At 61.3% G+C, this 57,671-nt stretch carries 47 protein-coding genes and 3 pseudogenes (1 of these 50 running past the window's edge); 24 read left to right on the top strand and 26 right to left on the bottom strand.

The features are described from left to right. The 3 genes in view from K0M74_RS19860 to K0M74_RS11380 are tightly spaced (at most 26 nt apart) and all read right to left on the bottom strand, a layout consistent with a single transcriptional unit that may run on beyond the window. On the bottom strand, positions 1 to 365 hold the beginning of the coding sequence (locus K0M74_RS19860) for an NtaA/DmoA family FMN-dependent monooxygenase (RefSeq protein WP_366932658.1). Its footprint begins 394 nt before the window's first position; the window shows 365 of its 759 coding nt (coding positions 1–365); it begins with the start codon at positions 363 to 365; the stop codon falls past the left edge of the window. Positions 366 to 391: 26 nt separating this feature from the next. Beyond that, positions 392 to 1,654 carry an MFS transporter gene (locus tag K0M74_RS11385; RefSeq protein ID WP_293972077.1) on the bottom strand — a complete coding sequence of 421 codons (1,263 nt, stop codon included), beginning with the start codon at positions 1,652 to 1,654 and terminating at the stop codon, positions 392 to 394. Beyond that, on the bottom strand, positions 1,651 to 3,975 hold the full coding sequence (locus K0M74_RS11380; protein ID WP_293972074.1) for a molybdopterin-dependent oxidoreductase: 2,325 nt from the start codon (positions 3,973 to 3,975) through the stop codon (positions 1,651 to 1,653). Before K0M74_RS11380 ends, K0M74_RS11385 begins: the two co-directional genes overlap by 4 nt. Positions 3,976 to 4,273: 298 nt before the next feature. Between K0M74_RS11380 and K0M74_RS11375 the strand changes: the two genes are divergently transcribed. After that, on the top strand, positions 4,274 to 5,212 hold the full coding sequence (locus K0M74_RS11375) for a LysR family transcriptional regulator (RefSeq protein ID WP_293972071.1): 939 nt from the start codon (positions 4,274 to 4,276) through the stop codon (positions 5,210 to 5,212). 289 nt (positions 5,213 to 5,501) lie between these two features. Here K0M74_RS11375 and K0M74_RS11370 read toward each other — a convergent pair whose 3' ends face one another. Beyond that, the gene (locus K0M74_RS11370; RefSeq protein ID WP_293972068.1) at positions 5,502 to 6,068 is read right to left on the bottom strand and encodes a hypothetical protein; all 567 of its coding nucleotides are present in this window, start codon (positions 6,066 to 6,068) and stop codon (positions 5,502 to 5,504) included. 11 nt (positions 6,069 to 6,079) lie between these two features. Next, positions 6,080 to 7,327 carry an alpha/beta fold hydrolase gene (locus tag K0M74_RS11365; protein WP_293972065.1) on the bottom strand — a complete coding sequence of 416 codons (1,248 nt, stop codon included), beginning with the start codon at positions 7,325 to 7,327 and terminating at the stop codon, positions 6,080 to 6,082. A gap of 287 nt (positions 7,328 to 7,614) precedes the next feature. On the opposite strand from K0M74_RS11365, the gene K0M74_RS11360 reads away from it, so the two are divergent. Continuing rightward, on the top strand, positions 7,615 to 9,228 hold the full coding sequence (locus K0M74_RS11360; protein WP_293972062.1) for a long-chain fatty acid--CoA ligase: 1,614 nt from the start codon (positions 7,615 to 7,617) through the stop codon (positions 9,226 to 9,228). Further along, the gene (locus tag K0M74_RS11355; protein ID WP_293972059.1) at positions 9,225 to 10,007 is read left to right on the top strand and encodes an SDR family oxidoreductase; all 783 of its coding nucleotides are present in this window, start codon (positions 9,225 to 9,227) and stop codon (positions 10,005 to 10,007) included. Before K0M74_RS11360 ends, K0M74_RS11355 begins: the two co-directional genes overlap by 4 nt. Before the next feature lie 97 nt (positions 10,008 to 10,104). On the opposite strand, the gene K0M74_RS11350 is transcribed toward K0M74_RS11355, so the two are convergent. The 8 genes from K0M74_RS11350 to K0M74_RS11315 form a co-directional block, all read right to left on the bottom strand. Beyond that, on the bottom strand, positions 10,105 to 10,554 hold the full coding sequence (locus tag K0M74_RS11350; protein ID WP_293972056.1) for a GFA family protein: 450 nt from the start codon (positions 10,552 to 10,554) through the stop codon (positions 10,105 to 10,107). Then, positions 10,547 to 12,337, bottom strand: coding sequence for a hydantoinase B/oxoprolinase family protein (locus tag K0M74_RS11345; RefSeq protein ID WP_293972053.1), 1,791 nt, complete (start codon positions 12,335 to 12,337; stop codon positions 10,547 to 10,549). Before K0M74_RS11345 ends, K0M74_RS11350 begins: the two co-directional genes overlap by 8 nt. After that, positions 12,334 to 14,403: a hydantoinase/oxoprolinase family protein gene (locus tag K0M74_RS11340; protein WP_293972050.1), complete on the bottom strand. Its 2,070-nt coding sequence runs from the start codon at positions 14,401 to 14,403 to the stop codon at positions 12,334 to 12,336. Before K0M74_RS11340 ends, K0M74_RS11345 begins: the two co-directional genes overlap by 4 nt. A 14-nt stretch (positions 14,404 to 14,417) precedes the next feature. Then, entirely contained in the window at positions 14,418 to 15,344 is a 927-nt protein-coding gene (locus K0M74_RS11335) for a 3-keto-5-aminohexanoate cleavage protein (RefSeq protein WP_293972047.1), read from the bottom strand. Positions 15,345 to 15,353: 9 nt separating this feature from the next. After that, positions 15,354 to 16,139: an SDR family oxidoreductase gene (locus K0M74_RS11330; protein WP_293972044.1), complete on the bottom strand. Its 786-nt coding sequence runs from the start codon at positions 16,137 to 16,139 to the stop codon at positions 15,354 to 15,356. 46 nt (positions 16,140 to 16,185) lie between these two features. Further along, positions 16,186 to 16,950 (bottom strand): SDR family oxidoreductase, encoded by a 765-nt coding sequence (locus K0M74_RS11325; RefSeq protein WP_293972041.1) that lies wholly within the window; start codon positions 16,948 to 16,950, stop codon positions 16,186 to 16,188. Positions 16,951 to 17,037: 87 nt separating this feature from the next. After that, positions 17,038 to 17,886, bottom strand: a complete 849-nt coding sequence (locus tag K0M74_RS11320) for an ergot alkaloid biosynthesis protein (protein ID WP_293972038.1) — start codon at positions 17,884 to 17,886, stop codon at positions 17,038 to 17,040. Then, positions 17,876 to 18,319, bottom strand: a complete 444-nt coding sequence (locus K0M74_RS11315; protein ID WP_293972035.1) for a nuclear transport factor 2 family protein — start codon at positions 18,317 to 18,319, stop codon at positions 17,876 to 17,878. The genes K0M74_RS11320 and K0M74_RS11315 overlap by 11 nt, the downstream gene beginning before the upstream one ends. A 179-nt stretch (positions 18,320 to 18,498) precedes the next feature. Between K0M74_RS11315 and K0M74_RS11310 the strand changes: the two genes are divergently transcribed. Beyond that, complete coding sequence (locus K0M74_RS11310) at positions 18,499 to 19,239, top strand: GntR family transcriptional regulator (RefSeq protein WP_293972032.1); 741 nt, start codon at positions 18,499 to 18,501, stop codon at positions 19,237 to 19,239. Here the strand turns inward: K0M74_RS11310 and K0M74_RS11305 are convergent. From K0M74_RS11305 to K0M74_RS11295, 3 genes are all read right to left on the bottom strand, one after another. Next, a complete protein-coding gene (locus K0M74_RS11305) occupies positions 19,236 to 20,957 on the bottom strand; it encodes an acyl-CoA dehydrogenase (RefSeq protein WP_293972029.1) in 1,722 nt (573 codons plus the stop codon). The genes K0M74_RS11310 and K0M74_RS11305 overlap by 4 nt on opposite strands. 136 nt (positions 20,958 to 21,093) lie before the next feature. After that, positions 21,094 to 22,188 (bottom strand): alpha/beta hydrolase, encoded by a 1,095-nt coding sequence (locus tag K0M74_RS11300; protein ID WP_293972026.1) that lies wholly within the window; start codon positions 22,186 to 22,188, stop codon positions 21,094 to 21,096. Positions 22,189 to 22,305: 117 nt separating this feature from the next. Then, entirely contained in the window at positions 22,306 to 24,492 is a 2,187-nt protein-coding gene (locus K0M74_RS11295) for a TonB-dependent receptor (RefSeq protein ID WP_293972023.1), read from the bottom strand. Between the two features lie 183 nt (positions 24,493 to 24,675). Here K0M74_RS11295 and K0M74_RS11290 point away from each other — a divergent pair, with 183 nt between their 5' ends. Both K0M74_RS11290 and K0M74_RS11285 read left to right on the top strand, forming a co-directional pair. Further along, positions 24,676 to 25,992 carry an MFS transporter gene (locus K0M74_RS11290; RefSeq protein ID WP_293972020.1) on the top strand — a complete coding sequence of 439 codons (1,317 nt, stop codon included), beginning with the start codon at positions 24,676 to 24,678 and terminating at the stop codon, positions 25,990 to 25,992. Positions 25,993 to 26,645: 653 nt separating this feature from the next. Beyond that, positions 26,646 to 27,284, top strand: a complete 639-nt coding sequence (locus tag K0M74_RS11285; protein ID WP_293972017.1) for a PilZ domain-containing protein — start codon at positions 26,646 to 26,648, stop codon at positions 27,282 to 27,284. A 504-nt stretch (positions 27,285 to 27,788) separates the two neighbouring features. Here the strand turns inward: K0M74_RS11285 and K0M74_RS11280 are convergent. Further along, positions 27,789 to 28,199, bottom strand: coding sequence for a hypothetical protein (locus K0M74_RS11280; protein WP_293972014.1), 411 nt, complete (start codon positions 28,197 to 28,199; stop codon positions 27,789 to 27,791). Here K0M74_RS11280 and K0M74_RS11275 point away from each other — a divergent pair. From K0M74_RS11275 to K0M74_RS11255, 5 genes and pseudogenes are all read left to right on the top strand, one after another. Beyond that, positions 28,194 to 28,334 (top strand): annotated as a pseudogene (locus K0M74_RS11275) (glutathione-disulfide reductase); the annotation flags it as partial. The gene K0M74_RS11280 and the pseudogene K0M74_RS11275 sit on opposite strands and share 6 nt — an antisense overlap. A 187-nt stretch (positions 28,335 to 28,521) precedes the next feature. Further along, positions 28,522 to 29,199, top strand: coding sequence for a glutathione S-transferase family protein (locus tag K0M74_RS11270; RefSeq protein ID WP_293972011.1), 678 nt, complete (start codon positions 28,522 to 28,524; stop codon positions 29,197 to 29,199). A 3-nt stretch (positions 29,200 to 29,202) separates the two neighbouring features. Continuing rightward, entirely contained in the window at positions 29,203 to 29,397 is a 195-nt protein-coding gene (locus K0M74_RS11265; RefSeq protein ID WP_293972008.1) for a hypothetical protein, read from the top strand. A gap of 190 nt (positions 29,398 to 29,587) precedes the next feature. Further along, a complete protein-coding gene (locus tag K0M74_RS11260) occupies positions 29,588 to 30,061 on the top strand; it encodes an Rrf2 family transcriptional regulator (protein WP_293972005.1) in 474 nt (157 codons plus the stop codon). Between the two features lie 262 nt (positions 30,062 to 30,323). Further along, the gene (locus tag K0M74_RS11255; RefSeq protein ID WP_293972002.1) at positions 30,324 to 31,220 is read left to right on the top strand and encodes an NAD(P)/FAD-dependent oxidoreductase; all 897 of its coding nucleotides are present in this window, start codon (positions 30,324 to 30,326) and stop codon (positions 31,218 to 31,220) included. A 109-nt stretch (positions 31,221 to 31,329) separates the two neighbouring features. Here the strand turns inward: K0M74_RS11255 and K0M74_RS11250 are convergent, their stop codons facing one another. Continuing rightward, complete coding sequence (locus K0M74_RS11250) at positions 31,330 to 31,809, bottom strand: carboxymuconolactone decarboxylase family protein (RefSeq protein WP_293971999.1); 480 nt, start codon at positions 31,807 to 31,809, stop codon at positions 31,330 to 31,332. A gap of 11 nt (positions 31,810 to 31,820) precedes the next feature. Continuing rightward, the gene (locus K0M74_RS11245) at positions 31,821 to 32,540 is read right to left on the bottom strand and encodes an SDR family oxidoreductase (RefSeq protein WP_293971996.1); all 720 of its coding nucleotides are present in this window, start codon (positions 32,538 to 32,540) and stop codon (positions 31,821 to 31,823) included. A 116-nt stretch (positions 32,541 to 32,656) separates the two neighbouring features. Here K0M74_RS11245 and K0M74_RS11240 point away from each other — a divergent pair, with 116 nt between their 5' ends. The 3 genes from K0M74_RS11240 (at position 32,657) to K0M74_RS11230 (ending at position 36,727) form a co-directional block, all read left to right on the top strand. Beyond that, positions 32,657 to 33,544 carry a LysR family transcriptional regulator gene (locus K0M74_RS11240; protein WP_293971993.1) on the top strand — a complete coding sequence of 296 codons (888 nt, stop codon included), beginning with the start codon at positions 32,657 to 32,659 and terminating at the stop codon, positions 33,542 to 33,544. A gap of 319 nt (positions 33,545 to 33,863) precedes the next feature. Next, positions 33,864 to 36,245, top strand: a complete 2,382-nt coding sequence (locus tag K0M74_RS11235; protein ID WP_293971990.1) for a PQQ-dependent dehydrogenase, methanol/ethanol family — start codon at positions 33,864 to 33,866, stop codon at positions 36,243 to 36,245. Positions 36,246 to 36,253: 8 nt separating this feature from the next. Next, a complete protein-coding gene (locus tag K0M74_RS11230) occupies positions 36,254 to 36,727 on the top strand; it encodes a heme-binding protein (protein ID WP_293971987.1) in 474 nt (157 codons plus the stop codon). 471 nt (positions 36,728 to 37,198) lie between these two features. Here the strand turns inward: K0M74_RS11230 and K0M74_RS11225 are convergent, their stop codons facing one another. Continuing rightward, complete coding sequence (locus tag K0M74_RS11225; RefSeq protein ID WP_293971984.1) at positions 37,199 to 37,726, bottom strand: DUF4269 domain-containing protein; 528 nt, start codon at positions 37,724 to 37,726, stop codon at positions 37,199 to 37,201. A 231-nt stretch (positions 37,727 to 37,957) separates the two neighbouring features. Here K0M74_RS11225 and alr point away from each other — a divergent pair, with 231 nt between their 5' ends. Continuing rightward, positions 37,958 to 39,109, top strand: coding sequence for an alanine racemase (gene alr / locus K0M74_RS11220; RefSeq protein WP_293971981.1), 1,152 nt, complete (start codon positions 37,958 to 37,960; stop codon positions 39,107 to 39,109). Positions 39,110 to 39,842: 733 nt separating this feature from the next. On the opposite strand, the gene K0M74_RS11215 is transcribed toward alr, so the two are convergent. Next, entirely contained in the window at positions 39,843 to 40,757 is a 915-nt protein-coding gene (locus K0M74_RS11215; RefSeq protein ID WP_293971978.1) for a dihydrodipicolinate synthase family protein, read from the bottom strand. Between the two features lie 358 nt (positions 40,758 to 41,115). On the opposite strand from K0M74_RS11215, the gene K0M74_RS11210 reads away from it, so the two are divergent. Further along, complete coding sequence (locus K0M74_RS11210) at positions 41,116 to 41,361, top strand: hypothetical protein (protein WP_293971975.1); 246 nt, start codon at positions 41,116 to 41,118, stop codon at positions 41,359 to 41,361. On the opposite strand, the gene K0M74_RS11205 is transcribed toward K0M74_RS11210, so the two are convergent. Continuing rightward, positions 41,343 to 42,635, bottom strand: a complete 1,293-nt coding sequence (locus K0M74_RS11205) for an FAD-binding oxidoreductase (RefSeq protein WP_293971972.1) — start codon at positions 42,633 to 42,635, stop codon at positions 41,343 to 41,345. The genes K0M74_RS11210 and K0M74_RS11205 overlap by 19 nt on opposite strands. Before the next feature lie 191 nt (positions 42,636 to 42,826). Here K0M74_RS11205 and K0M74_RS11200 point away from each other — a divergent pair, with 191 nt between their 5' ends. From K0M74_RS11200 to K0M74_RS11180, 5 genes and pseudogenes are all read left to right on the top strand, one after another. Beyond that, positions 42,827 to 43,825 carry a 4-hydroxyproline epimerase gene (locus tag K0M74_RS11200; protein ID WP_293972092.1) on the top strand — a complete coding sequence of 333 codons (999 nt, stop codon included), beginning with the start codon at positions 42,827 to 42,829 and terminating at the stop codon, positions 43,823 to 43,825. 7 nt (positions 43,826 to 43,832) lie between these two features. Further along, a complete protein-coding gene (locus tag K0M74_RS11195) occupies positions 43,833 to 45,272 on the top strand; it encodes an aldehyde dehydrogenase family protein (RefSeq protein ID WP_293971969.1) in 1,440 nt (479 codons plus the stop codon). A 7-nt stretch (positions 45,273 to 45,279) separates the two neighbouring features. Continuing rightward, positions 45,280 to 45,936 (top strand): GntR family transcriptional regulator, encoded by a 657-nt coding sequence (locus K0M74_RS11190; RefSeq protein ID WP_293971966.1) that lies wholly within the window; start codon positions 45,280 to 45,282, stop codon positions 45,934 to 45,936. Between the two features lie 63 nt (positions 45,937 to 45,999). After that, complete coding sequence (locus tag K0M74_RS11185; RefSeq protein WP_293972089.1) at positions 46,000 to 47,439, top strand: amino acid permease; 1,440 nt, start codon at positions 46,000 to 46,002, stop codon at positions 47,437 to 47,439. A gap of 637 nt (positions 47,440 to 48,076) precedes the next feature. Then, a pseudogene (locus K0M74_RS11180) lies at positions 48,077 to 48,270 on the top strand (ATP-binding protein); the annotation flags it as partial. Positions 48,271 to 48,443: 173 nt separating this feature from the next. Here K0M74_RS11180 and K0M74_RS11175 read toward each other — a convergent pair. Beyond that, positions 48,444 to 48,602 (bottom strand): annotated as a pseudogene (locus K0M74_RS11175) (hypothetical protein); the annotation flags it as partial. 160 nt (positions 48,603 to 48,762) lie between these two features. Here K0M74_RS11175 and K0M74_RS11170 point away from each other — a divergent pair. Together K0M74_RS11170 and K0M74_RS11165 are read left to right on the top strand one after the other, a co-directional pair. Further along, on the top strand, positions 48,763 to 49,491 hold the full coding sequence (locus tag K0M74_RS11170; RefSeq protein WP_293971963.1) for a response regulator transcription factor: 729 nt from the start codon (positions 48,763 to 48,765) through the stop codon (positions 49,489 to 49,491). Further along, the gene (locus K0M74_RS11165; RefSeq protein ID WP_293971960.1) at positions 49,488 to 50,843 is read left to right on the top strand and encodes a HAMP domain-containing sensor histidine kinase; all 1,356 of its coding nucleotides are present in this window, start codon (positions 49,488 to 49,490) and stop codon (positions 50,841 to 50,843) included. Before K0M74_RS11170 ends, K0M74_RS11165 begins: the two co-directional genes overlap by 4 nt. Before the next feature lie 497 nt (positions 50,844 to 51,340). Here the strand turns inward: K0M74_RS11165 and K0M74_RS11160 are convergent, their stop codons facing one another. The 3 genes from K0M74_RS11160 to K0M74_RS11150 form a co-directional block, all read right to left on the bottom strand. Then, on the bottom strand, positions 51,341 to 51,544 hold the full coding sequence (locus K0M74_RS11160; RefSeq protein ID WP_293971957.1) for a hypothetical protein: 204 nt from the start codon (positions 51,542 to 51,544) through the stop codon (positions 51,341 to 51,343). A 628-nt stretch (positions 51,545 to 52,172) separates the two neighbouring features. Next, positions 52,173 to 55,784, bottom strand: coding sequence for a M1 family aminopeptidase (locus K0M74_RS11155; protein ID WP_293971954.1), 3,612 nt, complete (start codon positions 55,782 to 55,784; stop codon positions 52,173 to 52,175). 12 nt (positions 55,785 to 55,796) lie between these two features. Then, complete coding sequence (locus K0M74_RS11150) at positions 55,797 to 56,693, bottom strand: ABC transporter ATP-binding protein (protein WP_293971951.1); 897 nt, start codon at positions 56,691 to 56,693, stop codon at positions 55,797 to 55,799. A 187-nt stretch (positions 56,694 to 56,880) separates the two neighbouring features. Here K0M74_RS11150 and K0M74_RS11145 point away from each other — a divergent pair, with 187 nt between their 5' ends. Next, positions 56,881 to 57,462 (top strand): TetR/AcrR family transcriptional regulator, encoded by a 582-nt coding sequence (locus tag K0M74_RS11145; RefSeq protein WP_293971947.1) that lies wholly within the window; start codon positions 56,881 to 56,883, stop codon positions 57,460 to 57,462. The last annotated feature ends 209 nt before the right edge of the window (positions 57,463 to 57,671 follow it).

The raw sequence follows: 57,671 nt of genomic DNA, 5'->3' as shown, positions 1-57,671 counted from the left end.
CCAGCGCGTCCGCGGCTCATGACGTCAAGCGATGCCAGTTGCCGCGCGACCGTGAAAGGCTGTTCGAACGATGTCGAGATCGTCGCGGCAAGACCGATGTTCGACGTGGCGCGCGAAACGGCCGACAGAAGCGTTAACGGCTCGAGCCGGTTGAGAAAATGCGGCGAGGACGTCGGTCCGATCGAGAGGCTGTCGGCGATGAACAGGAAATCGAGTTTCGCCGCTTCGGCGCGGCGGGCCGTATCCTCATATCGCGCGATACTGACGCTTGCGTCCGGATCGACCCCGGGCTGCCGCCAGCCCCAGGTAGAGCCGCCGACACCATCGTCCATATATCCCAGGCGGATCATGCGCTCGCGAACCATATTGTCTCTCCTTCCAATATTCTTGATCAAGTGGGCGCGGCGACGCTCCGGGCATCGGCCGCGGGCGCGCTTCGCAAATGGAAACGGGCGCGCCAGTAGAGTGCCGCTGCGACAAGCTGAACCAGCGCGACAAGCGCGAGTGCCTGAGGCAAGGCACCGGCAGCCATGCCCCCGCCGAACAGATCACTGAGTGCCCCCACCGCGAGCGGGCCGGTGATCGCGCCGACCAAACCGCCGCTGAGCCCGATCAGCGCCGACGCGGTAGCGCGCATTTCGGGCGGCGCGACCGCCTGCGTAATCGCGATGGTCGGTACACTCACGAAGATGTAGAGCAGGAGCGCAGTGGTCACGAGGACGACGCTCGGGACAAGCGTCGGCATCATCCATCCCAGCGGCGCAAGAAGTCCCGAGGCGATCAGCGCCAGGATCGTCGGCGTGAGCGCATGGCCGCGACCGCGCCTGCCGCCGATGTCGAAAAGCCAGCCTCCAGCTAGAATGCCGATCACGCCGATGACGCCATTGATGATCCCGTAAAGCCCGCCCGCCTCGAGAGCGCTCAGGCCATGCTCGCGCATGTAGAAGGGAACGAAAAAGGTGCCGGACCCGTAGCCGAACGCCGTGGCCACCGCATATCCGAGCCAGACCCAGCGGAATTCGGGGATCCGCCACATGGTCCACATCGCGTCGATAAGCGATGCCGTGCGCGTTTCCACCGGTGCTTTCGACGCCGGCAGGGCCAGATAGGCCAGCGGCAGCAGAATCAGGCTGACCGGCCCCATCACGAGAAAGGCCCAGCGCCATCCCCACTGATCCGCGATCCAGCCGCCAAGGACCGATCCCGCCGCGAGTCCCGCGGGAATGCCGATCGAGAAAATCGCGAGCGCGCGGCCCCGGCGCTCGTCAGGAAACAGGCGTGAAATGAGCGAATGGCTGGCCGGATGTAGTCCCGCCTCGCCCGCAGCGACGCCGACGCGCATCGCCGCGAGCTGTGCAAAGCTCTGCGCGAAGCCGCCGAGCGTCGTCATTACCGACCATAATGCGATCGAGCCTATGATCACCAGGCGCTGGCGCCCGCGATCGGCGATCCGCGAGAGCGGAAGCCCCAGGAAAGAAAAGACCAGCGCGAACGCCAGACCATGAAGAAGGCCGAGTTCGACATCGGATAAGCCGAGGTCGCGCTTGATCGGTTCGCCGAGCACGAAGATGAGCGACCGATCCATATAGTTGACCGCGTTCGCCAGCGTCAGCACGGCGAGAAGGAAGGCGAGGCGTGGCGGCCGCAATGTCATGAGGGAGCCCCTGTGAAGCGCGGCGCGGCATGCCCCCGGCCGGCAGGTATCGGGCCGGTAAAGCGTTCGACCTCAACCAGGCAAAGCTGTCCGGTCGATGCCTGTGCGAGTTGCGATGTCCCCGCGTCACGCGTGACACTGTTGGGATTCCCCGCCACGCAGAGGCCGTCGACCGGATCGTACCAGGCGCCGGTCGGGCACTGCACGACGCCGCCGCGAAGCTGATCCGACACGTCGGCGGCAGCGAGGAAGGCGCCGCGGTCATTGAACACGCGCACGACATCGCCGTCCGCAATTCCCCGCCGTGCCGCATCGGCGGGCGTTATGCGCAGTCGCTCGCGGCCGTCGACCTTGGTTTCGAGGCTACGCGCGCCGAAATCGAGCTGACTGTGAAGACGCCCGCGTGGCTGATTGGCGACGAGCTGCAGGGGAAAGCGGTCCGACCCGGCGCTGCCCGCGCCCTCGATGGGCGGAAGCCACACAGGATGCCCCGGACAATCGGCGTAGGCAAAGCTTGCGATCGTTTCGGAGAATATCTCGAGTCGTCCGCTCGGCGTTGCGAGCGGATGGTTCGCCGGATCCTCGCGAAACCGGCGGATTCGCGCACCATCGTCGATCGTGGGAAGGACGAGCTCGCCCTGCTCCCAGAAGGCTTCGAAGTCTGGGCTCGGATGACCCTTTTCGGCGAGCCTGGTACGCAACCCTTCGTAGAGCCAGCGAACCCACTGCTCGGCGCTGCGCCCCTCGGTGAACGCATCCGCGACCCCCATTCGGACGGAGAGATCGCCGAGTATGGCATAATCGTCGCGTGCATCGGTCGCGGGGTCCACGATCCGGTGCATGGCGGTGACGACCGCATCGTCCGAGACGCCGCCGATGTCGTTTCGCTCAAGCGTCAGCGTCGCCGGCAGCACGATATCGGCGTGGCACGCGGTCGCGGTCCAATATTGCTCATGCACCACGACCGTGTCGGGGCGGGCGAAAGCGCGGCGCAGGCGGCCGAGGTCCTGATGATGGTGAAAGGGATTGCCGCCCGCCCAGTAGACGAGCCGGATGTCGGGATAGGCCAGGCGGCGCCCGTTGTAATCGAACGCGGCGCCCGGGTGGAGCAGCATGTCGGCTATGCGGGCGACCGGAATGAACTCACGCACCCTGTTCTCGCCTTGCGGGAGCGCGGGTGTCGAGGTGACAGGCAGCGGTTTTCCGACATTGGCGAGCGCGCCGAGGCCGTGGAGATAGCCGCTGCCTTCGCGCCCGATCGCGCCGAGCATGGCAGCGAGGACCATCCCCATCCAGACAGGCTGCTCGCCATATTCCGCGCGCTGGAGCGATAGCGAGACGGTGATGAGCGTTCGCTTTGCGGCCATGCGCCTAGCGAGCCTTCCAATCTCGGATGCCGCGACGCCGGTGATGGGAGCCGCCCACGCGGGGCTCTTGGGAATTCCGTCGGGCTGGCCGCGCAGATAGAGCTCGAAAATATCAAAGCCGACGCAGCAGCGATCGAGAAAGTCCCGATCGAGCAGGTCTTCGTCGAGGAGAACGAAGGCAAGCGCCAGCATGAGCGCAGTATCCGTCCCGGGCACCGCGGCAAGCCATTCATGACCGATCTCGGCCGCGAGGTCGTCGCGCAGCGGGCTGACGAGAAGGAATTCGGCGCCGCGTCGCCGCGCGCCGCGGAGCGCTCGCTGCGCGACATGCCGGCCGACACCGCCCGCCCCCACTTCGCTGTTCTTGGGCGCCATCCCGCCAAAGGCGACGAAGAGTTCGGTGGCGCGCTCGATCTCGTCCCAGTCAAGGCCGCTGCGACCGTTCCAGAAGGAGCCCATGACGTGCGGGAGGAGCACTTCCGATGCTCCGCTGCTATAGGTGTTAACCGAAGACACATAACCGCCGATGCAGTTGAGGAAGCGGTGAATCTGGCTTTGCGCATGATGAAAGCGGCCCGCGCTCGACCAGCCGTAGGAGCCGCCGAAAATGGCACCATTGCCATGTTCGGATCGCACCCGCCCAAGCTCGTCGGCCAAACGGCCGAGCGCCTCGTCCCACGACACCTCGACATAGCTGTCGTCGCCCCGGCGATCATCGGCGCCGGGACCGCTCGTCAACCAGCCGCGGCGAATCGCGGGGCGCGCAACGCGCGAGCGGTGACGAAGCGCGTCGGGGATGTTGCGAAGAAGCTTGGACGGTTCGGGGTCGCGAATATTCGGGCGGACGCGGATCTGTCCGCCTTCACTGCGCGCGAGAAAGGACCCCCAGTGCGAGCTGTGCATGCGCTCCGCATCGGGCAGTGCTACCCCTTCGGGGAGCAATTCATCGACCACGAGAATGCCGCATGTGCATAACGACCTCCATCCCTGGCATCGCTCCGACCCGGCTGCCGGGCTGGTTCGGCCCCCGACTTGTCCGGCGCCCTGCCGCCTGATGCGCTCTGTCGAACGCTGCGAGACGAACTATCCGCGCGCTCACCGCCAAAACGAAATATTATGTGGGAATGACTTGATTTGAATTTTGTATCAAAGCAGACAGGGTCGGCGCGTTGGCGGCACGCGCCGCGCGCGCCTTGATATGATCTGCAACATCAGTGCCGAACGCCGCAGGCCATGACAAAGACGCACCCTGATGGATCTGAAACATCTCAAAACCTTTGTCGCGGTGGCGGAGGAACTCAGCTTCCGCAAGGCGGCCGAAAGGCTCAACCTGACCCAGCCGCCTGTCAGTCTTCAGATCAACGCCCTTGAGCATGAGCTCGGGATCAAGCTGCTGAACCGTGGTCGAAACCAGAAGATTAGCCTGACTCCAGCGGGCGCGTTTTTCCTCGGCGAGGCGCGCGTTGCTCTCCAGACCGCCGAAAATGCCGTTCGCGACGTAAGGCTCTTCAGCGAAGGCGGGCGCGGGCGGCTGCGCTTTGCCTACACCGACGATTTCGTCCACGGACCGCTCCCGGGCGCCATCACCGCCTTTCACTCCACCTATCCGTCGGTGGTCGTACGCCACGCGATGCTTCCGACCGACATGATCGTCCGCCAGCTCGAAGCCGCCGAAATCGACATCGGGATGGTCACTTTTCCCATTCAAAAGCTCGACCCCGGCTTCCTCGTCCACGAACTTCCTAGGGTCATGATCGTCGCTGTCGTTCCCGCCGTTCATCCACTGGCGGGCGAAAAGGAGATCTGGCTGCGCGAATTGCGCGACGACCCGATCTATCTCGCCCCCAGCGACTTCGCGTCGGACTTTTCACCCCATCTGACGCGCCTCTTTTCCAATGCCCGCATTCGTCCGCAGATTCTCGGTATGTCGCAAAGCGCGTCGATGATGGCCGAGATCGTTCGGACCGGCCACGCCGTCGCTCTCGTCAACCGCTCCTCGCTTTCCCATCTGCTTGAAGGGGTTTCGATACTCGGCCTGCGCGACCCCTTTCCTTTCGCCGCGCTCGGCATGATCTTCAACCCTGCCAACCCCAATATCCGAACGATCGAGCGTTTCCGGACGATCGTCGCCGAGCGCTTCGGACCCACCGACGCCGCGCCCGATTTTACCGACGACGCCGCGGCGCTCTGAGCTGCTGCTCGGCGGCCGTCGTCTTGCCTGCAGAACATCAATTGACGAGCTGGCATCCTCCGCTCAATATTTCTGCCCTCTCCGAACCGGGAGAATGGGATGGCGGGGCCGGCCGACGACGATGATTTTTTTGCCGGCGCCCCCGTTCCGGACGGTGCGCGCACCCGGTGGCCAAGCATGTGGCGCGGCGCAGCCGGAGCCAGGCTGCGCGACGCGTTTCGGTCTGACACTGAACCCGGCGGCGCACCAGCACGACGGGAAGCCGAGAAAACCTCGGCTCAGGTTCAAATCAGCTGGAGAGGGTTTGCCAACGCCCCTCGCCCGCCCGGTGACCGGAGAACGATGGAGCCTGAGCCGGGGCGGGCGCAAGCGACAGCGCGATATTCCAGCGACCGGCGCCAATGCCCTGCATCGTCCTGAATTTCGAGCCTCGCGGCAGCTTCAGCCTGCCAAGGTCGGAAGCGCCCAAAGCGCCCTTGTCGCCCGGATTGGCGCTCGCGCGGGCCAGCGCAGCCCCATCCGCGATCGCTATCGACAAGGACCGCCCCGTGCGTGTCGCGGCCGTCCCTTTTTTCGGTCGGCTGATGAGGATCATGTCGCCACCGCGATAGAAAAAGATGGCATCACCGACGACGACGGTCTTCTCCAGCGCGCCAAGCACGACATGCATCTGCTGAAAGCTGTCGGGCGCGCGCGCGCGAAAAATCTCCAGCAGCTTGCTGGCGCCTCGCTTGACGATATCCGGGCTGGCCGCTTCGTCCGCAGCGAGGGTCGGGCCTGCGACAGCCATGGCGGTCGCACCGATCGACAGCCTCGATCCCGACTGAATGAATGCGCGGCGTGTGAGGTCGGACATGGGCTTCTCTCCTAGGCTGCGCCCGGCTGCGCGATCGTGCCGAATATATCCCCGAACCAGTCGCCGATCGCATTGGTCGTGGTGCGTGGATTATCCACGTTGCAATGCATGTCCCCGCCAATTTCGGGGGTGATGCCGATGATTTCGGCGCGCGAAGATGCGACAGCTTCGATGAATGTGCGCTCGGCCTGCTTGCCCATCGGCGCCTGCGGATCGTTGATTCCGTGGATGATGAAAAGCGGGCATGTGACGCGTTCGATGTGGCCCTTCAGCGAATAGGCGAGCATCTTGTCGTACAGGTCGAGATTATCCTTCGCGCCGTGCGTCCACCGCTGCTGGCGCACCGCCTCCTCGCGCACCGCATCGGCGAGAGGACCCGGTGACGATGGACGCCCGTCGGGGAAATATCGATCGATCGGAAAGGCGTAGGTCGCCCCCCAAATACAGCAGGCCTTGATCCGGCTCTCGTTGGCGGCTGCGCGCGGCGCGAAGTAGCCGCCGAAGCTGCTCCCGCACACGCCGATGCGATCGCTGTCGGCGAGCTTCGAACGGGTAAGATGGTCAATGACCGCCCCGACATAGGATTCGGAGTCGGGGCGATATTTGAGGCCACGATGATAGCGTGCGGTGCCGCTGCCGGGATGATCCATGCTGATCGAAGCGATGCCGCGGCGAGCAAGTTCGGGCGCAATACCAAGAAGATATTGCCACTCGATCGTACTGTGCGTGCCATTGAGATGGATAACGACCGGCGCCGGGCCAGGCCGGTTAGCCGGCGTAAACAGGGCATCGATCACCGTCCCCTCGAAAGGGATTTCGATGAAACGCGACGTGTCGTGCGGTTCGCCACCAAATTCTATCGCCGTCTTGAACGCGGCGCGCTGCCGGTCGAATATCTGGACCTTCCTGGGGTCGTAGAAGTCGTCCATCAACAGCTCAAGGCAGTTCAGAACCGCGGCGAGCCGAAAGCTCTTGTCCGCCGCACTGATCAGTCGACCCATCGCGCGGTCTTCGAAGATCAGATGATCGAGCTTGTCGGCAACGGCGCCAAATCCGCGAACGAGCGCTTCCTTAAATTCGGGCGCCTTGTCCGACGTGCCGCCACGCATCAGCGTCTGCGCCTCGCGGCATGCATCATCCATGTCGCCGGCGCTTGCGCCCGATGACAGCGCGTTGCTGAACAGCAGGTTCGGCCAGTAGACATCGGGAAAATATTGCAGCATCTCGCCCTCCCAGCGCCGGTGGTTCACCGCGTCCATTTGAACCGCAGTCTTCCTTACGGCAGCGGACAGACCGTTTTTGTGTGATCTCATAATTTTTGTCAAGTGCAACAGCTCCTGTTGCACCTGCCTTTCCTGGAGAGCAGCTGACGCTGCTCGGCACCACAGCGTGTAAACCGACGTTACGTTAATCTTGGCAAAATCAGACTGTCCCCCAGCGGAAAAATTCATACCCGTCCCAATCGATCGCCATAAATATTGACGTCGCGCATCGATCGCTATATTTTGCGATCTCATAAAGTGGGCTTTCTGAAGGATCGTTGGATATGGAAGAGCTCGATACCATCGGGGCGATGCAGTCCTGGTCGCTTACGACGGACAAGTTCATCGACCATGCCGCGCGTTGGCACGGTCATATTCCCGTGGTGTCGCGAAATCACGAGGGCCAGGTTTCCGGTACGACGTGGCAGCACATACGCAGCGATGCCGCTCGCCTGAGCAATGCGCTGGCGGCGCGCGGAATCCGGCCCGGTGACCGCGTCGCAACGCTCGCGATGAATGGCGCGGAGCATGTCGCCGCATGGTTCGGTATCATGGGAATGGGCGCGATTTGCCATACGCTCAATCCGCGGTTTTCGGACGAGCAGCTCGTCTACATTATCAATCATGCCACCGACCGGATTATTTTCGCCGATCGCCAGTTCGTTCCGCTGATCGAAAGACTTCGCGCGGCGTGCTCGTCGATCGAGCAGGTCGTCGTGCTCGACGAGGCGGGGCCCGACGGATGGGCGTCGTTCCTCGACGGCTATGGCGACCGGTATCTCTGGGGTCAGTTCGATGAGAATATCGGCGCGGGGCTCTGCTACACCTCCGGAACCACGGGCCTGCCCAAGGGCGTGCTCTACACGCAGCGTTCCAATTATCTTCACACCCTGATGATCATCCAGCCCGACTCCTTCGATCTCGGGGCCAAGGATGTCATCCTCCCGGCCGTACCCATGTTCCACGCGAACGGCTGGGGGCTCGTCTTCGCCGCGGCGGCAGTTGGCGCGAAGCTTGTTCTTCCCGGCTCGCGTGTCGACGGCGCTTCGCTATACGATCTTATCGAGCGTGAAGGCGTGACGGCCAGTGCCGGGGTGCCGACTGTTTGGCTGGGGCTGCTCGGGTATCTTGAGAAGAGCGGGAAGAAGCTCGGCGCGCTGAAGCGCGTGTACGTCGGCGGCGCGGCCTGCTCGGAAGCGCTCATCCGGGCGTTCGCGCGCCACGGAGTCGAGGTCCAGCACCTCTGGGGGATGACGGAAATTTCGCCGGTTGGAACGTCCGGCCGCCCGCGGCCCGACGTCGAGGCGATGCCGTTCGAAGACCAGATCCCCTATCGCCTTGCCCAAGGGCGATCGATGATCGGGGTCGACCTTCGGATCGCCGACGACGGCGGCCGGGAGCTACCGCGCGACGGCAAGAGCGTCGGCGCGATCCAGATCCGCGGCCATTCGGTGGTCGAGCGATATTTTCGTGCCGGGGACATCGCGGTGAACGGGGACGGCTTTTTCGACACCGGCGACGTCGGGACGATCGATGAACAAGGCTATATGCGCATAACCGACCGTGCGAAGGACGTCATCAAATCAGGCGGCGAATGGATCAGTTCGGTCGACATCGAGAATAGCGCGATGAGCCACCCGGGCGTTGAACTTGCGGCGGCGATCGGCGTGCCGCATCCGAAGTGGAACGAACGGCCGCTCCTGCTCGTGAAGCTGGCGGATACCGCCGACGTGTCGGCGAGCGGCATCCAGAATCTCCTGTCGGAGAAGCTCGCGCGCTGGGCGGTCCCCGATGCGATTATTTTCGTCGACGAGATACCGATCGGCGCGACCGGCAAGATCGACAAGAAGCTCCTGCGGGCGACCTATAGTTCCCATTATGAAAGCGGCGCGCAATGACCGACCTTGCCAGACTGTTCGACCTGAGCGGCCGTGTCGCGGTGATCACTGGCGGCTCGCGCGGGCTTGGGTTTCAGATCGCCGAAGCACTTGGCGAATATGGCGCGAACCTCTTGCTGGTGTCGCGAAAGCAAAAGGATCTCGACATTGCGGCCGAAGCGCTCGCGCAAAATGGAATAGCGGCAAAGACGGTCGCCGCCGATCTCGGGACGGATCCGGACGCCGCGGAGAGCATCTGGTCGGCCGCTCAAAATGCCTTCGGACCGATCGACATCCTGGTCAACAACGCCGGTGCGACATGGGGCGCCCCTGCCGAAAAGCATCCGCTCGATGCATGGGACAAGGTGATCAGTCTCAACCTGACGGGCCTGTTTCGTCTTACGCAGCGGATCGCAAGGGACGACATGTTGCCGCGACGAAAAGGCGCGGTTCTCAATGTCGCTTCGATCGAAGGACTGGCCGCGCACCACCCCGACCTGCCAGCGACCGCCGCCTATAATGCGAGCAAGGGCGGCGTGATCAATCTGACGCGCTCGCTGGCGGCCGAATGGGCCGGCCGCGGAGTGCGCGTCAACGCGCTTGCGCCTGGGCATTTTCCCTCGAAAATGACGGCGGGACTGATCGACACGGCGAGCGATCGCCTCCTCGACCTTATCCCGATGAAGAAATTCGGCGGCGCCGACGATCTCAAGGGCGCGGCGTTGCTGCTGGTTTCCGACGCCGCTGGCCACATCACCGGACAGACGCTCGCGGTGGATGGCGGCGCCACTATCATCTAGCGCTACCCGCAAGCGATGGAACGACCAGGTAGAGAACGGCGCCAGCCGTTCTTTGCGCGACGGATATTCGGCCGAAGCCGAAAATGCAGCTCTTGCGCTAGAGCCCGCCCGGGAAATGCTTCAACGACGGACCCGGCGCATCCCACGCCTGAGCTTCGCCTGTAAACAAGGCAACCGTCGGCCGGAAATCCGCCCTTCGGTCGAGGCTCGCAGCCGGAACGACGATACCGTCGGGGTGCAGGCTGAGACGCGCATAGACGGGCGCGCCGCATTGCGGACAGAAGTGGCGGGTCGAGGTGCCGCCGCTGTCGGCGACATAGGTCCAGGCCGACGATTGGCCGTGGATCGTCGCGGCTGCGATGGGAAGCACGAGAAAGGCGCCATGTCCGGTGCCCGACAGTCTCTGGCAATGGTTGCAATGGCAATGAAGCCCGATCACGGGCTGCGCCGCGATCGAATAGCGCAGCTGCCCGCACGCACATCCCCCTTCAACGGGAAGCGCGACAGGGGCGTCGGGATAGCCGCTCAACGCGGCAGTATCAGCCACCGGTCGCCGCCTGTGCCGCCGCGGCGCGCAGCGCCGCAGTTTCGTCGAGGTCGGGCCGTCCGTCGGCGCCGAGAGCGACCGCGTAAACCGCGCGCGCGCGGTCCTTCGAGACGAGCCCCTCGCTCACATCATGCGCGACGGCTTCGGGATCGCGTTCGTGCGGCGCGCCATAACCGCCGCCGCCGGTCGAGACCGACACGATTTTTTCGCCGGGAAGCAGGGTGACCTGCGCGCACGGTGCGAGCTGTTCACGCGACCCGTCGGCAAGGATCCGGTACTGGTCGCCGCGTCCGCCTTCAAGGCCGCCGCGCACGCCCTGCGCAGGATTCACCGCGCCGTCGCTCACATAGCCCACCGACAATTCGCAGTCGCGCGGACCAAACACGACTTCTATCGAGGGCGCCCCCTTGCTGCGTCCCGCGCCTTCGGTGTCGCGCATCAGGTAGCGGCTATACACATAGAGCGGCTGGCGAAGCTCGTCGAGCTCGACCGAATCGACATAGCAAAGGCCCGCATTGCCGACATGGCCGATCGTCACCCAGGCGTCGGCGCGCGGTGCGCCGGCACCGCCCGACATGCCGAGAAACAGCTGGTTGACGAAAGGTTGCCCGGTATCGGGATGCACGCCCGAGACCACGCCCACCGCAGGCGGAATGACCGCGCCGCATTCCGCAAGACCAAAGCCCTCGCCCACCTCGGCGAGCGCCGCCTGCACCGCATTTGCGACACGGTCCGCGACGTTGGTCGTCGAGACCGACGTGCTTGTCGGGTGGCGGGGAATGCCGACGATGCAATTTTCCCTGAGCTTCACATCGATCCGGCGAAAGCTGCCGGCATTTTTTGGAACGCTATGCTCGATCGCATTGAAGACCCCGACCATCGCCGCCGTGCGGGAGCAGGCCTCCGAAAGATTGAGCCCGCACGGCAAGCAATCCGGATTGTCGGTGAGGTCGATCTCGACGGTGGCCTCGTTCGAATGCACCGTGACCTCGACCTTGACTTCGATACCGTCGGCAGGGGTGCCAGGAAAGGGGTCGTGGCGGCTCGTGCGAACCGATTTGCCCGCGGGGAGCGCCCCGATCGCGTCGACCATGCGCCGCTCGGAATAATCGAGCCAGTCGCGGCGGAACCGGTCTAGTTCGTCCCAGCCTTCTTCGGTGGCGATCGCCAATATCTCACGCTCGCCGATACGCGCCGCACCGACCATCGCGAGAAAATCGCCCCACCATTGTTCGGGAACCCGAATCCGCATTTCGCACATCCGGCGAAAATCCGCATTGGTCTCATAGTCGGTCTGGACGCGGATCGATGGGAAGATCAGTGCCCCTTCCTCATACACGTCCTTTGCCGCGCCATGGTAGGTGGTGGGTATCGAATTGCCGATGTCGGCCTGGTGCGCCTTCACGACGACGGTGAAGCGGTGGCGTCCTTCATCATCGATGACCGGCACGAGCAGCGTATGATCGGCGGCGTGGCTGCAGCCATGATAGGGTGAATTGTTGAGGAACGCGTCGCCCCGCTTCAGGTCGGGATGATACTCCTTCATCACCCGTGCCATGATGTCGGGACCCGACAAGACATGGATCGGCAGGCCCTCATTGGTCGCGAGCAATTCGCAATCGGCGGTGACGACACAGCAGGAGAAATCGCGTGCGACATTGAGCACCCCCGAGCGCCCGGTGCGCAAAAGCGTGTTGGCCATCTTGCGTGTCACGCCTTCGAAACGATTGTTCAAAATCGCGAGGCGAACGCCGTCCATGGCCTCTTCGGGCATAATGCTCATTGCTTCTCTCCGATTGCAATCGACAGACCGCCGCTGGCTCGCCGGGTGGCGACAGCACCCGGGTCGATAACCACCGTGGTGAGCGCATTTTCCAGTAACGCCGGCCCTTCGACGGCCTCTCCCGGGTGCATCGCATCGAACCTGCGCACGGGCACGTCGGTCCAGCCCGTCGCAGCAAAATAGGCGTTTCGCGTGCGGGCGGTCTGGGCGACGGCATTGCTGGGCAGCGTGAGCCCCTCGGCGTCGCGGAGCGGACAGGTAATGCTTGCCGTCCAGCCGACGATCTCGATGGGCGACGCCTCGTCGGCAAAGCCGAAAAGATCGCGGTGCGCGGCATGAAAATCGCCGACGAAGGCGGCAACATCGACGTCACCGGCAAAGCGCGGCCCGCGTACCGGCGCCTCGATTTCCCAGACCTGCGTATCGTAGCGCGCCTCGGCCTTGAAACGGATCACCGGCTGCCGGATCGCTCCCGATGCCGCGCCAAACTCCTCACAGCTGGCCTGCAGTCTGGCCAAGGCCGCGTTGACGCGGTCGAAATCGAAGCGGGCGGTGCTTGCAAAACAGGCCGCATGATATTCCGCCTTGAGGTCGGACATCAAGGCTCCCGCCGCCGATAATGTCGCACCGACCGACGGAATGACGAGCGTTCCGCAGCCAAGCCGCTGGGCGATGCGCACCGAGTTGAGGCCGGCTGCGCCGCCGCCGCCGATCAATACCGCCTCGCGGGGGTCGATGCCCTGATTGACCGTGATATCGACGATCGCCTGGACCATATTCTCGGTCGCGATGGCGAGAATGGCGTCCGCCGCCTCGGCGACGCTCTTGCCGAGCGGCTCGGCGACATGCTTGCGGATCGCGGCTTCCGCACCGGCGCGGTCGAGCGTCATCGTGCCGCCGAGAAAATAGTCGGGATCGAGATGACCGAGCGCCACCGACGCGTCGGTGACCGTGGGAAGCTCGCCGCCGCGACCATAGGCCACCGGTCCCGGCACCGCCCCCGCGCTCTGCGGCCCGACATGGAGCAGACCACCCGTGTCGACCCACGCGATCGAACCGCCACCCGCGCCGACGCTTTTGACATCGACCCAGGGAAAGCCGAGCATCACGCCGCTATAGGGTTCGCCGATCCATGTTTCGCGGGTCATCGGAATCTGCCCGCGGCGCACGAGACTGACATCATATGTTGTCCCGCCCGTATCGGCGACGATGGCATTGCTGTTGCCTTCGTCGGTCTGCGAGAACCAGCGCCCGGCCACCGGCGCCATCGACGGACCCGAGTTGACGATATGGATCGGTGCCTCGGCGGCATCCTGCGCGTCAATCACGCCCGCGTTCGAGGTGATGACGAGCACGCGGCCGCTGAAGCCCGCATCGCCGAGCCGCTGTTGCAGCCCGCTCATATAATGGCCCATCAGCGGCTTGAGCGACGCGTCGACAGCTGCCGACGAGGCGCGGCGGAATTCGCGTAGCGATGGGTTCAGGCGGTGCGACAAGGTGTAGGGGACGCCGGGCAAATGCTGCTCGAGAAGTGCGCCGACGCGCGCCTCATGCGCCGGGTTCACCACCGACCACAGCAAGCAGACCGCGACCGCCTCAACCTGTTTCGCCTTCAGTTTTTCGATGATCGCCAGCACCGCGGCGTCATCGAACGGCGCCAGCTCGGCGCCATCGAGACGAAGCCGGCCCGGCACCTCGAAGGTCAGCGATCGAGGAATATAGGGTTCGGGGAAGCCGATGTTGAAATTGAAGGCTTCGGCCCGGCCGCCTTCGCGCAGCATCAGCACGTCGGGATGCCCCTCGGAAGTCAGCAGCGCCGTCCTCGCCGTCCGCCCGGTAATGATCGCATTGATCGCATGCGTCGTGCCGTGGATGAGCAACGAGCCACCTTCGAGCATGGCGCGTCGATCCAGGTCCATGCCGTCCGCCGCGACCTGTAGCGCGTCCAACACGCCCTTGACCGGATCCGACGGCGTCGTCGAGGCTTTGAACATCCGGCAGATGCCGGCGTCATCTTCCACGATAAGATCGGTAAAAGTACCTCCGGTGTCGACAGCGAAGCGCATGAATCTGGGTCCCGTTAGAAATCGACGCGATCGGCGCCCTTGAGCGCAAGCATTTCGCGCGCCTCGTCGGGGCTTGCCACTTCCAGGCCAAGCTCCTCGATGATGCGGCGGATCTTCTCCACCTGCTGCGCGTTCGACGTCGCCAGCTCGCCGCGCGAGATATAGACGCTATCCTCAAGTCCCACGCGGACCGATCCTCCCATGATCGCCCCCACCGTCAGAAAGTGCATCTGCTGACGGCCGACCGCGAAGCAGGAGAACTGATAATCGCCGCCGAACAGACGATCGGCAGTATTCTTGAAATGGACCAGATTTTCAATCGTCGCGCCCATCCCCCCCATGACGCCGAAAATGCCCTGGATGAGGAATGGCGGCTTGATCAGCCCCTTGTCGGCGAAATATTTGACTGCCTCTAGGTGGCTGAGATCGAAGCATTCGAATTCGAAGCGCGTGCCATAGGCCTGCCCCACGTCGACCATGATCCGCTCGAGCATCGCATAGGTATTGGCGTAGATCAGGTCCTTGGTGCTGGCGAGATAATCCTTCTCCCAGTCGAACCGCCATTCCTTGTACTTTTCCGCCAGCTCGAACGCGCAGAAATTCATCGTGCCCATGTTGAGGCTGCAGACCTCGGGCTTCGCGCGATGCGCCGGCCGCAGGCGCTCGTCGAGTGTCATGCCGAGCCCGCCGCCGGTGGTCACGTTGAGCACCGCGTTGGTCGCCTGCTTGATGCGCGGCATGAACTGCATGAAAAGGTCGGGATCCTGTACGGGCCGTCCGTTCTCGGGATTGCGCGCATGCAGATGGATGATCGCGGCGCCGGCTTCGGCCGCACCGATAGCGGCCTCGGCGATTTCGGTCGGCGTGATCGGGAGGTGCGGCGACATGGTCGGGGTATGGAGGCCGCCGGTCACGGCGCAGGTGATGATGACTTTGCTCATGACGTACCCTCACTCCTCATATTCTATATTGCCATCGACCCCGATCATCTGGCCGGTGATCCGTTTTCCTTGGTCCGAGGCGAGGAAGATCGCCATGTCGGCAAGATCGTCGGGTTCGACCATCGTGCGCAGCGATACATAGCGTAGAAGGGTCGTCTCATATTCCGCGGGGGTGACGCCGAGCGCCTCCGCCTTTGCGTCGATCACGCGCTGGATCCGGTCGCCGCGAATAGCGCCTGGCAGGATTGCATTGACCCGGATCCCGCTGGGCCCGAGTTCGCGCGCGAGATTCATCGTCATCGAAAGGACCGCGCCCTTGGTGACGACGTAGGGAAGGCGCAGCGGCAGGCCCGTCTTTGCGCTCCCCGACGACGTGTTGAGGATCACGCCCCGTCCAAGGGACTTCATTTTCGGAACTGCGCGGCGCACGAAGAGGAACTGGCTCGTCAGATTGACGCGCAAGGACCGATCCCAATCGACAAGGCTGACATCTTCGACGGCAGCCGTCGGACCAGCGATGCCGACATTGTTGATGAGGACGTCGACCGGACCGAAACGATCCTCGGCAAGCGAAAAAAGGGCATCTACCGCCGTCTCGTCGCCAGCGTCCATCGCCTTGCACAGAATGTCCGGCCGTTCGCGCGCGAAATCCTGGGTCGCGGCCGGATCGCTGTCGCCAACCGTTACATGCGCCCCCGCATCGGCAAACCGCGCCGCGATGACACGCCCGGCGCCACCGGCCCCGCCGCTGATGATGACGTTCCGGTCCGAAACGTTTCCGACTTCTCTTCGCAAACCCTGTCTCCTGCGTCGCTTCCGCGCCGCAAATCATCGCGACCGGTCAGATTCCGGCCGAAAGCCCTTCGTCCATGAGCACGGTCGAACCGTGCATCGCGCGCGCCCTGTGGGAGAGGAGGAACAGCACCAGGCCGGCGATATCCTCGGGATCGGAAAACACCTGCGGACTGGGCGTCCGCTTTTTCATTTCCTCGAGAAATGCGATGTTCGCCGGATCCGTGCGGACTGCCGCGTTCATCGGCGTCGCCGTGTTGCCGGGCGCCACCGCGTTGATATTGATGCCCTGCGGCGCCAGCTCGATGGCGAGCGAGCGCACCATCATCGAGACAGCGGCCTTGGTCGCGCAGTAAGCGGAAAAGCCTTTGACCCCGATCACTGACGCGACCGAGGAGAAACAGACGATCTTGCCGCTGCCGCGCGCCGCCATGCCCGGCGCGACCGCGTTGACGCAGAGAAACGCCGAGCGAAAATTGGTATCCACCATCTGGTCGAACGTCTCGAGGTCGGTCGCGCCGATCGGAGACGGCTGGAACACCCCGGCCGCGGTTACAAGCATATCGATGCCGCCGCGGAGCCCTTCCACATTTCCGACGAGCTGAGCAACATGGTCGGGCCGGCGGACATCGGCCACATGCGGGGTCGCCGAGCCGCCGGCAGCGGCGATTTCCGCCACGACCGCTTCGGCTTTCGCCATATCGCTGCTCGCGACGACTTCTACATGCGCGCCTTCGCGCGCGAGCTGCAACGACACTGCCTTGCCGATACCGGAGCTACCGCCCGTAACGAGCGCCGTTTTTCCTTTGAACATGTCGACCACCTCCGAAGATTATTTCAATACTGTGATCTCAGAATAGCGCAATTGCAAGAGCAAAATCATCAGCGACGGCTAGCCGCTTCATTTTTTCCATGCCCCCGCATTGCACTGGGCAAAATCGGCTAGATTTCTTGGTGCGCGTCCCGTGATCTGGAGGACCGAATCGGCGGTGCGATCCTCGGAACCGTTTGCGATTGCCTCGTCCATGCCGGCGAGGATCGCGGCATAAGCTGGTTCGAGACCGGCCTCCTCCCATCGCTGCGCAAGTTCGGCCGTGGTCAGCCGACGATGCGCGACTTCATGGCCTGCAGCCTCGCCGATGATTGCAGCCGCCTCGGCGTACGACAGCGCCTCAGGACCCGTGAGAATATAGGCGCAGTCGTGCGACTGCGGATCGCAAAGCGTGCGAAGTGCACATTCCGCGATATCGGCGGCATCGATGAAAGGAACGCGCCCGTCGGCGGTCGCCGAATAGATCAGGCCTTCGTCGCGAATCGTCGGTTGATGCTGGCCCTCGGAGAAATTCTGCATGAACCAGGAGGGCCGTAGAACAGCCCATTCGGGAGCATGCGACCGCAAATAGCGATGCACCGTGCCCATCGCAGCCCCACCCTCTTCGATCGACGACGCACTCAGGAGTACGAAACGGCGGACGCCCTTCACCAGCGCCCGGTCGATGAACCTGGCCATCGGGGTGTGGACGTCGGCGACGCCTACGGGCGCGACGAGATAGATACGATCGACCGAAGCGAGCGCCGCGTCATGGGTGCCCTCATCGCTCCAGTCGAACGCCGCGGCCTCCGCGCCGTCGAGAGAGGCACCGGAGCGCGATGCAATCCGGACGCTGCGGCCTTCCTCGAGCAGGCGGCGGGCCAGCTTCCCGCCCGTCTTGCCGGTTCCACCGGTGACCAGTACCGTTTCACGCGCCATGAGTGCCGCTCTTTCCGAAATGCACGAGCGCATCCACGCCGCCCAGTGCCTCGATCGCGGTTACGGGATTCCAATAATCGCGATAGCGCCTGATCTGGTCGCCCGCGAAGTAGATGACGCTGACATAGGCCTGGTTATACGGGCGCCCGGTCGCCACCGCCGTGCCCTCGATCGAGAATTCGACGATCATCGTGTCCCCAGCATGATGGAAGACCAGCTCGCGAATCTTGGAAATGGCGAGATTGTCAGGATAGTCGTCAAGATAATCGGCGATCCGAGCCTTGCCCTCGACGGCAGGCGGATAGCCCGGCAGGCCGAACGGGAATTCCATCACCCCGTCGTCGGCGAACATCTCGACCCACGGCCTCGTATCGCCGCGCTTCAATGCCTCGAGCGCGGCACGAAACAGCGTTTCTGCAGCGGCCTTTTCCATCAATTGTCCTTTCTTCCAAGAAAAATATCGGCAGTCCTATCCAACCTGCGATAAGTCCTGTTCATATAGTGCGATCTTAGATATATCCGAGAAATGACATCATGTTATCGCTATCTCATGTGAAAAAATTGGACATCCGGCAAGACCGAAAAGGCGATTCTGCGATCATTAAATTGAATGTGAGTGACATCAAGACTCGCCCCGGCCGGGCCGCCATCCCAGCTCCCGAGCTCGACGCGCTCACCTTTTGTGACGGTGGCCCGATCGACAAGCAGGTTTACAACACGATCCGTCGCGCGATGATTTCGGGCGCGATCCAACCTGGCGCGCGGGTCAGCAGCCGGTCGATCGCGGCCTCATTGGGGGTGAGTACGATGCCGGTCCGCGAGGCATTGAAGCGACTCGAATCCGATGGGTCGCTCGAAAGCTCGATGAAGAGTGCCTATTTCGTCCCCCGACCGAGCGCGGCGGAATATGCCGAGATCCTCGAAATCAGGCTGAAGCTCGAGGTCCTGCTCGCCCGTGCTGCCGTGCCGCAGATCAAGGTAGAGGATATCGACAAGATCGCCTGGCTGCAGGAGCGGATCGTTCAGTCGAAAAACTGGCGTCAGGTTCTCAACTATAATCAGCAGATGCATTTCAGCCTCTATGCTGCCGCGAACATGCCTTATGTGCTCGCCCTCGTCGAAAACGTCTGGGTGCGATCCGGCCCTGTGCTGCACATGATCTACGAAAGCCATCTCGGCACTTCTACGCTGGATTCGCACTACGCGATTATCGAAGGTTTGCGGAGGCGCGACGCCGACCGCGTCGCGGCGGCGATCGAAGCCGACCTCTCCGACGCTGGCAATGTCATCATCGACCTACTTGAAACTGTACAACCGCGAGGCCCGGGGCCGGGTACACCCGACGATCCCTAGAATTCATGCGCCATATTCGCGAGGTGATGGATATCCTCGTGACCGACTATCGACAGCCAGGCAGCAAGCTTGGGGAACTCGATGGCATAGAAGAGTGCGCATGAGCGTCGTTTCCCATCCAGATGGGGATCGTCGCCCGCAATGCTTCGGTCGGCGAGCTGATCGAGCAGAAGCCAGCCCGCCACGACATGGCCTATCGCGTCCAGCAAGGCGCTTGCCCCGAACAGCCGCTGGCGCAGGCCCGCTGCGCGCGCACCGTCGATGGCGCGCTCGACGTCGGCCCATGCGGCCAGCAGGCTCCCGGCCAGCGGTGCAAGGCCCTCGTCGCGCCTGGCACGCGCCGCTGTCTCGTCGATGTGGCCGCGCAGCCTTTCGAGGGCGCTACCGCCGCGCAGCAGTTTGCGCTCGAGAAGGTCGATGGCCTGAATTCCGTTCGTGCCTTCGTGGATCGGGTTCAGGCGGTTGTCACGCCACAGGAGTTCGACATCGAAATCCCGGGTGTAGCCGTAACCGCCGTGGATCTGGATCGCTTGGTCATTGGCCCGCAGCGTGAAGCTCGACGTCCAGCTTTTGACGATGGGGGTCAGAAGATCGAGCATGTCGCGGTCACCGCTATCGGCAAGGCGCGCGGCATAAAGCGTCATCGCGAGCGCAGCCTCGCAATAATATTTTTGTTCGGCCAGCATCCGCTGCACATCGGGGTGCGAGAGGATGGGAACATTGCCGCTTCCTTCGGTTCCCTTGCCCTGGATGCGCTCGCCCGCATAGCCAAGCGACTGGCGAAACGCGCGATATCCGACCCCTGCCGCGCCGAGGCTGACCCCGATGCGCGCTTCGTTCATCATCTGGAACATCTGGCGGAGCCCCGACCCTTCGGCGCCGATACGCCAGCCAATCGCCCCGGCCGCGCCCTCGGGCAATTGCAGGCCCTCGCCGAAATTGAGCGCGCAATTGGGGATTCCGCGATAGCCGAGCTTGTGATTGAGACCTGCCACATTGACATCGTTCAGCGAGCCGTCGGGTAAGATTCGCGGGACGGCAAACAGCGAAATACCCGAGGTTCCTGGCCCGACCTCGCCATCGGGGCCGACGATCTTCGCAAGGACGAGGTGCACGATATTTTCGCTGACATCCTGCTCGCCGCCCGAAATCCACATTTTCTGACCGGTGATTCGAAATCGGGGGCCAAGCTCATCCTCGCCGTCTGCTCGTGCGCGCGCGGCTATATCGGCGAGGCTCGAGCCCGCTCCGGGCTCGGACAGGCACATCGTCCCGAACCAGCGCCCTTTGATCTGCGGGAGAGCAAATGCGTCGACCTGCGCGCGCGATCCGAACGCCGCAAACAGCCGCGCGTTCGCCGACGTCAGCAGGATATAAGCAGCCGTCGAGATATTGGCGGTCGCGAACATCAGATAGGACGCGGCGCTGAGCAGCTGCGAAAGGCCCATGCCGCCCGCCGCGGGAGAGAAGCTCATCGCGAACAGGCCGGCTTCGGCATAGGCAGCCATCGCTCGCTTCGATTCCGGCGTCACACGCACGCGGCCATCAATCAACCGCGGTTCCTGCTCATCGCCCAAGCGATAGTGAGACGCGAAAAGATCGCCGGCCAGCCGCTGCGACAAATCGAGAAGCGGCCGGGCGGTCCCGTCATCGGCCTCGCCAAGCCAGTCGAAGAGAATGAAATCCAGCTCGCGGCGCAGGTCGGCAAGATAGGTCATGGCGCTGATCCAAGATTGTCCGTGCCCCCGCTTTGACGGCGGCCAGTTCCGGCACGAATCCTAAAATGGGGAGAGCTTTAAAGGCGCGCGCAGAAACCTGGGCATTGCCGACCCGTCGGCGGGCTGGCGGAAAAGGTCATGCGGCCGTCTTGCCGCCGAGGACGTCTGCGAGCCAGTCGAAGACATATTGCGCGTGCATCGGCATATTGTCGATGCCGCAATGTTCGCAGCTTCCTTCGGAAATCGTGAAGACCTTGAGTTCGGCCCGCGGGCTGTTGACCGCTTCTGCCACCGTACGCTCGGCATGCCAGAGGGGGACCTGACGGTCATTCTCGCCATGTACCACCAGCAGCGGTACCGTGACCTTGTCCAAGGTGCCATCGAGGTCGCGCTTTGCGAAAGCCCGCCATGCCGCCTCGACCCCCTTCACGCCATGGACCATCTCCATATGCTCGTCGGTGTCGGCGAGACCTGCGGTCACGCCGGTTTCGCCGCCGTTGAAACGCTTCATATAGTCGTCGGCATTGTAGAAGGCGCCGACGCACGCCACGGCCTTGAGCCGCTTTTCGAATGCCGCCGCGCGTGGCGCGTCGTAGCCGCCGTTGCTGATGCCCGCGACACCGATCCGCTCGGCGTCGATCGCGTCGAGGCCGGCGAGATAATCATACCATAGTCCCGCGATCTTCTCGGACTCGACCTGCTTCAATATGCCATGGACCCGCATGGCCTCGCCGGTGCCCTCCTGGTCGATGAAAAGCACCGCGACGCCGCGCGCCGCGGCGTGCCGCGCATAAAACGCGTAATGCATTTCCTTGATGCTGTCGAAGCCGTTGAAGAATATCACGGCGGGGTGCGGTCCGGGACCTTCGGGCAGGCTGAGGATCGCCGCAACCTCCTTGCCATCACCATAGGGAATGGTGACTCGGCTCGCGCGGTCGCCGCGGAGCGCCAGGCCTTCGTAGAAATTCTTCTGCGCCGAGGCGAAGGTCGAATATTTGCGCGCGTCCTTCCACGGCATGTTCCGCTCGGCCATCAGGAAATAGTTGGCGGCGCGATAGAGATAGTCGCCGGCCGAAATCGTCCAGCCCTTCGCCTTCATGTCGTTACCGAGCCGCTCGACGCGCTGTGCCACCGTCATCCAGCTCTGGAACCAGGCTTCGGTGGAGACGGTGTGCGAGGTGCCCACCGGGAGCCCCGATAACGAGCGCGCGGCGTCGGCGATCTCGGACATTTCCCCGCCCATCGCGATCGAGCAGGACACCGTGAGGCTCCAAGGATAATTGGCTGGAAAATACTCAAACATATTCAGTCTCTCCGATGACTTAAGGCGGGTAGGAAGATCGCCAAACTAGAATTTGAAGCTCGCCGAGGCCATTGCACGGCGCGGGGCTCCCGGGGCGCCGAGGCTGCATCCGTCGCAATCTCCGGCCGCGTCGGGGTCACCGAAAATGGCATAGTTGAACTCATTGTAATATTTCGCCTTCAGCAGGTTCTCGACGCGAACGCCCAGTCTCCAGCGCTGGTCCGCGGCGCCGAAGGACAGACCGAGATTGACGACATCATAGGCATCTTGCCGGCCGCGATTGCGCAGGTCCCAGTAGAAGTTTCCGCCATGGGTCCAGTCGGCCCTGAGCCCCGCTTCGAGATCGCCGCCAATCGCGATGCGATAGTCGATACTGCCGTTCGCTGAAAATTCGGGCGAATTGGGGACATCGAGGCCCTGGAGCGGCAACGCGATGAAATCGCCCGGGCTGGCAGGATCGGGGACCGCGATCGAACCGTTTTTCCACTTGGAATCGAGCCAGCCGCCGCCGAGCGACAGCGTCAGCCCGTCGACCGGCATCAGGCTGATACTGCCCTCGATCCCGTAGCTGCGCGTATCGCCTATGTTGGAGGTCAATTCGATTACGCCCTGCGTAGGATCGAGAATCTGCACTTCCTGCTGCCGGTCCTTATAATCGATATAGAAGGCAGCGATCTCGAACGAGAGGAGGCGGTCAAACGCACGCCCTTTTATCCCGGCTTCATAATTCCACGCGGTTTCGGGCCGAAACGGGTCGTTGAAGTCGCCGATGACATTGGCCCGTCCCGGCTCCATGCCGCGCGCGAGATTCGCATAGAACATCACGTCGTCGGCGATATCATATGCAAGCGACAGCTTCGGCAGGATCTTCGTATCATTGTTGAAGATGGTCTGTCCCTCGTTGAGCCGACGCCCGGTATATTCGTAGCGATTAAGCCGGACCCCGCCGCCCACACGCAGGCTTCCGAAATCATAATTGACATTAGCGAACGCAGCATATTGCGTCTCGGTCACGTCGGCATTGTTGAAGTCGATCAGGGGAACCGGAACGGGCGGGGTCACGCCAAAGACCGGCGCGAGATCTCCATAGGACGGATGGTCGACGCCGAGGTACAGGTTGGCATTGTTCGTCAGAACCCGGTTGTCGAGGCGCGAGACATACCCGCCGACAATCCAGTCAAAAGGTCCCCCGCCATCCGAGGCCACGCGCAGCTCTTGCGTATAAATCTTGCCCTTGTTGCGCGCGCCATTGGTCGCGGTAACGCCGGCGGCGGGGCTGTAATCCAGGTCCCAGAGAAAATTATTCTTGCGCCGCGTAAAGGAGGTGATCGAGGTGAACCGAACCGTGCCGGGCGTGTAATCGGCCTGAACGATCACGCCGTCGATCGTTCGCTCGTTTGACACCGAGTCGCTGAGCCGGGTTTCCCGGTTATAGTCTTCCACATTGTCGGCCGGAACATAGACATTGCCGCCATTGTCGAGTTCGCTGTGACGATAGGCTATCTGCAACTCAAAATCGGGCGAAGGCTTCCAGCCGAGCGCCAGTCGCACGCCGGTTTCTTTCGACTTGTCGGCCTTCTCGCCGAGGAAGCTGTTTGTGATGTAACCGTCTGATCGGCTGTGATAGGCCGATATACGGGCTGCCAGCTCGCCATTTTCGCTGATCGCAGCGTTGACCGCGCCGTGCAGATTGAGGGTTTCGAATCCACCCGCCTCGATCTGCCCCTCGACGCCGAAGGCGTCATGCGGCTTCTTCATCACGAACTTCACCGCGCCGCCGACATTGCTGCCGCCATAAAGCGTGCCCTGTGGCCCCTTTAGGATTTCAACGCGTTCGACATCCTGCATATTGGGAGACTGATCTGTGAAATTCTGAACATCGTCGATGTAGAAACCGATGCCCTGCGTGTTGCCGAACGAGCCGACGCCGCGAATGACGATATTGGTCTCATTGTCCTGACGGCGGCTGAGCACCGTGTTGGGCGTTAGCCGCCCGATGGCATTGATGTCGGTGATTCCGGCCCGGGTGAGCGTCTCGGAGGAGACAGCCTGGATCGTTTCGGGAACCTTGCTCAGCGCTTCGCCACGCTTGCGGGCGGTGACGATAATCTCGCCAGCATCGGCGCCGTCCGCGGCAGAAGGCTCGGCTGCCCCCTGCGCCGCCGCGGCCATCGGCAACAGCAACCCCAACAGGCTGACGGAAACAAGAATGGGCCTTCCCGAAACACGCATCGCAATAGCTCCCTGATTTTCTTATGTGCGATCTCACATTATAATTTCCTTTTTTCGGTGTCAACGTCTATGCACGTTTTTTGGGATTTTGGTGACATATATCATCCAAAACCGATAACTCTTGATCGCAGAATGTTTTTCTGGAATCACGGTGCGCGAAGATCATGCGAGAGGTTGCGAGCAATGGAACGCCCAGGAGATGAGACCAAGGCCGGCGAATGGAACGGCCGCAATAAACTCTACGCCTGGTGGGTCGTTGTCGTCCTCGCGCTCGCGCTGACGCTTTCACTGATGGACCGGATGATCATCGCGCTCATGATCATTCCCATCCAGCGCGACCTCGGCCTCACCGATACTGAAGTCAGTCTGGTCCACGGACTCGCCTTTACTATTCTCTACGTCTTTGCCGGCTTCCCGCTCGGAAGACTCGCCGATCGCGGAAATCGCCGATCGCTTGCCGCCCTCAGCGTAATTGCCTGGAGCGCCATGACGGCCTTGTGCGGCGCGGCGCAGAACTTCATCCAGCTCTTCCTGGCGCGAATGGGGGTCGGTGTCGGCGAGGCGGGCTTGTCGCCCGCCGCGGTGTCGCTCGTCAGCGACTATTTCCCCGCCGAGGAACGGGCGCGCCCCTTGAGCTTTCTTTCCATCGGCACAACCGCCGGCGCCGGCATCGCGCTCATGATCGGCGGCGCGATCGTGCACCTGATTGGAAGTTCGGGGCGCGTCGACCTTCCGTTGTTCGGGACGATGCAGAGCTGGCAGGCCGTCTTCGTGATCCTCGGCGTGGGCGGCATTGCTTTCGCCGCGCTGTTCCTCACCGTTCGCGAACCGCCGCGCCGCGAGCGATCCTACGAAAGCGGCGCGCCATCGCCCCGCGAGGTCGCCGCGACCGTCCTGGTGAGATGGAAGTTCTTCGTTCCACAATTTCTCGGACCTGCGCTCTGCGCGCTCGTCCTGATCGGCTTCCACAGCTGGATGCCAACAATGCTGATCCGGCATTTCGGCTGGACCACGGCGCAGGCCGGATACGGATATGGCGGGCTGATCGCGATCGGCGGCATCGGCGGCATCCTGATTGCCGGCAGCCTTAGTGTCAGCATGAACCGCAAGGGCGGCCGGAAGTCAGAGGGATTGATCGCGGCGTGCGCGGCCGCCGGAGCCTTTCCCTTCCTCGCCGCCGCGCCGCTCATGCCGTCGGGGACGGCGACTTTAGCAACGGCGCTGCCCGGCATTGCGTTGCTGACGATTCCGCCAGCCCTGGCGCCCGCTATCCTGCAAGGGGCGGTACCGAATGAAATGCGCGGGCAGGTATTCGCCTTGCACCTCTTTGTGCTGTCGCTGCTCGGCTATGCCGCTGGCCCGATCCTTGTGGCTTTCATCACCGAGGGCTTCTGGAAGGACCAGGCGCTTGTCCATCTCTCGCTTTCCGCGATCGCCGTTGTCGCCCTCCCCCTCGCCGCCCTCAGCCAATTTGCGGCACGCCGAAATTCGGGGGCATGACAGGTGAGCGTCTCGCCCAGCTCGGGCAGAGGACGGCTTGCCAGACAGCAGGATTTCTCGTCCCGGTCCGGAAGCAATATTCCATGACCGCTCTTCAACAAGGACAAGCCGATGTCATCGCATCTATTGGCTCCTGTTCAACAAGTGCCGCTCGCGCGAAGCGGACGTACATTATTTCGGCGTCGATTATATTCAGCATAATCCCCATGTTGCATCGGGCAAGGCCGGGAGGCCTGACCGGCGCTCCGCTTGGTTGTGGGCCTTTCAGATTATGGGCGAGGACAGCGAACGCCGGTCGTCCTGTTTTGAGGACGGGTTGAAGATGGCGTCCTTTCAGCTCAGCTTGCATATCAACGAGGCCAATGACCGACTTTGGACAGCTGAAGCGCCCCGACCCGAACTTCGGGATCCGTTCGGCCCCGACTAACGACAGTAATTCGCTCGGCGGGCATGGTCGCTCAGCGCGCAGATTGAAAACAAAAAACTTAGCTTGCCGTAGCGGAATTTCACTATAATCAATCTCCTTAGGACCACATGTATCTTTCGTAGCGCGTGGGAGCGCGGTGAAGATATCCGGCGCTGGGCGTACCGCTCGGCAATCGTGCGCGGTTCTGTTTTCGATCGAACCCGCAACCAAGAGAAGAGGGGGCAAGATGGAGAGCAGCAGCTATATCGGCGTAGCGGGCACACAGCCCACCGACGACATCAAAGACATCGCCCATTGCGACCGGCGCGGAGTGGAACGCTATCGGACCGTATGCCGGGTTGCGCGCGTTCAACGTGCGAACGACGCGGGCTTGTGGCGCGTGCGCAATATATCAAACGAGGGTTTGATGCTCGCCGCCGATACGCCGGCGACGGTCGGCGAAATGATCGACATATCGCTCTCCGAGACGACCACGATGCGCGGAACGATCGTCTGGACGAAGCGCGGTTTCTGTGGCGTCGCGTTCGATCGGCCAATTGACGTCGCCGCGGTGCTGCGCAGGCTCGCCGAAGAGCAGCGCTCAGAAGGCTACCGGGCGTTGAGACTGCCGGTTGAGGCCCAAGCGGTCATCGCGCTACGCGACGACGCGCGTCCAATCGACCTTGTCGACATCTCGCAGCACGGCGCGGGCTTTCTCTACGACCAAGTTCTCGATCCAGGGACCGAGGTCGAATTGATCCTCCCCGGTGGTGACGTGCGTCGCCGAGCGCTTGTCCGCTGGTCACGCGGCCATCGCGGCGGCCTTTGGTTCGCCCAGCAACTCGATCGCACTGCCTTGGAGAGCATGGCGCTTCTGCGACGCTAGCGCCCCCGTCGGAAACCAAATCGAAAGCCAAACCCGTGATCCTGCGAAATCGAGGTGGCAACAAAGATCATGAGTGGCGCCGCTGGCGTAAATTTGGTCCGAAAATCTCGGACCCAGCTCCAAGGAAATTCGCCGTCTCGAATTTCTGTCTTGCCGCATCAAAGTTATCGCGATCAATCCCCAAGCTGAAATACCGGCGCCGCGCCACCCCACAGCGCGCTGCGTCGGCAGGACGGCGCGAGTAAGTTGGTCCTTCTCGCGGCGTCCGTTTTGCTTAAGTAACATCCGCGCGCTCTATCAGTCGCTTGGTCAGTCTCCACTTTCCGCGATGGCGCTGACCGATTGGGTCGTCATATCTCGATCCGCCAAGGGCCGCCTCCAGTCGATCTTTGGCCGCCGTACGAACCGCTCCGCGGATCGGCTCAGCCATTGATGTAAAGCGGTCCTACTAACGCCGCGGCGGATTGAACGTTCGGCTACCATAGGCGGGCTCTTTCCCGTCCTTCAACTGAGGAGGCGAACGATGAACGAGCTTGTCGAGATTGGCCCGATCAGCCCGCTACACCAGCGCTTGATCGACGATATGACCATGCGCCGTTCTCGAATGAGACGCAGCGCAACTTTCTGCGATGTCGGGCGGTTCGCGACCCGGCTGGGGCGCTCGCCCCACACCGCGAGCGCGGAGGACATTCGCCAGTTCCAGATCGAGCAGCAGGATGCGGAAATCAGGGCCGCAAAGATCGCGGGATCGTGCCCCGCGAGCGGCTGAATGGAAACATCGGCAAAACCGGCGGTTTCGGTGGGGCGCGGATCGATGACGATCACCTTGACGCCCTTTGCCTTCACCTCCTTCAGCCGCTTGGTCGGGTCGGACGCGAAAAAGTCGAGCAGGCCGTGTGATACCAGCGGGTTCACATGATAAGCCCCGACGCTCCCGAAACTCTGCAAGCCGCTGCGATTTCAGTGAAAGCGCTGCTCACCAAAGCACCGATCGACGAGACTATCGCGCTCCATCCGTCGATGGCCGAGAAGTTGGTACTCATGCGGTGATCTGGAGATCGTTATATCAGGACCCAGATTTTTGGAACTTGCCGCGTGATCCTGCGATGGGGCGCCGCAACGGGTGCGCTTCACACTGCAACCAAATCAATGCCGTCCAAGGCTTGAATCACGATACGTCTTAAGTTACATGAAAGGCGACCCTTTGTCGGGGCATGTGATGAGTGAGGAAACCTTTATGAAACTCTACGAGATGGAGTTTGGCGTCTATCCGCGCCGTGTCAGTATTTACCTCGCCGAGAAAGGGCTAATGGATGTCGAACGCTCGCCCTTCGACCTGAGCCAGGGCTGGCCGCCGAAAGTCATGCCGAAATTGTCGTCGCTCGGCACCGTGCCGATCCTGCAAGTCGATCAGGATATCATCATCCGATCGTCGATTGCGATCCTGGAATATCTCGAGGAACGCTATCCAACGCCTCCCATGATCGGGGTCACGCTGGCCGAAAAGGCTCGCACGAGGGAATTTGTCGCTCTCGCAGACGAGGCGACCACCATGTTCAGCTTTTGGGTCCGCAAGGCCAGCCCTCTCTTCACTGGCCGGGAGGAGCTCAATCGCGATGCTGCTCGCCTCGGCGCAGAATGGTATTATCGCCGGCTCCGCGAAATTGACACGCTGATGTCTGAGAAGGAAAGCGAATTCCTGGTTGGAAATGCTCCCACCATTGCCGACTGCATAACCTACTCGACGATTCAGTTCGCCCATGACCTGTATGAAGTGCCCTATCCCGACGATGCGCCACGCCTCATGGATTGGTTCCATCGGTTCGCAGCCCGTCCGAGCGCGGCGAGCGTGCCCTTTCCAACCGATCTTCAGGCCACGACGCAGGGCTTGCCCGCACTAACCTGGGCAGACTGAAAGATGAACGTCGCGATCGAAACGGAGCGCCGCCAGATGGAAAGCGCCGTCCATCATCATGATAAGAGGTCATATATTCGCTACTTTCACGACGCGACCACAAACGCGTTCAGCTATGTTGTGCACGACCCTCTGACTCGACAGGGCGCGGGCGGAAGGCCGCTGCCTGACCCGCCCGCACAGGCCATCTCATTCTAATCTCTGCCCCAAGACCCGCGTTTTCCGACCACGTGATCGAGGCTGGCAAATAGGCGCCGTGTCGGAAGCTCCTTTGCGAAACTTGTCGTTGAAGGACATCCTAAACGCATTGTAGGTTGGCTTGCCCGGCAAACTGGGATTGAGCAGGAGCGACACCCATGGGCCCGCAGATTAGGAAAAATCAAACTATATGACCAAGGAGCGCCGCGCGAGAACGGACGGCAGATTGTCGCGAATGCTCCATGTGCTGCTGCACATGGCAAGACAGGACGTGGTGTTTACCTCCGATCAGATCGCTAAAATGCTGAATACCAATCCGGTTCTCGTTCGCCGTACCATGGCGGGGCTGAGAGAAGCCGGCTATGTTCGCTCCGAAAAGGGACATGGCGGCGGTTGGACACTCGCGAAAGATCTAAGCAATGTCTCGCTTCTCGATATCTACAAGGCGCTCGGCGGTTCGACCATTTTCGCTATTGGTAACATCAACGACAATCCGGAATGCGCCGTCGAGCGCGTCGTCAATGGAGCAATGAACGAAGCGCTCAATGAGGCTGAAGCGCTCCTCATGGAACGCTTCGAATCCGTTGCCCTGTCAGACTTGGCCCAACAATTTGATGAAATTTGCCGCGCACGCGGGTGGAATGGCAATCCTCATCCGGCTTGAATCCTAATAGCTTGGAGCCGTCATCCGCAGCGATAAACGGGGCTATTCAGAAAGACGGCAGCTCTGACGACGCATCGGTCTAAGCAAATAATGTAACGTCAAGGATTGCGTTAGCTGCCCCTCAAACCTATTTGTAACTCGACGAGAGACGATTCGGCCGGGGTGTGCTTTGTTTTCAAGGAGAGCGTTCGTCGGAGTTTCGGCCGTCGCTTCCCTCACCCCCACTTGGATGGGGAAAGCTGCTGCGAAAGGAGTCGGGTATATGCAATATGATGCTGCCGTTATCGGTGGAAGTTTCGCAGGCTTGTCGGCCGCGATGCAGCTCGTGCGCGCGCGCCGCAATGTCCTGATGATTGATGCCGGCCTTCCGCGAAATCGCTTTGCCAAGACATCCCACGGCTTCCTCGGCCAAGACGGCCGATCACCGCAGGAAATCGTCGACATCGGTCGCAGCCAGCTTCTTGCCTATCCGACGGCCCAAATCGTTCATGCGGAAGCGTCGGCGGTCGCCCAATCCGAGCAGGCATTCAGTATTGAATTAACGAACGGCCAAGTGATTAGCGCAGCCCGGCTGGTGTTGGCGACCGGGGTAAAGGATGAATTGCCGCAGATAGCTGGCCTTGAGGATCGCTGGGGTGCCACTGTCCTCCATTGTCCATATTGTCACGGCTATGAGGTGGCAGACCGCCGGATCGGCGTGCTCGGCTCAGGGCCCGGATCGATTCACCAGGCGGCGCTCGTCGCGGACTGGGGGCCTGTGACGCTCTTTACAATGGGCGTTGTCCAGCCATCGCCAGAGGACTTGGCACTGCTTGCGAAGCGAAACGTGCAAATCGAAAATGTGCCTGTTGTGGAGCTTGTGGGAGCCGCGCCCGAGATGGAAGCGGTACGGTTGCAGGATGGTCGCGTCCTGCCACTCGGAGCATTGTTCCTTATGCCGCGAACGCGCTTTGTCAGCGATCTGGCGATGCGGCTCGGATGCTCAACAGAAGACGGACCGATGGGACCCTATCTTAAGGTGGATGAGCGCAAGCAGACGACCATTGCGAACGTGTTTGCTGCCGGTGATGTCGCAGCGCCTATGCCTAATGCCACCCTCGCTTCTGCTGCCGGCGTCCTCGCGGGGGGCGCCGCGCATCAGTCACTGATTTTCGTCTGAGCGCCGCTAACCTAGAGCGTGGGTACTGGGACTCTTGCGAGACGGACTGCCATTGATGGCATGTAGTGATGGACTGGCCCCAAAAGCGACGGCGAGATGCCGCCGTGGATCATGGCGCCCGCCCTCCTGCTCGCGCCGACCGCCGCTCGGCGAACAGCTCGGAAAGCGCCTGCGATGCCGCGATCGCCTTGGGAAAACCCGCGGTAACCGTCGTCAGATAGATGATCTCTTTCAACTCCTCTTCGCGCACTCCGATGTTGAGGGCATAACCAGCGTGGACCTTCAGCAAGGGCAGTTCGCCGAGCGCCGCGAACGCCGCCACTGCGGCAAGCTGGCGAGTCCTGGCGTCGAGGTCCGGCCGCGCCCAGACATCTCCGAGGGCGTATGCCTCGGTCGCCTCCGCCAGAAAGGGAAAATCCTTTCGCATCTGTTCAAGCACCGGCTGGCGAGCCCCGCCGTTGAGGCTCCGGACCACGGCGTCGCCTCGCTCATGACGTTGCTCGGTCGTCTGTGCGAGCGCAGCTGTGCCGCCAATTGCAAGGCCGATTGTCGCCGCAGCGCCGAGCAGCAGATTTGACGGATATGTCATTCCCGATCCCCTCAAGCACTAGCGGTTGGACGTACGACGATATCGCTGACATCGACGTCGCCGGGCTGTTCGATGGCGTAACGAACGGCGCGCGCGATCGCATCGGGCTTGAGCGCGATGGCGCGATAGGCGCGCATCGCCTCCGCCGCCGCCGGGTCGGTGATCGTATCGGCAAGCTCGCTTTCGACCACGCCCGGATAGATGCAGGTGACGCGGAGCCGGTCATTCTCCTGCCGCAGCCCGTCCGAGATAGCACGCACCGCATATTTGGTGGCGCAATAAACGGCCGCGGTCGGTACCACGGAGAGAGCGCCGATCGATGCGATGTTGATAATGTGGCCCGCACCGCGCTCGGACATCTCCGGCAGCACCGCGGCGATGCCATAAAGCACGCCTTTGACGTTGACGTCGATCATCCGGTCCCATTCGTCGACCTTGAGCGAAGCCATGGGGGAAAGGGGCATGATGCCGGCATTGTTGACGATCACGTCTACCCGGCCGAATGCAACGCGCGCTGCTGCCGCGAAGACAGCGACATCGTGGCGGTCGGTGACGTCGAGGCATCGCGTTAGCACTTCGCCTCCGTCGCTGCGAATTTCTTCGGCGAGCGCCTCGAGCCGGTCGACACGGCGGGCGCCGAGCACGAGCTTCGCGCCCGCCTTGCCAAGTTCGCGCGCAATGCCGGCGCCGATGCCGCTCGAAGCACCGGTAATGAGAACCACCTTGTCCATCTCTCGTCTCCTTTGAAAACCGCTTCGCGGTGGTTGCCACGGAGATAGACCTGCGCCATTGTCGCGATAAGATGCTCAGTCGTTTCCACCATGGAAAGCTTCACTAACCAATGCAGATGGATCTCAATGCGGTCGCCGTCTTCGCCCTCGTGGCCGAGGAACGGAGCTTCCGCGCCGCGGCCGATCGGTCCGGGGTGACGCGTTCGGCGGTTAGCCAAACGATAAGGCGGCTCGAAGAAAGCCTTGGCATTGCGCTCCTGCGGCGCACGACGCGCAGCGTGAGCCTGACGGAAGCGGGCGAACGCCTCTTTGCGCAAACGGCCCCCGCGGTCGCCGAAATGCGGGGCGCCATCGAGGCGGCAGGCAATTTGGACGGAAAGCCGCGCGGGCAATTGCGGCTGGCGGTCTCATCGATCGCGGAAGCTTTTCTGTCAGGGCCGCTCCTGGCGCGGTTTGCCGAGGCCTTTCCTGAGGTCCAGATCGACATCAATGTGACGGACGAGGAGTTCGACATCGTCGCGGAGGGCTATGACGCCGGGGTTCGGCTGGGCGAAGTGCTCGAGCAGGACATGATCGCGGTGCCGATCGCCGGCGACGAGCGGCAACTCGCCGTCTGCTCGCCCGGCTATCGCGACCATTTCGGCGTACCGTCCCATCCACGCGAACTGGCTGCCCATCGCTGCATCGGCTGGCGAGCTGCCCCGAAAGCCGCCCCCTATCGGTGGGAGTTCGCCGAAGCAGGCAAGGACTTCAGCATCGCGGTCAAGCCGGAAATCACCACCAACAATATGGCGCTGATGATCAAGCTCGCAATCGCGGGAGCAGGAATTACCTTTGGCATGGAGAAAAGCTTCCGGCCTGCCATCGCGCGCAATCAGCTCGTCCCCATCCTCGAGGCGTATTGCCCCTACTTTCCCGGCTTTTATCTTTACTATCCCGGCCGCAGGAACCTGGCTCCCAAAATGCGCGCCCTTATCGATCATCTCCGTCAGCGCGAATGTTAATATGGTGGGCATCCTGTTGCTCGGCAAAGCTCTCGGCCTCACACGCCTGGCGGCGCGATACTGATCGTCTGCGCTAAATCCTGCGAGAGGTTGCGGCCGTATGGCGGCACGCTCTGAACGCGCCGACGACAACGTACCGGTCACGCCGGATTCACCTCGTCGGGACGATCACTGCGATTTCAGTGCAGATACTCGCGGTTGCATTTACCGGAAGAGAAATCAGGATCGACCGCAGTCATAGTGAGCCCGGGGGTCGTTGGCCTATAGCAGTTCACTTCTGACAGCTTCGGACGACGACGCTCGGTCTTTGAGATTTGGAATGCTGTGCCGCAATTTCTTGCCACCGGTCCACATCAAACGGCTGGATGCCCTTCCCTCGCCGGACATTTATCTCCGCTGGGTCAAACCATGTGTTCAGATCATCAGCCCCACGATTTCTCGTGCTCCGGATCAGCTTTACTGCGTTGCAGTCTGGTTCGTCCGACTTCCATGGTTGGAGACGATTTCGATGGTCAGTCTTGAGACTGCAGTTCGGCATTTTTCTGGCCATGAAGCCAATGCGGGGAAGACAAACAATATGCAGAGGGTGCCAATGTCAGGTGTGAGTAAATTGCTTCTTGCGTCCGCGATGCTGCTTGGGCTCGCCGCGTGTTGGGGTGAGGCTGACCGCAACGGCAATGCATGGATGCGCGAAACTGCGCACTATTATCCCGCATCGGATATCACGCCTGCAAATGTCGATGAACTCGGGACTGCCTGGGAGTTCACTGATTTCGTCGTACGCGGCAGCACCCATCGCGGCGTTCAGGCAACGCCTGTCGTAGTCGACGGCGTCATGTATGTATCAGGCCCGTGGAGCGTCGTTTATGCACTCGACGCAAAAACTGGCAAGCAAATCTGGCAATATGACCCTGACGTGGACGGGCAACACGCGAGGCGGACATGCTGCGATGTGGTTAACCGCGGCGTCGCAGTCGATGACGGCGTTGTATATGTAGCGACGCTTGATGGCTATCTCGTCGGCATCGATGCAAAAACTGGGCGGGAAAACTGGAAGACAGACACAATCACCGATCGCACACGCAGTTACGCCATCACGGGCGCACCCCGCGTGGCGGGGGGGAATGTGGTGATCGGCAATGGCGGTGCCGAGATGGGGGTGCGCGGGTATGCAAGCGCATTCGACAAGAAAACCGGGAAGTTAGCCTGGCGCTTTTTCATCGTGCCGGGCGATCCCGAGGCAGGGCCAGACGAACATCCAGAGGTAACCGAAGCGCGGGCGACGTGGGACGCGAAATCACGCTGGGACCTTGGTGGAGGCGGGACGGCGTGGGATTCGATCGTATATGATCCCGATACCAACACCGTTTACATCGGGACCGGCAATGGCAGCCCGCACCCGATCTGGCTGCGCAGCCCTGCGGGCGGCGATAATCTCTACCTTTCGTCGATCCTCGCCCTTGATGCTGATAGTGGCCGCAAAAAATGGCATTATCAGACGACGCCAAGCGATAGCTGGGACTACACAGCTACGCAGAATATGATCCTGGCTGACATCGAGTTCGACGGGAAGCCGCGCAAAGTGATCATGCAAGCGCCGAAGAATGGCTTCTTCTACGTCATCGACCGCGTCTCAGGCGAGCTTCTGTCTGCGGAAAAATACACCACCGTGACCTGGGCTGATCGAGTTGACCTGAAGACTGGTCGTCCTGTGATCACCGCGCAATCGAATTTCTCGGACGGGCCGAAGCTGATCTGGCCCTCGCAGGCGGGCGGTCACAATTGGCCTCCGATGGCCTACAACGCCGAGGAGGGGCTGGTCTACATCCCTGTCCTTGAAGCTCCGATGACTTTTGAGATGCACGACAAACAGGATTATCGCCCCTTCAGCATCATCCAGGGAGTGGGCGGCAGCTTCCCAGCGCTGGCTGATCCCAACGATCCGGCTCTCGTGAAGTTGGTGCAGGGCCAGCCCGAGCCGAAATTCGAGCAGGTGCTGAAAGCCTGGAATCCCAAAACCGGAAAGATTGAATGGACATCGAAGGTCATGCCCTTCTGGAGCGGGGGTGTGATGACGACCAGTAGCGGTCTCGTGGTTCAGGGGTCGTCTGACGGCCATCTGACATTTTATGATGCCAAGTCCGGAGCTGTGTTGCACCGCATCAACATCGGCACGGGCATCATGGCCGCGCCCATGGCGTATGAGGTCGATGGGACGCAGTACATCGCAGTAGCGGCCGGTTTCGGCGGGGCGTTCAATTCCTTCTTCATGGAAGGCTGGGCAGCGAAGACCCGGGAGAACAATGCGCGTCTGCTCGTTTTCAAGCTCGGCGGAGAAAAAGTGCGCCTTGCCGGGCCTCGGCCGACGCGTCCACTAACGGCAGCGCCGGTCAAGTTTCGGGGTAATGCGGCACAGGTTGAGCGCGGCGCGACGCTGTACGTTCAGAACTGCGCGCGATGCCATGCGGGGCCCGAAGAATCGGGCAGCTATCCCAACCTCTGGAAAATGACGCCCGAGACTCATGAGGCGTTCAATGATATCGTGCTTGGCGGCGCCTTCGCCTATGCCGGCATGGCCTCGTTCAGTGACGTTCTGTCCCCCACTGACGCCCGCGATATCCATGCCTTTCTTGCAAAGCCTCTGGAATCCAAGACGCCCGACAACCAAAAGCCCGCCGCCGAGCGCAAATCTCTCCACTGAGGAATACAATGATGGATATGCTATCGTCGAGGACAACAGCGGCAGCCCTTGCGGCCGCATTGATTGCAGCGCCAGCGCAGGGGCAGACACGACCAGACACCGTGATTACTCTCGCCGAAGCGCAAGCTGTTGCTGCGCGGGCTCAGCGGGCGGCGGCTGAAAAGAAAATCGACGTGGCTATGGTAGTGGTCAATCGCGAAGGACGGGTCATTCTTGCCCAACGGATGGATCGCAGCTCCTATATTCATCTTGAGCTTGCAGAGCGCAAAGCGGCGACAGCTGCAGCAACGGGTGCACCTACGTCACTTTTGGAAAAGGTCGTCGACGCCGGCAAGACGTCCTTACTTTCAGTGCCTGAGATTGCGCTCATTGGCGGCGCCGTCCCGCTGCGCCGTGGGGACGAAGTCATCGGGGGCGTAGGGGTCAGTGGGGGATCGCCCGAAGATGACGAGAACATATCCCTCGCCGCAGCAGGCATATGAACTTTCGTCCAGCAAAATCCGATTTTCGATAGAACCTTGATTCTCGTGTTCCACCTAAAGACTTTACCGTTTGCGGGCAGAGGTTTTCGACACAGGTCTCCTTGGCTGGGCTCGGGGTCTGGCGGGAAGCACAAAAGTTTTTCACTGCGCGCAGATGGCTATCGTTATCAAGCGGGGCGATGAGGAACGTCGGTTTCCGAGATATTCAGCAAGGCCGCGATCAGCGAAGAGGGCCAGATCGGCCGGCTAAACAAGAACGGTGTCCGCCTGACGCGCAACGCGGCATGTTGCAGGACATCATCAAACTAAGGCTCTGGTACCGCGGGCTGGTCGGCGGGATGCTGAGGGATCGGCGCAGTGCTATCCGACAGGCCCGCCACATTCTGCCGCTAGAATTTTTCCTGCTACCAATACCAGCCCCGCCGCACCGACACATGAACCGTGCGCAAAGGGCTTTTTTCTGGAAGCCCCTTAGATGAAGCCTCTATCTCTCAGCAGAGAGATTAGCTCCATGTCTGAGCAGCACTCAAGTCTCAACAGCGCCTGGTAAGGATCACCATTGAGGTCAAGCACTTCGGCAAATGCCGGCTCGGTCTTCATGCCGTTGCCTCGGTGCCTCATCACTGTGAGGCGCAAGGGCTCGCCACCAAGAGCCAGCAGCCGTCGTTCCACGAGAAAATGCCTTTGTGCGTGCTGCTCTGCGATGGGGGACGCCTGACCGAATATTTCGACCATCCAGTCGGCAATTGCAAAACTGGCAACGACCGGCCTGTCATGGGCGATCTTTTGCCACATGCGGAACTTCGGGCGCGCGCCAAAGGCTTTCCATACTGCTCGGGTGAAAGCATCGGCATCGGGTGCGCAGCAAATTACATCTATATCGCTTGTTGGAAGCTCCAGGCCGAGTGGCGGTGTGCCAACCACGTGAGGATCGAACGCGGCCAACCTCGGCAAAATGTCTGCTAGTTCCAGCGCCTCGAAGTAGTGCGACCTGTCCATTAACAGCTTCCTAGGACATACTGGCAGATCCGCAAAGGCGGCTCCGGACTGGAGGGGTCCGGAACCACCATCCGCAAGCATTTCAGGAGACGCCGGCCCACAGTCGCGGCACGCCTTGGCGCAAGCGTGAGTGGAACGGGGGGTGAGGCGAAGAAGATCTGATCCTGCTTCCTGATACGGGGCGGGCTAAATTCGCACGGGATCGTTTGTCCTCAATCGGGAAGGGAAAGAGTGAAGGTTTCCGAGCGTACTGCGGTGATGGAGGTCGATCTTTCCGCCCTCCGGCACAATCTGGCGGTGGTGCGTGCACTTGCGGGCGATCGAGAGGTCATAGCGTCGGTAAAGGCCAATGCCTACGGATTCGGCGTGGTAGAGATGGGTCGCGCCCTCACCGCAGCGGGAATCCGCAAACTGTGGACGGGCAATATCGAGGAGGCCATCCTGCTGCGCGAAGCCGCCGTCGACGCGGAAATCCTGCTGTTCGGAAGCCTCGAGCCGCATCAGGTGGACGCGGTTTTGCGCCACGAACTTCAGCCGACGATCTGCAACGATGCGAACGCGGCCGTGCTGGCACAGGCAGCTGTCATTGCGGGCCGGCCTGTCCCGGTATGGATCAAGGTCGACGCAGGTCTCGGACGCTTCGGCGTTGCGATCGATGAAGCGCCTGCGTTGATCGAACGCGCGGAGGCGACAACCGGTCTGGAGTTGCGGGGCATCTACACGCATCTCCCCTTCGGTTCGACGGACGGCGCCCGATGGGCCGGCGAACGGGAAACATGCTTTCACAGGATGATTGACGGGCTGACCCGGCGGCGCGGTCCCCTGCACGCGACAACGCAGGTGTGGGGGAGCGCTGGGCTGCTAGCCGGCCTATCGGATGCGTCGAGCGCCGTATGCGTTGGCCACGCGCTTTTCGGCCTGAGCCCGCTGGAACCAGGAGTCGGATCCCATCCCCCACTCCGACCCCTCGTCCATTCGCTTTCAGCGCCTGTTTTGCAGGTCGCCCATCGGGGCGGGGGTCCCTCGCACCCAGGCGGTTATGGGCAGGTCGGCGGCTTGCGCGGTGCGACGCTGGGCATCGGCCTTGCGGACGGCTTGGCCAGAGCTCGACATGGCGATGCGCAGGTAATCGTAAGTGGACGGTGCCGACCCGTCCGCGCCTTTACGCTCGAGAACCTGATTATCGACGTTGATGATGTGGCGGTCGAAGCCTACGATCGTGCGCTTGTAATCGGAGCTGCCGGTTCGGCATGCATAACGCTCGAGAACTGGGCAGAGTGGGCCGGGCTTTCACCTTTGGAATTGATGCTGTCGCTCTCCGGCCGCATCGCAGTTCGCTATGTCGACCTCGCTCGCGATGCGCATCAGCCAAGCTGTGCGTGATGTTGCACGAAAGGTTGATCCCCTGCCTCCGTGAGCATCTCCACGGTATCAAGCCTGGCTCATGCTACTTCCCGAGCGAGAAGATGTTGCACCGCTCGTCTTGAACCGCCCGGAAAGCGCACCGCCGCAGTGGAAGGAGATATTCCTGGTCAGGCAGCCAACCCGACAGCCCCAATGGTCTCTCGGCCACCGGTCAATCTCTTGCCACTTTCTGAACGTGCACGCGCATTCGGCGTGGGGCGGGACGGTCGATGTCCTCGGCTGCTCCAAGGAATGCGCGCTGGACCGTGCGCGCTGAACCGTAGGCCGGATTACAGGACGATTACGGCCGCATGCCTGTCGTCGGCTCAGGTGCGTCGCGCGTCCGCGCGTTTAAGCAGGCCACCCTCGGAGTAACCGGCAGCGCGCCAGCGGAGGTGCGCCGCATAGCGGAACACCACGACCTCATCCGGAGACGACGGATCCATGCTGCCGCGGATGGGAAGACAGACCGCATGACGCTGCACGGCGCCGACGACGCCCGCTTCTTCCGGCTGCCCGCCGATCCCGCGCGCCCCGCAATGTCGTGAGCACCACGAAAATCGGCCCGCAAGGCCTATCACCCCGCGACGCTGGCGAGCACGGCAGAGACGTGGCGGCTTTTCAAGCCATAATGCGGGGGTCCACTGACTGCATCACATGACCCGTTCGGAGCACGACCGACGCCGTCCCTGCCGCGACCGGGCAGTCATGCTCAGAAACCATAAACGGCAAGATCAGGCCGGGTTGCAAGACCACGCTGAATGATGGCGCGCGCGTCGTCATAATCCTTGCCTACCAAAGGCCCTCGTGGCGCCCGGACAATAGGCGACGTGCCGCGTGCGACATGCTCGGCGAGCTTGATCTTTTGAACGAATTTGGGACCGATATCGAGGCTGAGAAGCGGCAGAAACCATCGGTATATCTCCAGCGCTTCCTGAATTCGTCCTGCCATCACCAGTTCATAAATAGCGACCGTTTCACGCGGGAAAGCGACGACCAGGCCGGCAATCCACCCGCTGCAGCCCAGAACCAAGCTTTCAAAAGCCAGGTCATCGACCCCGATCATCAGTTCATAGCGGTCTCCGACCAGGTCGATGATCTGGTTTATGCGGCGCGTATCCGCTGACGATTCCTTGATGGCCAAAAATTTCGGTTCGTCCGCAAGCTGCGCGAAATGCTCGGGAAGCAAGTCGATCGTGTAGGCGATCGGGTTATTATACAGAATGATGGGCAGATCGGTGTTCGCGGCCACGGTGCGAAAGTGCGTCATCGTCTCGTCGGGATCGGACGGATAGCGCATCGCAGGCAAGACCATCAGGCCCTGGACGCCGGCCCTTTCCGCGCGGTTGATAAGACGAACCCCTGCACGCGTCGAATCTTCTGCGACAGTCATCAGGATGGGGACGCGTCCAGCGGATTCCTCCAAAGCTGCCTCGGCGATCGCGATTTTTTCGTCTTCCTCGAGACTGCTCGCTTCCCCCAATGATCCGCAGACGATCACGCCATGGACGCCGGCTTCAACCTGAAAGCGTACGTCGTCACGGACGCCCTGGAGATCGACATCCTCATTCGCATCCATTTTCGTCGTAATAGCGGGGAAGACGCCCCTGAAATCGGATTTTTGCATCTCTCGTCCTTGTAAAATCTCGGATCGGCGCATCGGCTTGGGCCTTGAGCCTTCTGTTTCGCTGGTCGTTTACGGCAATATGCGGTCAGTCCCTCTCGGGTCATGCGATCCGGCATCGCTGCGGCGGGGAGCACAAAGTGACCACGACTCGCTCGAAGCCTTAGCCGGGCTCGCACTCCGGGTGGGACATCTCTGTTCTGCCTTATCGTATACTATATATTATTTTCGCATGTCAACCCCTTGTCGCCGACAGCTCCGAAAACGTCTCCAACCGCCACCCCCGGTTGAACCTCTGCCTCAGCCAAGCCCCGATAATTTCGGCGATGCGAAGTCGAATTCTCTCGGCCTGCAACATGGTATGGCGGAATTGGGCGTTGATCGCGCGCGCCGCCGGTCCCGCCATTTCCTGGTTCGGGCCCAAACCGCCGCGGCGCACCGCGGCGACCGCAAGGCCGCTCTGGTCAAGGGCACGACGTCCGGTTACAAAACCGCCACGCTGCCCCATGCACGCATCGGCGCCTGTAATATGGGTCCTGGATCACCGCCGGTCGAGGCAGGTTTTTGCTACTCGCGGCGGGATTTCCGCTACGAAGACCGCGCGTGACGTCCCCGCTTTCTGCCAAAACGATCGATGTCGAACGGCGCAAGATCAATCGCGAAGGGGGCACCAGTCACCATGGCAGCAATCGCTTCACCCGTGATGGGACCCAAGGTTAGACCAAGATGCTGATGCCCAAAAGCATAGTAGATATTGGGTACGCAGCGGCTGCGACCGATCGCCGGGAGATAATCTGGCAGTGTCGGACGCGCGCCCATCCATTCCTTCCCGGGCATCGGGCCGGAAAGCCCTAGCGCACCCACATGGGCTCGAAGGCGCGCCCATTTTCGAGGATCAGGCGCACCGTCCAAATTCCCGAACTCGACGAAACCTGCGACCCGCAGACCTGAGACAAAGCGGGTCAAGATGATCGACCGGTCTTCGAACACCACCGGCGGCAAGTTCGCCGGCCAGTCCGTTTGGGACGATTCGATATGATATCCCCGCTCGGCGATAATCGGCACATCATGGCCAAGTGGAGCCAGCAGCCGTCCCGAAGCGGCTCCGGCCGCAACAATGATCGCGTCCGCTGCCAACCCGTCGCCGGTTTTCAGGACCAGCGAGGCCCTGCCGTCGTTGATGTCGAATCGCTCGGCGACAGCGACATGCCGAATCCCGCCAAGTGCTTCATATTGTCGCCCGAGCGCCTTTTCCAAAGCATCGAGGTCAGCGATCTGACCGCTGCCGAGAAAGCGAATGGCGCCGGCGGGGTTGATATCAAGGAGCGAAGCAAGCAGTGTCATTTCGTCTATCGTTGCGTCGCGGAACCGCGCCGTGCCGATGTCCGCGCGAGCCCAGTTAGCGCGTCCGATTTTGGCGCTTCGCGCGGTTTCCCAAACGACGAAGTGGCCATCCTCCCGGAGCAGATCGCGCGCACCGGCATCGCGGAGCATCCGTCGCCAAGCCGGGAGCGCCTCGGCCAGCACCGCTGCCAACGCAATTTTTCCAGCGGCAAATCGTTGGGGCTGCGCTGCAATAAGCATTCGAATGACAAAAGGCAGCCACGCAGCCATCTCCCGCGGCGGCAGCGACAGAGGCCCTCCCCTCCAGAACAACCGCCGCCAGGCATGTCTGACTGTGGCAGGGGAAGCGAGCGGCTCAGCTTGCTCGACGGCGATATGACCTGCGTTGCCCCAGGATGCAGCACGCGGGAGCGCAGCGGGATCCACGAGAGTGGTCGAAATTCCCCTTTTTGCCAGATTGAGTGCGCAACTCAGCCCAACAATTCCGCCCCCGACGACGATAGCGGTTTCGACGTGCGACCATTTTGTAATTGCCATAGTTTATGATATATAGTATACGAATCCCAATCAATGGAGAATTTTGTGCGATCGAATCATGCGGCCCGGAGACCCGACGATGATGGTGAGCCAAGCTTCGACAAGCGCATGGCAGCGCAACGCGTTGTACTGCTTTTCACGCGGTCTGGCGGTGTGAGCACTTGCGCTCGATTGCTCACGAGTTGAACGCAATGCGCCATAGTTTCTTTTGCATCGATGGTCATACCGCCGGGAATCCGGTGCGCTTGATCGTGGGCGGCGCACCACTGCTAAAAGGCGCCTCGATGGGCGAACGGCGACAGGATTTTCTTGAGCGCTTTGACTGGATCCGCACCAGCCTCTGTTTCGAACCGCGCGGACACGACATGATGTCGGGGGGATTCCTCTACCCGCCAACACGCGACGACGCCGATTGCGGAATTCTCTTTGTCGAAACGAGCGGCTGCTTGCCGATGTGTGGGCATGGCACGATCGGGATCGTGACCTTCGGCCTCGAACATGGCCTGATCACACCCCGCCAGCCGGGCCGGTTACGAATCGAGGTGCCCGCCGGAGTTGTCGACATCACATATTCGGTGATCGCCGATCGCGTCAGTTCGGTCAGAATAAGGAACATACCCTCGTATGTCGCAGCGCGCGCGATCGATATTGAAGTACCCGATTTTGGACGGCTGTCGGTGGACGTCGCCTATGGCGGAAACTATTATGCGATCGTCGAACGGCAAGGTCCCTATACGGGCCTGGATCAACTCGGCGCGGCGCGCATCATTGAGCTGAGCCGACGTATCCGAGAACTTATCCGCGAGATTTATGAGCCGGTTCACCCGCTCGACCCGACGATACGGGGCGTTAGCCACGTGATGTGGACGGACGCGCCGACGCACGAGGATGCCGACGGTCGCAACGCCGTATTCTACGGCGAGCGTGCGATCGATCGAAGCCCGTGCGGCACCGGTACCTCGGCTCGCCTGGCTCACCTCGCTGCCGCAGGCCGGCTTAAGGTTGGCGACAGCTTCGTCCATGAGAGCTTCATCGGCAGCCGGTTTGTCGGCCGCATCGAAGAACAAACCACGCTCGCCGGACATCCGGCCATCATCCCGTCCATCGAAGGGGCGGCGATCGCCACGGCTTTCAACACGATCTGGATCGATCGTTCCGACCCGTTCTGGGCGGGATTCAGCGTTTTATGAGATTGGTATGACTGAAAATATTCTTCTTTCCCATCATGTACGGGGGCGTGCTGTTCCCGGCGTCGCTGCTTTCACGCAGCACAACCCTGCTGCTCCCGTTGATCTCCGCATAGAGGGGCCCGAGGCCGATGCCGCGCTCGTGGCAGAGGCTGTTGCAGCAGCACGCGAAGCGATTAGCGAGTCAGAAGCTGGGGGTATTGAGGCTCGTGCAGATGCATTGGCCCGGATTGGCCGCAGACTCACCGGCGACGTCGAGCGGTTGGCCCGGCTAATTGCCCGAGAAACCGGCAAGACAATTGGCGACAGCAAGGGCGAGGTGCTGCGGGCCGCGCGCATTTTCGATTTCTTCGCCGGCGAGACGCTACGCAATGTGGGAGAACGCTTTGCGTCGACCAGGCGCGGCGCGACGGTTGAAGTCGATTTTGTGCCCGCAGGCGTCGTGGCTGCGATCACGCCGTGGAATTTTCCTATCGCAATCCCCGCGTGGAAGATCGCGCCTGCCCTTGCCTTTGGCAATGCGGTGGTGTGGAAACCCTCGGAGACGTCCTCCGCCACCGCCGCTGCACTCATGGCAATCATCGCAGAAGGCGGACTGCCCGTGGGCAGCGTTAACATGCTTCTCGGTGCCGGGGAGGCCGGCACATTGCTCGCACACGCGGCCGATATCGATGCCATCACATTTACCGGTTCCGTCGCTACTGGCGAGCGTGTTCGCTTCGCCGCTGCCAAACGAGCGGTCCGCACCCAGCTTGAAATGGGGGGCGTGAATGGCCTTATCGTGCTCGCCGATGCCAACCTCGACATTGCAGTCGATTGCGCGATCAATGGCGCCTTCCTGGCGGCGGGCCAGCGGTGCACCGCGACCTCTCGGTTTATCGTTGATCATTCGGTCAGCGACCGATTTCTCGAGACTTTGCTGAGCAGAGTTGCCGCGCTGACGATCGGGGATCCATGCGATCCGGCCACCGCTGTCGGACCGCTCGCGACCCCGCGTCAGAAGAAACTCATCTCGCAGCAGGTAGCGAGTGTGGAAGCGTCGGGCGTCAAAGCCGTTTGCGGCGGGAGCGCCGTTGAGATGGCGCATTGCTTTTACCCTCCAACCGTATTCGATAATGTTCCGCGCACTAGCGAATTGGGTCACCAGGAGATATTCGGACCCGTCGCCGGCATGTTTCGTGTCGACGGTTTTGACGACGCCATCGAGGTGCTGAACAGCAATCGATTTGGTCTCTCCGCGGGAATATGCACAAGTTCATTGTTGCACGCGGAAGAGTTCAAGCGGCGCGCCCGGGCTGGCATGCAAATGATCAACCTGCCGACAGCCGGCGTGGATTATCACGCACCCTTTGGCGGCGTGGCTGCATCAAGCCTTGGCCCCCGCGAACAGGGACGGGCAGCCCGTTCATTCTATACGAATATCAAGACAAGTTACCAGCAGCCGCTATGATCTGCCCATGAGCACCATCGTCATACGAAACCTTGCAGATCAGCTGGCCGAGCTGGTCCGTGACCGCATCCTCTCTGGGGAGGTTCCGGATGATCTGCCGATCCGCCAGGACGCGCTCGCTGCGGAACTTGGCGTCAGCAAGATACCTTTGCGAGAGGCTCTGACGCGGCTCGAGCAAGAGGGTTTGTTGCGATCCCAGGCAAACAAGGGGTATTTTGTCCGCCCTTTGAGCGCCGAAGAAGCCGAGGAGGTCTATGCGATCCGGCTGCTGCTGGAGCCGGAAGCGACGGCGCTGGCTGCGCTGCGGGCTAACGAAGATCAAAGGCTCGCAGCCAAAGCCTCGTTGAAGGACCTGGAAAAGGCGGCACGTGAACGCGGCGCGGGCGTCGGTGCTTATAACCGCGCGTTTCACGTCGCGCTCATACGTCCGGCCGGGCGGCCGCTTAGGCTGAGCATTCTCGAACGGTTGCACGTGCTGTCAGAACGTTACGTCCGCAAGCATCTCGAACCGGTTGGTCGCGATGCGCGCGCGCGAGACGAGCATCGTGAGCTCTTGCATGCGTGGTTGGACCGGGATGGCGCGAAAGTCATCGAGCTCACCCATGCGCATATTGCGCAGACGTTGGACGATCTGCGCAAGCAACTGCCAGAATACATAAAATAAAAGGGACATCCGGAAAGGGCGTTCCGGTCCGATAGTGAGAGGGTATCCAAATTGACTCTGAGAATTTTAGGCCCGCGCAAGCCCATCATCGTGGGCGGGGCGCCCGAGGGCGAGGGATCGTTGCGGCGGACTCTGGGCTGGCCCCATCTGGTTGCACTCGGCATCGGGGCGATCGTTGGGACAGGAATTTACACCCTGACTGGCGTGGGGGCGGACCGCGCAGGCCCAGCAGTCATTCTGGCGTTTGCCATCGCGGGCGCTGTCTGTGCCTGCGCCGCGCTCGCCTATGCCGAGCTCGCCACGATGATCCCAGCCTCGGGAAGCGCTTACACCTACACCTACTCGGTGTTGGGCGAGACTTTAGGCTGGATTGTCGGATGGAGCCTGATTCTGGAGTATTCGGTGGCGTGCAGCGCCGTCGCGGTCGGATGGTCCGCCTATCTGGTTGGGTGGATGCAGGCAGGCGGCGTTCTGCTACCGCAAGCGTTACTGGTAAGTCCTCACGCAGGAGGCATTGTAAATCTGCCCGCCGTCTTGGTGGCGCTCACGGTATCTGGCATGTTGATGGCCGGCACCCGTGAAAGCGCCACCTTCAACATCATTCTGGTCGTTATCAAACTGACCGCGCTGGCAGTATTCGCGGCGCTAACGCTACCCGCGTTCGATGCCGATAATTTGAGCCCGTTCATGCCGTTTGGCTTCGGCAGCACTGTTCAGGGTGGCGAGCCTCGCGGAGTGATGGCCGCGGCGGCGATTGTTTTCTTCGCCTTCTATGGGTTTGACGCCGTTGCCACTTCGGCCGAGGAGGCGAAGGATCCCGGCCGGGACCTGAAGATCGGGATCATCGGCTCGATGCTCACCGCGACGACAATTTACATGCTCGTTGCCTTGGGAGCGATTGGCGCGATCAGCTACACCGTCCTCGCTGAATCAGCGGAGCCCTTGGCTTTTGTGCTGCGTGCGCTGGATCATCCCATGGCGGCGTCTGCAGTCGCGCTCGCCGCGGTCATCGCTCTTCCGTCGGTGATCTTGGTGATGATGTACGGCCAAAGCCGTATCTTTTTCGTTATGTCGCGAGACGGGCTTCTGCCGCGATGGGCGAGCAAAGTCTCGCAGCGGACGGGATCGCCCGTGGTCGTTACCGGCGTGACCGGCGTTTTCGTGGCGTTGTTTGCGGGCTTTTTCACGATCGGCGACCTCGCGGAATTGGCGAATGCCGGCACGCTCCTTGCGTTCATTTCGGTCGGCGCCTGCTTGATGATTCTCCGGCGCACGCAGCCTGATCTACCGCGCGTCTTTAACTGTCCACAGCCGTATGTCGTTGGGGCGTTGGCGATTGCAGGCTGCACATATCTGCTGTTAAGTCTGCCCGGGATGACTCTCGTGCGGTTCATCATCTGGAACGCCATCGGACTAGTTATCTATATGGTATATGGACGCCGACGAAGCTTGCTAAGGGGTAAGCTTAGCGTAGCAAACAAAGCGTCACCAGATCTGCGATAGATATAGGCGGCTCCTCCAGGGGAGCCGCTTTTGCCTTGTGCGTCGTGCCGGAGCCCCCACGGGGTCCGGCAGCACTTAAGGACAGGACACGCTGACCCGCGCAACAATGTGCTCGAAGAGCCGCTATTGCGTTCCGCGCTCGCTTTGAAACACAGTCTCTTCGGATCAGCTCGACGGGCTGGTCCGCCGACGATGTGGGACAGCCCATCAGCACGGCAGCGGCATTTCGTCTCAAAATTCGAATCCAGAACCAGTCTGGGGGCGTCGTATGCGCCTTCGGTGAATCAATCAGTCGAACTAAACCCGCACGATCCGCGCAAGCGGGAACAATCGTCAACGGTTTGCCACAAGAACCCGAACCGTAAGAAGATCGAATCTCCGCCGTGCAGCCAGGCTTGCGCCGACAATCATCGCGGCGTGAACAAATTGCGGATTCCGGGTTCGTCGCGTGTAGTGTTCCGATTTGATCGGGCGCAGCAATCCGATGCGGTGCAGCGCAGGTGAGATTGTCAGAGCCTTGTCGATAACGGCGCCTTCTTTGTGGAAGGAGCCGCTGATGCCGACGAGGAGGATGGATTTGCGCCAAGTGCGCGAACTGATGAGACTGCACCGGGAAGCGGGGCTCGCCCGCCCTCATTTGCTTGAGATACTTGAAGACCGGTACGGCAATCGACCCACTCTCGTAACCAGCCAGCTTTCCGTAACAAAATGGCACGAACGGATCGGCGACGCGGCTTAGGCCGCCGCCATCCTGATCGCCTCGTTCACAACGCCCACCGCATCACACTCGAGGGAGACTCGCTGCGACGCCCTCGCCCACAGACGGCTTGACCAAAAATACGAATATTGCGAAAGTAAATCACGTCGATGACGGCTCTGAGCTGTGCGCGGGATCAGATCGAAACGATGCGCGTGATCGTGCCGGTATCCCTGCGCGGGATCTTCGGAATCCGCACTCTCACTCTGTCCGGGAATTTTCTCGTTTCGTGCACCGGCACATGAACGCTGGCCAGCTGATGGCTGATGATCTCGTTGAAAGAGAGTGTCGGACTGGCCGCCGCAAGCCTGCCGATCTTCATCCAGAATTCAGCCTGCGCATAAATGGACCGGCACATCGCGGCGCTGGCCCGTGTGGAGTGCTTGCCGGGACACTGGTGAGCCATTTTTCTGCACTGCACAAAGCGGGGTCACCAGTCATTCAGGCTCTGGCCAGATCGTGATCGCCAGATGGCCAGACATGGCGGCGCGAGCACTCCGCTGATCAGAGCCAAAGGCGGTGTAAGCGCCACAAGGTCAGTTTGAGATGATGACTCGAACTGAAAGTTGAACGCAATTCGCTGGGCGCATTTGCCGCTCGTTGACGCAACAGGAAATGCTGTGAGAATTTTGCTAATCGAAGATGAGCCGGGGCTCGCCGGATCTGTATGTGCGGTCCTCAGAAAAGAAAGGTTTGTCGTCGATCACGTCGATCGGCTCGCAACCGCGAGAGAGGCCGGTCTGATGACCCGCTTTGATCTGGTCCTGCTGGACAGAAAACTCCCGGATGGTGAAGGATTGTCACTGGTACCGGAATTGCGAGCCCGCAACCCCGGGGTCCGCATCATCGTTCTAAGCGCATGTGGCGAAGTTGCTGACCGCGTGGCCGGGCTTGACGAGGGAGCGGACGACTATCTGGTCAAGCCCTTCGCGATGGACGAGATGCTTGCGCGCATCCGCGCTGTTCGTCGGCGTCCGGCAGAACTGGAAGGCGCCGAGATCCGGGCAGGGTCCGTTGTCTTCGATCTTGCGAGCGACGAGGTCGAGGTAGAAGGAGGCCGGCTCGTTCTTCCACGCCGCGAACTGCGTGTCCTTGCCGCACTGATGAAACGCCGCGGCAGGACTGTGCTGCGCGAAACACTCGAGCAGGCCGTGTTCGGCTTTGATGACGAAGTGCAATCCAATACGCTGGACTCGCATATCTCGCGACTGCGGAAGAAATTGACGAAGTCGGGCGCGGGGATCGAAATCCGCGCGATCAGAGGTGTCGGCTATCTGCTCCGCGAGGCAGCATGAAAAAGCCCTCCTCCCTCAGGCGGCCACTGATCATTTATCCCCTGGCCGTCAACTTTGCGATCCTCATAATCTCTTTCACCATTATCATTGCGCTTGCGATCCGCGTCGACAGTGGTGGCCGATACACCGATGAACAGATGATCCCGGTCATCGCCGCCGCGATTGACCGCGATGAGACCGGGCAGCTTTCGGTAGCGATGACACCTGAGCTTGCCGAACTGCGCTCGAAATCCCCGCGATTATGGTTTGTGGCTGAGGATGATACGGGTCGCAGTGTCAGTTTCGGATCGGTGCCCCGGCATTACGCATCATTCGTTGGACGACTGAGCGATCTGTCTTTCGCGCAGTTGCGCGACCGGCACCCACCATACAAACTGGCCGCCGTGGTCCGACGGCAGATTACCGACATCGGGGAACTCACGATCCTGGGCCATGGCGAGCTTTCAGATCTGAACCTCACGGTGATTCTCGCTTCGAATGTCATTGTCTTGCCGATCTTCGTGCTGCTGGCGCTGACCTCGCTTCTGGTGACGCCGTGGATCGTGCGGCGGTCGCTCGCGGGAATCCACAATATCGCGCGCGAGGCAGAGGCGATTGATGCAAACACGCGCGGGCACTATCTTAGCGAGAACTATGCTCCTCGTGAGATCGCACCGCTGGTTAGCGCGATCAACGCAGCCTTACGAAGACTCGACGAAGGGTATGAGCGGCAAAAGCGTTTTTTCGGCTTTGCCGCGCATGAGTTGCGGACGCCAATCGCCGTGCTGCGCGGCAAGGTGGAAAGCGCCGAAAGCCAAACGACCCGCGCGCTGGCGAGCGACGTTCAACGCCTGGCGACTCTAGCTGAGCAATTGCTGGACCTTCAGCGCTTGGAAAACCACCAGCACCAGGAGCGCTTCGATCTTGCAGAGCTCACCCGAAAGGCGGTTGGCGAGCTGGCACCGCTCATCATTGCCGACGGTCAGACGATCGCAGTCGAAGTTCTGGCAAACGAGCCTTGCTTTGGCGATCCCTCGGCTATCGAACGGGTAATCATGAACCTCATCCAGAATGCAGCCAAGCATGGCGGACAGCGCATTATCGTGCGCGTGACAGGCTGCAGCTTCGAGATTGAGGATGACGGGGCCGGGATTCCGCCGGAAGAGCGCGAACGTGTCTTCGAGCCGTTCTACCGGCTACGCCCCTCCGTTACCGGGAGCGGACTTGGCCTTAATCTCGTGCAGGAAGTTGTTACCCGGCATGGCGGCCGGGTGGAAATTCTTGATGCGCCCGGAGGAGGCGCACTTGTGAGGGTGAAACTTGGCGGGGGCCATGTGAGACAAACCCCGTCAACAGCGTACGACAAGGGATGAGCTCAACCTTGCCACGCCGGTAAGATTAGCGGCGGGCGATGGTATCAGGACAGTGCTCACTCAGCCGAATGCAGCCCATTTTAAACGGCATGAAGAAGCACCCAAGGCCAAACGGCCCCTGTCTTGCGAAACAGGGCACCCGACGGCTACGCCACCGGCGAGGATCCGATCACGCCTTGCCCCACGGGGGCATTTTTTGCGAGGAAAGCCATCGTCAGAGCGACAGAGACGAGAAGCACCAGAAAGACGACAATGCCCACGCCTATCCCGGCTCAGCCCGGTCTGTCAGGACTTTGCCAATTATCAACGGCCATTGCACGCGGCTTTGTCATACGCATGACGGTCCAATGATCTAGAGATGTCTGGCCGTTGAGTGCGGGCTTCGGGGCGGGTGCACCCGCCAGGTTGGAATGCGGTCAGACTGGCCTGCTGGCTTGGCAAGTAAAGGGGCAGCGGATTTTTCCGCTCCCCCCCGGCCGCTCACTTTTGCGCGGCACTTACCCTAGTTCTCGGACCTTCCTGGACACCGAGCTGCGGATGTTCAGATTATCGACGGCGACATTCGCGGTGAGTCGGATCACGTTCGCAGCGCCACGCGCGATCGCGTTCTGCCCGTTCACGGTCCACGCGGGGACATTCACGCCGGCTTGGGTCGCGATCGCAGCGCTGGGCTCGCGCACGATCGGATATGATCTGGGCATTCAGAGCGGTCTCGCTGGCAAGGTTCGCTCTCGCAGCACTCCTAACGTCACCGCTATCCATAGAGCAGGCAGCGACAGAAGCACCCAGCAAGACGACAAGGCCGAGGCTCCTGACGGGCCGGAAGATATTCTTTTGCAGGTAAGGGGGCATCATTAATCCTTTCAATTGACGCATCATCCTCGCCGTCGCGACGCGACAGTCGTGAGGTGCGCTTCGGCGTGAACTGAAAGGCGCAGATTGCGCGAACATGGCGTGCTGTAGACTTTGCGACGACTTGAGAGAGAGCGGGGCTAGCGGTCGAGCCAGGCGCTCGACCGAGGTGGGCCGCGAGCCGATCGGCCACATGTCGCAGCGCGGGATCGCTCTTACTGCGTCGATGCCATGCCAGTGAAAAGCCGATACTTGGCACGGTGACGGACGGCTGGAAAACCGAGAGACCGGATGTGCGGCCCACCCGTTTCTCCGGCACCATAGCTGTCGGACTAGTCGGACTCGTGGGACCAAGCTCTGTCGGCATGCGTCAGCATCGCCCCAGTCATCAGCTTGGCCCCTTGTTGCCCCGGGGCGTCGGCACTTTCCCTCCGCTCGCTTTCTCAGGACAGGTTCCTCACAAGCGCGCCGCGCCCGTCATCGCCCAGCCGCAGCCACTGCAATGACGTTATCGTTCGCGTTGCGGTCGATGAACGTCAGAGAGGGATCGACCCCTGCATATATCGGCTTCTCCTGCGTTACGATGCGGACCTTTTGCTCGCCCGAATGGATGGGTACGCGCTGCATCGAAAGGATGTTTTGGCGATCAAAACCGAGGTCGGCCGGATCCGCGGTGAAAACGCCGACATCAACTTGCTGGTCGAACGGAGTCTTGCGCTCATTGCCTTCGCCATCGGCATAAACCTGTCCCGCATGGACGGTGATTGTCGTTTCATACCGCCCGTCGGCCAGACGACTGACCGTCGCCTGTTTCGCGCGCAAGTCGTAAAGGGTGATCCGCTCGAACTGATCCCGGATCAATTCGCGCTCCTGCGGGGTGCGAGCAACCGCCAGCAAGCCTGCCACCAAATCGCTCGACCGCGCATAGGGTGCGCCCTTGTAACGATATTTGGCGAGCAGGTCGCGCAATACAGCGTTCACTCGCTCTTCACCCAAGCGCTCTTGAATCAGGAACATGACGATCGAGGCCTTGTTATAGTGGATATAGCCCTGGTTGCGCGTCCGACCGAGCGGGTTTTCCGCATTTTTCTCCATCCGGCGACCCTGAAGATACTGATCGACTTCATATTTCAGAAATTGCCGCAGCTGATTTGGCCCGTAGCGGCGTTTCATCACCATCAACGCCGAATATTGCGCCAACCCTTCGGTGAGAAGCTCCGCACCCTGCATGTCTGCAGGCATTAGCTGGTGAAACCAATATTGATGGGCCAGTTCATGTGAGGCGAGATAGGAGAGAAAATCGAGCCGTCGGGGATCGCTCAGGTCCATATTGAATCCAATTTTCTCCGAGAAGCCAATGGTGCCGGCCGCCGAATTAGCTCCGCCCCCATAGCTCGGCCGTTCGACGATGCGCGCATATGGGTATTGATAGGGTCCGAAATTCTCGCGAAAATAGTCGAGCGAGTCATCCATAGCGCGCAGCATCCGATCGATATTCTTCGGATGTTCAGGATGATAATAAACCTCCAACTTCACGCCATCCGAATTGGCCGACTTCACCGCGTAGCGGGCGGACTGGATCATGATAAAATTGATCGACGGGATCGGCGACACGAACCGCGCGGTTCGGCGCCCTTGGGCCACGCGATCCGAGACGCGCGCGCCGGTGGCGACCAGCATCTGGTCGGCATCGGTCGTGACAGTAATGTCGGTGTTGACCCGGTCCAGTCCCGCATAATTACGTGCCTGGGCTGACCGGTCCTCCAGCTTCGGCGTCGCCGGTGTCGGCGAGAGACCGTATTTTGCACGCGTGGCCTTGTCATCGAGAAAACCCATCCGGGTCATGCCCAACATCGGCAAGATCTGGTGGTTGATCACATAGGTTCCGTTGTTCGCGGGCTGCGCGTCGATCTCGTAGTTCTGCGAGTTCGGCAAAGCCGCCAAGCCGCGCTTCTTGACCTCAGTCAGAAATGACACCGTTCGGCTTGCTCCCGGCTGCAACGCTCTTTCGAACCGATAGATCTGGTGGTGGTTGATCTTGTCGTCGCGCACCAGCGTTGCCCCGGGCAGCGACACAACCTTAAACGGGAGGTTCAGACCGGGCGTCGTTCGCAGGTGCAGAGTCTCGATCGGTACTGCCGTTTCATTGACAAAGCGGTAGGTGCCGCTGACATAAATGGCGCCTTTGGCCGGGTGCAGATCGACCTTGAGCTTGATGTCGGCCAGCGTGGGCTGCGGAAGGTCGACGTAGCGCGAATAGCCTCGTTCATACTCGGCGAGCTGGCGTTCGAACTTCTCGCGATCGGGATATTCGTTGAGCACATTCATATTGTAGAACAGGAAACTGCCCACGCCGACCGCAACGACCAGGGCCGTCGCCAGAACCATCAAAGGCGCACCCTTGAGCCGCGATGGCAACGTCCGCCATTGGCCCTTCAGTGTGACCGCGGTGCCTCGCCGCCACATCAAATGGCCGACCACGACGAGGACGAGGGCCACGGCGAGCCAGAAGAAGCGCAACCACCAGGCAACCGCCTCGCCATAGTTCGAACCGTTCATGTCCGAGAGCGGCTGCGCCACGGCGGCATAGTTCAGGAGCGGATGCTCCCAGCCCATTCCCGCAAAGACGATCGAGGACACGAGATAGATGAGCATGAGACCCCAGCCGACGAACTTGTTCGGACTGACTGCTTGGACAACGATCGAAAGTGCAGAAATCTGAATCACGTAGAATGCAGTGGGTGCGGCGAACCACGCCATCCATCGACCAATCTCGATATCGGTAACGCCGCCCATCAGCTGATAAAGAATTGATTCGACCAGCGTCACAGCCACGCTGAGTACGAGCAGCACGCCTGCAACCCCGGCGAGTTTGGAGACGAGGAAGATCCAGTTCGGCAGCGGCGTGGCATCAATAATTTCGCTGAAGCGCCTCTCGCGTTCGCGCCAAACCACTTCGCCCGAGAAATAGATCGCTATCAAAAGTGTTATCAGCGTCGATGCGGCGATCACTGTGTCGGCGATCGCGAAGGTGCGGGGCCATATAGGAACGCCGTAGTAGAGCCCGGCGAGATTGAGCGTCAGGTACAGGTTGATCGACCCGACTACCGCGAGCACCCAGAAGGCCGGGCTTTTGAACACGAGTTTCATTTCGAGCAGCGTCCGGATGGCGAGCTGGTGCCAGGTCCCTCGTTGCGGCGTGCTGTCGGGCAAGCGAGCGACTAAGGCCGGCTTGACCGCGGCGAGCTTTTGCTCGCGCGCAATATCGCGCTTGGTGCTGCCTTTCGACGATCCACGATCGGCAAAGCGAAAGCGCCAAACCGTAAAGGCAACAATCGCGAGCGAGATTGCCACCCACAGAAGGCGATGGGTCGCCAGAAGGCCCGTCAGTTCGAGCGCTTGCGTATTAGCCTGGACCGGGCTCAGATATCGGGTGCTGAGGCTAAAAGCGACCGAACCGAACGGTTCGAAATAAGACGCGAGCGCCACATCCGGCAATTTGCGCAGCATGGCATTGAGCGCGAAATATGCGAACATGAAGATGATCACCGCCAGATAGCTGTAGGTAACTGACCGCGTCCAACTCGCCACGGCGAAGAAAATTGCAGAGGTCACGAAGATATTGGGCAGCGCGAGAATGAAGTAACCAAAGGCATAGTCTTGCAGCTGGTTCGGGCCGAGATACTCGTGGCTCACCCATGGCATGAAGGTGCCAATCCAGATTGCGAGCGGAACGGCCAAAAAGGCTACCGCGGCGCCGAGAAAGGCGCCGCTGAACCGGCCGAACATGTAAGGTATCTTGCCCACCTTAGTCGATCGGATAATGCTGCCGAAACCAGTCTCGTCGTCGCGAACAACCACATTGCCGACGAACGCAGTCGTTACGAACATAAAGAACAGCGACATCATCAGTTGTACTTGCGCAACCGCGGTCGGTGCATTGTTGTGAATGCTGCCACCGCTGCCAAGACGGATCGATTCCACGGTCGTTCCCGCAAAGGTCAGCAGGAAGAACATTATGGCCGCGGCCCAGAAGACCGGATTGCGGAACTGGTAGCGCAGTTCGAAGCGCGCGATCGTTAGGAACATCTCCGGCCCCCCTCAAGCGGCTTGTCGAGCGGCGGCGGTCCGGCGCGAGCGTACCAGCGTGGACAGGTATACATCCTCGAGCCCGCCCTCGACCGGCACGAAGCCATCGCCCGGATCGGACTCCGACAGGATATGGATGACGGTGCTGCCCGACAGCAGACGCGTCGAGATCAGTTCGTGAGACGCCTGAACCTCCGCTAGCCGCTCGCGTTCAATTGTCTTGGCCCAAATCGTACCGCGGCTTCGCTTGATCAGATCGAGCGGAGCGCCCTCGAGCTGGATGCGACCGGCGGCAAGCACCGCCATGCGCGGGCACAGGTCGGCGACGTCATCGACGATATGGGTCGAAAGAATGACAACGACATTCTCACCGATTTCGACGAGCAGATTGTAGAAACGATTGCGTTCCTCGGGGTCGAGGCCGGCTGTCGGTTCGTCGACGATGATCAACGCGGGGTTGCCGATCAGCGCCTGCGCAATGCCGAAGCGCTGGCGCATGCCCCCCGAAAATCCAGCGACGGCTTTGCTGCGGACATTCCACAAATTGGTCTGATTGAGGAGGGTTTCGACGGTGTTCTTGCGATCGGCAGAGGATGTGACCCCCTTCAGCGATGCCATATGATCGAGCAGATCATAGGCCGACACACGCGGATAAACACCGAAATCCTGCGGGAGATAGCCGAGGGTGGCGCGCAGCCGCGTGGGATCGCGCAGCACATCGATATCGCCGAACCGTATCTCGCCGGCGGTCGGTGTCTGCAGGGTTGCGATCGTTCGCATGAGCGAAGATTTTCCGGCGCCATTGGGTCCGAGCAACCCGAACATCCCCTTGCCGATCGAAATCGTCACTCCGTTAAGTGCGCGCGTGCCGTTGGGATACACATGCTCGACCCCGTTCAATTGCAGCAATGTCTCTCTCCTAAAATGCGCAGAAGGCGGCTTGACCCGCCGGTCCCGTTGAGCGTACTCAACGAACAGACCATTATGGTTGGTTACCAACCATAATGGTCTGTCACAAGGAATAATTTGACGCGGAAGCCGTCCGGCGACCGTATGAGGATAACCGGTCCCAGCGAGACCATGCTAAAGGGCGCCCATGCCGAGACAGTCGAAAGCCGAGATCGATGCCGAGATTCTCGATGTTGCGGCCGGCATCTTTGCGCGCCATGGGTTTTCCCGCACATCGATCCAGCAGATCGCCGACGCGCTCGGCTATTCGAAGGCGGGACTGCTGCATCATTATGCTAGCAAGAAGGCACTTCACGACGCGGTTCTCGACCGTTACGAAGCCCAGACGCGGGAGCGGATCGGCAGGCTCGAGGGCCTCTCGCCCGGGTTTGAACGCGATCGCAAGCTGGTCGAGGACGTGATCGACTTTGCGTTCCGCTGGCCCGGCATGTCGGCCTTCGCCCAAGAGCTGGCACGTGACGGCGAGCGCTTGGCCCACGCCGGGGGTACAGGCGATCCGCGCTTCACCCAACTGGGGTTTGACATTGTCGGTGCCATGGGAATCGATCTTGCGGCACCCGACCTGCAACGGATGGCACGCACATTCACGGCCTTGTCTGGTGCCACCTTTTCGGCACGTCTCGCCGTGACCATGCATCTCGAACGCGAGTGGCGCGTCCCGATCATCGACGCCGCGATGGCTGCGCTCGGCCACCATCATCCCAACTGATCCCGCGCTCGCGCTGATTTGCGTTGGTCGATCATTTCGCGGCGGGCATCGGTACTTCTTCGTGCATGGGCTGGTAGATCCTGCCTTCCTGCAGCATCAGTCGGCCATTGACGAAGGCGGTCTTCACCTTTCGCAGTGCCCCAAAATCCTCGTCGGGATTGCCGTCGACGACGATGATGTCAGCGAGCTTGCCCGGCTCGATCGTACCC

The organism is Sphingopyxis sp. (assembly GCF_019459305.1).
GTDB lineage: Bacteria > Pseudomonadota > Alphaproteobacteria > Sphingomonadales > Sphingomonadaceae > Sphingopyxis.
This window is presented reverse-complemented; position numbering and strand designations above follow the sequence as displayed.

Bases quoted from the DNA above. Each gene is read 5' to 3' on its own strand.
- K0M74_RS11285 (WP_293972017.1), top strand. From the start codon at position 26,646: ATGGAGAGCAGCAGCTATATCGGCGTAGCGGGCACACAGCCCACCGAC.
- K0M74_RS11235 (WP_293971990.1), top strand. From the start codon at position 33,864: ATGCTGTGCCGCAATTTCTTGCCACCGGTCCACATCAAACGGCTGGAT.
- K0M74_RS11155 (WP_293971954.1), bottom strand. From the start codon at position 55,784: ATGTTCCTAACGATCGCGCGCTTCGAACTGCGCTACCAGTTCCGCAAT.
- K0M74_RS11250 (WP_293971999.1), bottom strand. From the start codon at position 31,809: ATGACATATCCGTCAAATCTGCTGCTCGGCGCTGCGGCGACAATCGGC.
- K0M74_RS11315 (WP_293972035.1), bottom strand. From the start codon at position 18,319: ATGGAAAAGGCCGCTGCAGAAACGCTGTTTCGTGCCGCGCTCGAGGCA.
- K0M74_RS11290 (WP_293972020.1), top strand. From the start codon at position 24,676: ATGGAACGCCCAGGAGATGAGACCAAGGCCGGCGAATGGAACGGCCGC.
- K0M74_RS11190 (WP_293971966.1), top strand. From the start codon at position 45,280: ATGAGCACCATCGTCATACGAAACCTTGCAGATCAGCTGGCCGAGCTG.
- K0M74_RS11200 (WP_293972092.1), top strand. From the start codon at position 42,827: ATGCGCCATAGTTTCTTTTGCATCGATGGTCATACCGCCGGGAATCCG.
- K0M74_RS11160 (WP_293971957.1), bottom strand. From the start codon at position 51,544: ATGCCCAGATCATATCCGATCGTGCGCGAGCCCAGCGCTGCGATCGCG.
- K0M74_RS11370 (WP_293972068.1), bottom strand. From the start codon at position 6,068: ATGTCCGACCTCACACGCCGCGCATTCATTCAGTCGGGATCGAGGCTG.
- K0M74_RS11335 (WP_293972047.1), bottom strand. From the start codon at position 15,344: ATGAGCAAAGTCATCATCACCTGCGCCGTGACCGGCGGCCTCCATACC.
- K0M74_RS11345 (WP_293972053.1), bottom strand. From the start codon at position 12,337: ATGAGCATTATGCCCGAAGAGGCCATGGACGGCGTTCGCCTCGCGATT.
- K0M74_RS11340 (WP_293972050.1), bottom strand. From the start codon at position 14,403: ATGCGCTTCGCTGTCGACACCGGAGGTACTTTTACCGATCTTATCGTG.
- K0M74_RS11295 (WP_293972023.1), bottom strand. From the start codon at position 24,492: ATGCGTGTTTCGGGAAGGCCCATTCTTGTTTCCGTCAGCCTGTTGGGG.
- K0M74_RS11215 (WP_293971978.1), bottom strand. From the start codon at position 40,757: ATGCAAAAATCCGATTTCAGGGGCGTCTTCCCCGCTATTACGACGAAA.
- K0M74_RS11375 (WP_293972071.1), top strand. From the start codon at position 4,274: ATGGATCTGAAACATCTCAAAACCTTTGTCGCGGTGGCGGAGGAACTC.
- K0M74_RS11210 (WP_293971975.1), top strand. From the start codon at position 41,116: ATGGCGGAATTGGGCGTTGATCGCGCGCGCCGCCGGTCCCGCCATTTC.
- K0M74_RS11385 (WP_293972077.1), bottom strand. From the start codon at position 1,654: ATGACATTGCGGCCGCCACGCCTCGCCTTCCTTCTCGCCGTGCTGACG.
- K0M74_RS11355 (WP_293972059.1), top strand. From the start codon at position 9,225: ATGACCGACCTTGCCAGACTGTTCGACCTGAGCGGCCGTGTCGCGGTG.
- K0M74_RS11300 (WP_293972026.1), bottom strand. From the start codon at position 22,188: ATGTCCGAGATCGCCGACGCCGCGCGCTCGTTATCGGGGCTCCCGGTG.
- K0M74_RS11245 (WP_293971996.1), bottom strand. From the start codon at position 32,540: ATGGACAAGGTGGTTCTCATTACCGGTGCTTCGAGCGGCATCGGCGCC.
- K0M74_RS11165 (WP_293971960.1), top strand. From the start codon at position 49,488: ATGAAAAAGCCCTCCTCCCTCAGGCGGCCACTGATCATTTATCCCCTG.
- K0M74_RS11195 (WP_293971969.1), top strand. From the start codon at position 43,833: ATGACTGAAAATATTCTTCTTTCCCATCATGTACGGGGGCGTGCTGTT.
- K0M74_RS11270 (WP_293972011.1), top strand. From the start codon at position 28,522: ATGAAACTCTACGAGATGGAGTTTGGCGTCTATCCGCGCCGTGTCAGT.
- K0M74_RS11365 (WP_293972065.1), bottom strand. From the start codon at position 7,327: ATGGACGCGGTGAACCACCGGCGCTGGGAGGGCGAGATGCTGCAATAT.
- K0M74_RS11320 (WP_293972038.1), bottom strand. From the start codon at position 17,886: ATGGCGCGTGAAACGGTACTGGTCACCGGTGGAACCGGCAAGACGGGC.
- K0M74_RS11325 (WP_293972041.1), bottom strand. From the start codon at position 16,950: ATGTTCAAAGGAAAAACGGCGCTCGTTACGGGCGGTAGCTCCGGTATC.
- K0M74_RS11265 (WP_293972008.1), top strand. From the start codon at position 29,203: ATGAACGTCGCGATCGAAACGGAGCGCCGCCAGATGGAAAGCGCCGTC.
- K0M74_RS11225 (WP_293971984.1), bottom strand. From the start codon at position 37,726: ATGGACAGGTCGCACTACTTCGAGGCGCTGGAACTAGCAGACATTTTG.
- K0M74_RS11240 (WP_293971993.1), top strand. From the start codon at position 32,657: ATGGATCTCAATGCGGTCGCCGTCTTCGCCCTCGTGGCCGAGGAACGG.
- K0M74_RS11305 (WP_293972029.1), bottom strand. From the start codon at position 20,957: ATGACCTATCTTGCCGACCTGCGCCGCGAGCTGGATTTCATTCTCTTC.
- K0M74_RS11360 (WP_293972062.1), top strand. From the start codon at position 7,615: ATGGAAGAGCTCGATACCATCGGGGCGATGCAGTCCTGGTCGCTTACG.
- K0M74_RS11260 (WP_293972005.1), top strand. From the start codon at position 29,588: ATGACCAAGGAGCGCCGCGCGAGAACGGACGGCAGATTGTCGCGAATG.
- K0M74_RS11255 (WP_293972002.1), top strand. From the start codon at position 30,324: ATGCAATATGATGCTGCCGTTATCGGTGGAAGTTTCGCAGGCTTGTCG.
- K0M74_RS11145 (WP_293971947.1), top strand. From the start codon at position 56,881: ATGCCGAGACAGTCGAAAGCCGAGATCGATGCCGAGATTCTCGATGTT.
- K0M74_RS11230 (WP_293971987.1), top strand. From the start codon at position 36,254: ATGATGGATATGCTATCGTCGAGGACAACAGCGGCAGCCCTTGCGGCC.
- K0M74_RS11205 (WP_293971972.1), bottom strand. From the start codon at position 42,635: ATGGCAATTACAAAATGGTCGCACGTCGAAACCGCTATCGTCGTCGGG.